The organism is Aquabacterium sp. (genome assembly GCF_041915145.1).
In the GTDB taxonomy this organism is placed as follows: domain Bacteria; phylum Pseudomonadota; class Gammaproteobacteria; order Burkholderiales; family Burkholderiaceae_C; genus Aquabacterium.
Window position 1 is genome coordinate 1 of the sequence record NZ_JAYSBZ010000016.1, and the last position, 49,801, is coordinate 49,801.

The 49,801-nt window shown below is 67.0% G+C and carries 33 protein-coding genes, 2 pseudogenes and 1 riboswitch; of the genes and pseudogenes, 6 read left to right on the forward strand and 29 right to left on the reverse strand.

Features of this window, described 5'->3' with window-relative positions; translation table 11 throughout:
• Positions 1–432: pseudogene (gene glyA / locus ACE3SS_RS04740) on the reverse strand (serine hydroxymethyltransferase); the annotation flags it as partial.
• A gap of 53 nt (positions 433–485) precedes the next feature.
• Positions 486–616: riboswitch (ZMP/ZTP riboswitch) on the reverse strand.
• Positions 617–695: 79 nt separating this feature from the next.
• Positions 696–1,571: a transglycosylase SLT domain-containing protein gene (locus ACE3SS_RS04745; RefSeq protein WP_374591880.1), complete on the reverse strand. Its 876-nt coding sequence runs from the start codon at positions 1,569–1,571 to the stop codon at positions 696–698.
• Positions 1,572–1,911: 340 nt separating this feature from the next.
• On the opposite strand from ACE3SS_RS04745, the gene ACE3SS_RS04750 reads away from it, so the two are divergent.
• Complete coding sequence (locus ACE3SS_RS04750; RefSeq protein WP_374591882.1) at positions 1,912–3,480, forward strand: UbiD family decarboxylase; 1,569 nt, start codon at positions 1,912–1,914, stop codon at positions 3,478–3,480.
• Positions 3,481–3,685: 205 nt separating this feature from the next.
• Here the strand turns inward: ACE3SS_RS04750 and ACE3SS_RS04755 are convergent, their stop codons facing one another.
• Complete coding sequence (locus ACE3SS_RS04755; RefSeq protein WP_374591884.1) at positions 3,686–4,492, reverse strand: YdcF family protein; 807 nt, start codon at positions 4,490–4,492, stop codon at positions 3,686–3,688.
• 159 nt (positions 4,493–4,651) lie between these two features.
• On the opposite strand from ACE3SS_RS04755, the gene msrA reads away from it, so the two are divergent.
• A complete protein-coding gene (gene msrA / locus ACE3SS_RS04760; RefSeq protein WP_374591886.1) occupies positions 4,652–5,194 on the forward strand; it encodes a peptide-methionine (S)-S-oxide reductase MsrA in 543 nt (180 codons plus the stop codon).
• Between the two features lie 21 nt (positions 5,195–5,215).
• On the opposite strand, the gene ACE3SS_RS04765 is transcribed toward msrA, so the two are convergent.
• Positions 5,216–5,632: a hypothetical protein gene (locus ACE3SS_RS04765; protein ID WP_374591888.1), complete on the reverse strand. Its 417-nt coding sequence runs from the start codon at positions 5,630–5,632 to the stop codon at positions 5,216–5,218.
• 258 nt (positions 5,633–5,890) lie between these two features.
• Here ACE3SS_RS04765 and ACE3SS_RS04770 point away from each other — a divergent pair, with 258 nt between their 5' ends.
• Positions 5,891–6,730, forward strand: coding sequence for an FTR1 family protein (locus ACE3SS_RS04770; RefSeq protein ID WP_374591890.1), 840 nt, complete (start codon positions 5,891–5,893; stop codon positions 6,728–6,730).
• A gap of 12 nt (positions 6,731–6,742) precedes the next feature.
• On the opposite strand, the gene xth is transcribed toward ACE3SS_RS04770, so the two are convergent.
• The 5 genes from xth to ACE3SS_RS04795 are packed head-to-tail and all read right to left on the reverse strand — an operon-like array spanning position 6,743 to position 11,412.
• Entirely contained in the window at positions 6,743–7,522 is a 780-nt protein-coding gene (gene xth / locus ACE3SS_RS04775; protein ID WP_374591892.1) for an exodeoxyribonuclease III, read from the reverse strand.
• A gap of 11 nt (positions 7,523–7,533) precedes the next feature.
• Complete coding sequence (locus tag ACE3SS_RS04780; protein ID WP_374591894.1) at positions 7,534–8,925, reverse strand: 4Fe-4S binding protein; 1,392 nt, start codon at positions 8,923–8,925, stop codon at positions 7,534–7,536.
• A gap of 59 nt (positions 8,926–8,984) precedes the next feature.
• The gene (locus ACE3SS_RS04785) at positions 8,985–9,323 is read right to left on the reverse strand and encodes a cupredoxin domain-containing protein (protein WP_374591943.1); all 339 of its coding nucleotides are present in this window, start codon (positions 9,321–9,323) and stop codon (positions 8,985–8,987) included.
• A 5-nt stretch (positions 9,324–9,328) separates the two neighbouring features.
• On the reverse strand, positions 9,329–10,870 hold the full coding sequence (locus tag ACE3SS_RS04790; RefSeq protein WP_374591896.1) for a carbohydrate porin: 1,542 nt from the start codon (positions 10,868–10,870) through the stop codon (positions 9,329–9,331).
• A gap of 2 nt (positions 10,871–10,872) precedes the next feature.
• The gene (locus ACE3SS_RS04795; RefSeq protein ID WP_374591898.1) at positions 10,873–11,412 is read right to left on the reverse strand and encodes an iron transporter; all 540 of its coding nucleotides are present in this window, start codon (positions 11,410–11,412) and stop codon (positions 10,873–10,875) included.
• Positions 11,413–11,617: 205 nt separating this feature from the next.
• Here ACE3SS_RS04795 and ACE3SS_RS04800 point away from each other — a divergent pair, with 205 nt between their 5' ends.
• Positions 11,618–13,315 (forward strand): isovaleryl-CoA dehydrogenase, encoded by a 1,698-nt coding sequence (locus tag ACE3SS_RS04800; protein WP_374591900.1) that lies wholly within the window; start codon positions 11,618–11,620, stop codon positions 13,313–13,315.
• A gap of 7 nt (positions 13,316–13,322) precedes the next feature.
• Here ACE3SS_RS04800 and ACE3SS_RS04805 read toward each other — a convergent pair whose 3' ends face one another.
• The 14 genes and pseudogenes from ACE3SS_RS04805 to ACE3SS_RS04870 all read right to left on the reverse strand — a co-directional run bounded on the left by ACE3SS_RS04805 (position 13,323) and on the right by ACE3SS_RS04870 (position 35,219).
• Positions 13,323–13,820, reverse strand: a complete 498-nt coding sequence (locus ACE3SS_RS04805) for a dihydrofolate reductase (RefSeq protein WP_374591902.1) — start codon at positions 13,818–13,820, stop codon at positions 13,323–13,325.
• A gap of 14 nt (positions 13,821–13,834) precedes the next feature.
• A complete protein-coding gene (locus ACE3SS_RS04810; RefSeq protein WP_374591903.1) occupies positions 13,835–14,656 on the reverse strand; it encodes a thymidylate synthase in 822 nt (273 codons plus the stop codon).
• A complete protein-coding gene (locus tag ACE3SS_RS04815; protein WP_374591905.1) occupies positions 14,653–16,488 on the reverse strand; it encodes an ABC transporter transmembrane domain-containing protein in 1,836 nt (611 codons plus the stop codon). The genes ACE3SS_RS04810 and ACE3SS_RS04815 overlap by 4 nt, the downstream gene beginning before the upstream one ends.
• Before the next feature lie 19 nt (positions 16,489–16,507).
• Entirely contained in the window at positions 16,508–17,722 is a 1,215-nt protein-coding gene (locus tag ACE3SS_RS04820) for an ABC transporter permease (protein WP_374591907.1), read from the reverse strand.
• Positions 17,712–18,872: an ABC transporter permease gene (locus tag ACE3SS_RS04825; RefSeq protein ID WP_374591909.1), complete on the reverse strand. Its 1,161-nt coding sequence runs from the start codon at positions 18,870–18,872 to the stop codon at positions 17,712–17,714. Before ACE3SS_RS04825 ends, ACE3SS_RS04820 begins: the two co-directional genes overlap by 11 nt.
• Positions 18,873–18,912: 40 nt before the next feature.
• Positions 18,913–19,503 (reverse strand): annotated as a pseudogene (locus tag ACE3SS_RS04830) (ABC transporter ATP-binding protein); the annotation flags it as partial.
• A gap of 204 nt (positions 19,504–19,707) precedes the next feature.
• The gene (locus ACE3SS_RS04835; RefSeq protein ID WP_374591911.1) at positions 19,708–21,108 is read right to left on the reverse strand and encodes an efflux RND transporter periplasmic adaptor subunit; all 1,401 of its coding nucleotides are present in this window, start codon (positions 21,106–21,108) and stop codon (positions 19,708–19,710) included.
• Positions 21,095–21,805: a 4'-phosphopantetheinyl transferase superfamily protein gene (locus ACE3SS_RS04840; protein WP_374591913.1), complete on the reverse strand. Its 711-nt coding sequence runs from the start codon at positions 21,803–21,805 to the stop codon at positions 21,095–21,097. Before ACE3SS_RS04840 ends, ACE3SS_RS04835 begins: the two co-directional genes overlap by 14 nt.
• Positions 21,802–23,142, reverse strand: coding sequence for a glycosyltransferase (locus ACE3SS_RS04845; RefSeq protein WP_374591915.1), 1,341 nt, complete (start codon positions 23,140–23,142; stop codon positions 21,802–21,804). Before ACE3SS_RS04845 ends, ACE3SS_RS04840 begins: the two co-directional genes overlap by 4 nt.
• A 24-nt stretch (positions 23,143–23,166) precedes the next feature.
• Positions 23,167–26,160, reverse strand: coding sequence for an amino acid adenylation domain-containing protein (locus ACE3SS_RS04850; protein ID WP_374591917.1), 2,994 nt, complete (start codon positions 26,158–26,160; stop codon positions 23,167–23,169).
• Between the two features lie 85 nt (positions 26,161–26,245).
• Positions 26,246–30,889, reverse strand: coding sequence for an amino acid adenylation domain-containing protein (locus tag ACE3SS_RS04855; protein ID WP_374591919.1), 4,644 nt, complete (start codon positions 30,887–30,889; stop codon positions 26,246–26,248).
• A 77-nt stretch (positions 30,890–30,966) separates the two neighbouring features.
• A complete protein-coding gene (locus ACE3SS_RS04860; RefSeq protein ID WP_374591921.1) occupies positions 30,967–31,170 on the reverse strand; it encodes an MbtH family protein in 204 nt (67 codons plus the stop codon).
• Positions 31,171–31,513: 343 nt separating this feature from the next.
• Complete coding sequence (locus ACE3SS_RS04865) at positions 31,514–33,322, reverse strand: ABC transporter transmembrane domain-containing protein (RefSeq protein WP_374591923.1); 1,809 nt, start codon at positions 33,320–33,322, stop codon at positions 31,514–31,516.
• A 58-nt stretch (positions 33,323–33,380) separates the two neighbouring features.
• On the reverse strand, positions 33,381–35,219 hold the full coding sequence (locus tag ACE3SS_RS04870; RefSeq protein ID WP_374591925.1) for an alpha/beta fold hydrolase: 1,839 nt from the start codon (positions 35,217–35,219) through the stop codon (positions 33,381–33,383).
• Positions 35,220–35,477: 258 nt separating this feature from the next.
• On the opposite strand from ACE3SS_RS04870, the gene ACE3SS_RS04875 reads away from it, so the two are divergent.
• Complete coding sequence (locus ACE3SS_RS04875) at positions 35,478–37,283, forward strand: hypothetical protein (protein ID WP_374591927.1); 1,806 nt, start codon at positions 35,478–35,480, stop codon at positions 37,281–37,283.
• Between the two features lie 182 nt (positions 37,284–37,465).
• Complete coding sequence (locus tag ACE3SS_RS04880; RefSeq protein WP_374591929.1) at positions 37,466–39,817, forward strand: penicillin-binding protein 1A; 2,352 nt, start codon at positions 37,466–37,468, stop codon at positions 39,815–39,817.
• Positions 39,818–39,840: 23 nt separating this feature from the next.
• Here the strand turns inward: ACE3SS_RS04880 and sbcB are convergent, their stop codons facing one another.
• The 6 genes from sbcB to prpC all read right to left on the reverse strand — a co-directional run.
• On the reverse strand, positions 39,841–41,310 hold the full coding sequence (gene sbcB / locus ACE3SS_RS04885) for an exodeoxyribonuclease I (protein WP_374591931.1): 1,470 nt from the start codon (positions 41,308–41,310) through the stop codon (positions 39,841–39,843).
• A gap of 104 nt (positions 41,311–41,414) precedes the next feature.
• Entirely contained in the window at positions 41,415–44,009 is a 2,595-nt protein-coding gene (gene acnB, locus ACE3SS_RS04890; protein ID WP_374591933.1) for a bifunctional aconitate hydratase 2/2-methylisocitrate dehydratase, read from the reverse strand.
• Positions 44,010–44,198: 189 nt separating this feature from the next.
• The gene (locus tag ACE3SS_RS04895) at positions 44,199–44,696 is read right to left on the reverse strand and encodes a hypothetical protein (protein WP_374591935.1); all 498 of its coding nucleotides are present in this window, start codon (positions 44,694–44,696) and stop codon (positions 44,199–44,201) included.
• Positions 44,697–44,850: 154 nt separating this feature from the next.
• Positions 44,851–46,038 carry a 2-methylaconitate cis-trans isomerase PrpF gene (gene prpF / locus ACE3SS_RS04900; RefSeq protein ID WP_374591937.1) on the reverse strand — a complete coding sequence of 396 codons (1,188 nt, stop codon included), beginning with the start codon at positions 46,036–46,038 and terminating at the stop codon, positions 44,851–44,853.
• A gap of 10 nt (positions 46,039–46,048) precedes the next feature.
• Positions 46,049–48,688, reverse strand: a complete 2,640-nt coding sequence (gene acnD / locus ACE3SS_RS04905; RefSeq protein ID WP_374591939.1) for a Fe/S-dependent 2-methylisocitrate dehydratase AcnD — start codon at positions 48,686–48,688, stop codon at positions 46,049–46,051.
• 86 nt (positions 48,689–48,774) lie between these two features.
• Positions 48,775–49,801: 2-methylcitrate synthase (gene prpC / locus ACE3SS_RS04910; RefSeq protein ID WP_374591941.1), on the reverse strand; the 1,027-nt coding region annotated here is incomplete at its 5' end.

The following is a 49,801-nucleotide window of genomic DNA, read 5'->3' on the forward strand; positions in this document are numbered from 1 at the left end:
CACCACCTTGAACCACTTGCCCGACATATTGAGCGGCATGCCGTGGGTCAGGTGGCCGCCTTCGGCCAGGCTCAGGCCCATGATGGTGTCACCCGGTTGCAGCAGGCCGAAGAACACGGCCTGGTTGGCTTGCGAACCCGAGTTGGGCTGCACGTTGGCGAAGTTGGCGCCGAACAAGGCCTTCAGGCGGTCGATGGCCAGTTGCTCGACCACGTCCACATTCTCGCAGCCGCCGTAGTAGCGCTTGCCGGGGTAGCCCTCGGCGTACTTGTTGGTGAGCTGGCTGCCTTGGGCGGCCATCACGGCGGGCGACGCGTAGTTTTCAGACGCGATCAGCTCGATGTGTTCTTCCTGGCGGGTGTTCTCGGCCTGGATGGCGGCCCAGATTTCGGGGTCGACGTTGGCAACGGTGGATTGGGTGCGGTCAAACATGGATGGCAGTCCTCTTGATAGAAGAGCCCGGACGCCGAGCGAGGCTCGTGTCGGAGGGCTGCCCAGGCGAACGGCTTGAACCCGTCGGCCACCAGGGGCTGACGGACCGCGCTTCCCGGTGGTTCACCACCTGGGCCCGAAGCCTGCAAAGGCTGGGCCGTTATCGCCAGTCGCGCGGAGGGTTGGAGTGTAGCGGAGGCAGCTCGGCCCGTGGGGTGCCGGGCACAAGCCACCGTCGGGATTTGTCGACGTTGCCGCAGGCCTCAGGGGGCCAGCGCCAGCCGTTGCGAGGGCAGGGCGTGCAGCTGCGCCACCGAGGAGGCGGCTGGCTGAACCGCCGCAGGCTGGTGGACTTCAGCGGCCGCATCGCGGCTGGGACTGCGGTCTTGGGGCTGCACTGCCGTCAGTTGCGGCGCGTTGACCGGCACGGCGCGGCCGGCCACGATGTCGCGCAGATGCGCCTGTTCGGACAGCACCTTGGCGGCATACCCGCCGTCGTCTTCCAGATTGGCGGCGCCCACGTAGTACTTGAGGCCCATTTCCAGGCTGCCGGCCTTGGCGATGCATTCCTTGAGCACCTGGGCACCGACCCGCAGGTTGGTCACCGGGTCGAAGGCGGCGCGCATGCCGCCGAAGGCTTCGTACTTCTCGTCATGCACGCGGGTCATGACCTGCATCAGGCCTTGGGCGCCGACGGGGCTCTGGGCAAACGGGTTGAAACCCGACTCGATCGCCATCACGGCCAGGATCAGGGTGGGCTCCAGATGTGCCTGCTTGCCCACGCTCCAGGCTTCTTGCACCAGGCGGCTGACCGGTTCGGGGGCCACGTGATAGCGGCGCGACAGCCAGTAGGCCACGGCAGCTTGCTGGCGGCTGAGCTCGGCCGGGTCGGCAGCCGTGGCGCGCTCGCTGGCCAGCGGCTCAGCCAGGGCATTGGCCAACGTGGCCGCGAAGTTGCTGGCGGTGTCTTGCTGGACACGGGCTTGCTCGCGGGCCTGCAGCCAGCCGAGCGTCTGGGTCTCGATTTGGTCGCGCACATCGGCACGGCTGGCCACGAACACCACCAAGCCGGCCGCAGCCAAGCCCACCAACAAAAGGGCGTGATGGCTGACGACCACCAAGCCCTGCCACGTGTCCATCAAGAACACGCCGAGGGACTGGATACTGCGACGTCCCGCCCGCGTTATCTCGAACTTTGACATTTCTCGTCCTTTCGCGCCGACGCCGAGACCCCGTTGCCGGATGCCGTGCCGTCTGCGTTTCATAATCGCCCGTCGTTGGCCAGAACCATGCTGGAGCCCTCTTGCGGGGCGGGGCGATCCCGGGTGGGGTGGCGTCTCGTCGGACGCTTCAAGCGGCTTTCTTGTCTCGCAGAAAAGCCAGGGTTCACCCGGGGTATTGCTGAATTCGGGCGGATTCTAGGTAGCGTAAAAATAACCAGTCAAGCATAAAGAGTAGCGTCTTTATGTGAATATAAATATGAAATATCGTGACCTTCGGGACTTCATCCAGGGCCTGGAAAGCCGCGGCGAGCTCCAAAAAGTGGCTCAGCCGGTCTCCACCCGGCTCGAAATGACCGCCCTCTGTGACCGGGTGTTACGGGCTGGCGGACCGGCCTTGCTGTTCGAGCAACCCGTGGTCGACGGGCAGGTTTGCGGTACCCCGGTGCTGGGCAACCTGTTCGGCACGCCAGAGCGCGTGGCACTAGGGATGGGCGCCAGCCAAATCAGCGAATTGCGTGACATTGGTCACGTGCTGGCCAGCCTGAAGGAGCCCGAGCCGCCCAAGGGCTTGAAGGACGCCGGCAAGCTGCTGCAGATGGCCCGAGCGTTGTGGGACATGAAGCCCTCTCGGGTGCGCTCACCAGCCTGCCAGGAGGTGGTGGTGCCGGGGGCGGAGGTAGACCTGACCCGGCTGCCCGTGCAATGGTGTTGGCCCGAGGATGCCGCCCCCCTGATCACGTGGGGTTTGGTTGTGACACGCGGCCCGCAATCGGGGGTTAACCCTCGGCGTCGGCAGAACCTCGGCATCTACCGGCAGCAGGTCATCGGGCGACGGCAGGTCATCATGCGCTGGCTGACCCATCGTGGCGGGGCGCTGGACTTTCGCGAGTTCGCGCTGGCCAACCCGGGGCAGCCGTTCCCGATCGCGGTGGCGCTGGGCGCCGACCCGGCCACCATCCTCGGGGCCGTGACGCCGGTGCCCGACACGCTCAGCGAGTACCAATTTGCTGGTTTGCTGCGCGGCGGGCGCACCGAGGTGGCCGATACCACCGTGGGCGAGGGCGAATGGCGGCTGCAGGTGCCGGCCAGCGCCGAGTTCGTGCTCGAAGGGCAGATCCCGACCGCCGCGCCCGGTTTTACGGGCGTCAGCGAGGCCGGCGTGCCGCTCAAGGAGCGCGGCGGCTATTTATATGCACTTGAAGGCCCCTACGGCGACCACACCGGCTATTACAACGAGCAGGACTGGTTCCCGGTCTTCGAGGTGACGCGGATGACGCACCGCCGTGATCCGATCTACCACTCCACCTACACCGGCAAGCCGCCCGACGAGCCGGCCGTGCTGGGCGTGGCGCTCAACGAGGTCTTCGTGCCGATCCTGCAAAAGCAGTTTCCGGAAATCGTCGATTTCTATTTGCCGCCCGAAGGCTGCAGCTACCGCATGGCCGTGATCAGCATCAAGAAGGCCTACGCCGGTCATGCCAAGCGGGTGATGTTCGGGCTGTGGAGCTTCTTGCGGCAATTCATGTACACGAAGTTCATCGTGGTGACGGACGACGACGTGAACATCCGCGACTGGAAGGACGTGATCTGGGCCATCACCACCCGCATGGACCCGGTGCGCGATACCACCCTGGTCAGCGACACGCCGATCGACTACCTCGACTTCGCCTCGCCGGTGTCCGGCCTGGGCGGCAAGATGGGGCTGGACGCCACCAACAAGTGGCCAGGCGAGACGTCGCGCGAGTGGGGGCGGGTGATCACGATGCCGAGCGAGGTGGAGCAGCGGGTGGACGATCTGTTCAGCCGGCTGATGTCGGGGCGCTGAAGTTTTTGGCGATTCAGTGACGAATGGCCTTGCTCCGCTCAAAGCGCTCAGGTAACTTTGAGTCGCCTGTTGCAGGCAACTTGTAGGACGCAGTCTCTGCGCGCCTGAGTCTCAAGACTTCATCTCTCTTGGGCCTCGATGGTGGCTTGAAGCCACCCGGCCCCTCGGTCGCAAGGCCGGGGGGCTTTCGTTTTTCTGGGGCGACTCAGTATGCGTGTACCGCCAGGCCCATCAACTCGTGCAGGGCCATCCGCACGGCGGCAAAGCCTTCGATGCTGGGGATCCAGTCCAACTCGGGGCGGTCGGTGGCGGTGAACGCGCCCATCGGCGCCGGGGTGACGCGAATGTCCGGGCCGGCCGCTTGCGTGAAGGCCCGCAGTGCGCGTGGCATGTGAACCGCTTGGGTGACCAGCACGATTTCGGTGATGCCGGCCGGCTTGAGCAGGTTGACCGTGAGAGCGGCGTTGCCGCGGGTGTCGCGGGAGCCGGTTTCGACCCACTTGATGGCGCGGCCATAGCTCTGCTGTGCCACGCGGGCGGCAATGTCGGCTTCGGGTTGGGCGTCTTCGATCTGCGCCCAACCCACGCCGCCGCTGAAAGCCACCGGCAGATTGGTCTGGCGGCTCAGCCACATGGCATAGCGCAGGCGCTCGGCCGAGGGGGCGGTCAGGTCAGATACCCCATATTCCGGCGCCCGTGGCACGCGTCCGCCGCCCAGCACCACGATGGCGGTGCGCGGCGTCTTGCCCTCGGACGTCGCCTGGCCGCGCAGGCGATCCAGGTCGTCCTGGTGCAATGCGATGGGGGGATGCAGCAAGAAGTTCTGCAACCAGCGCCCGACGCCTTGGCAACTGGTCAGCCACATCAGTGTGGCGCTGAACAGCACGAGAAAGAAGCCCAGGCCCCGCCGGGGCAGGATCAGGCGCGCGCCAATCAGCATCAGCAGGATCAGCGGCACCGGCGGCAGGAGCAGGGCAGAGAGAAGAGGCTTCCAGCTTTCGAGTCCGAACATATATAGATCAAGGCAGATGAGTGAGGACGAATGAGGCGGCGAGGGCCGTGCGCAAGTCTGGTCGCGGGCGACCGTGGCGGATCCGCGCGACCCGTAGTGTCTTTCTTTTTCAGGCCGGAGGTGGGGCTTGCAGAATGAGGGTTTCACTCAGGAGGGTGCATGGCAGAGCTGCAACAGGCCACGCTGGCCGGCGGTTGTTTCTGGTGCCTCGACGCGGTGTTCAGCCAGCTCGAGGGCGTGGCGTCGGTCGAGTGCGGCTACGCCAACGGCCAGATCGAGCATCCCGATTACGAACAGGTCTGCACCGGCCAGACCGGCCATGCCGAGGTGATCCGACTGGCCTTCGATCCAGCCCTGATTGACTACCGCACGATGCTCGGGGTGTTTTTCTCGATCCATGACCCGACCACCTTGAATCGCCAGGGCCACGACGTCGGGACGCAATATCGCTCCGCCATCTACTGGCACGACGCCGAGCAGGAGCGGGTGGCGCGCGAGCTGGTTGACGAGCTGACCCGCGACGGCGTGTTCGACGCGTCGCTGGTCACCGAGCTGGCGCCCTTGCGCAGCTACTACCCCGCCGAGCCCGAGCATCAGCGCTATTTCGAGCGGCACTCGCACCAGGGCTATTGCGCGTACGTGATCGCGCCCAAGGTGCAGCACTTTCGCCAGCAATACGCCAGCCGGTTGCGCCGCGTCTGAGTGGGCGCATCCGCGACGGCGTCACAGCCCCATCTGGGCCTTGGCCAGCGTCTTGACCTGGAAGGTGCCGTCGTTGTCGAACAGCCAGGTTTCCATCAGCCCGCCGTGGTTGAGCTTGTCGCGCAGGTGCATGGGCAGCGAGCCGACGCGGGTTCGTTGCACCGTTTCGATGGCGCGTTGCAGCAGTTGCGGCTGCTGATCGTTGGTGCGGATCACGTCGGCGCTCAGGCGATCGTCGCCATCGAGCTTGACGTGCAGCACCACCACCGCCTTGAGCAGCGCTTGCGGGCGATGGTCGTGCACCCACTGCGGTGACGCGTCGTAGATCGCGTGGGCCAAGGCCAGCTGGGTGGGGTCGTATTCGCTGGCGACGGTCGGAGTCGCCTGACTCAGCACCGCCAACGCGGCAAGCTTGAAACAAGTGGTGCGCAGACTCATGGCGGGCTCCTGAAGCTTCCGGACACGCTTCCAAGCTATCCCGATCGGATCGCGGACGGGGCAGGGAAACCACGCGCCCGCTGTGCGAGATTACCGACGCCAGTCGCGCGAGTGGGGTATTTGTCTGATAATGCGAACGATTCTCAGATGAATGGACGAAACCATGACGGCTCTCAAGCAAATGCGTGGAACGGCAGCGGCACGCCTCGGTGGATTGATCGGGCGAGCCAGCTGCGTGCTCGTGGCGAAGTGATCGGCATGAGCACGCTGGGGTGGTGGGGGCCCGACACCGTGGGCGCCGTGTTGATCGTGTTCCGTGAGACGCTGGAAGCCGCGCTCTTCGTGGGCATCGTGGCCGCCGCGACTCGCGGGGTGGCCGGGCGGTCGCGCTGGCTGGGTGGCGGTGTTGCGTCGGGTTTCGTCGGGGCGTTGGCGTTGGCGGCCTTGGCTGATCGCGTCGGAGCCTGGGCTGACGGCATGGGGCAGGACTGGGTCAACGTGGGCGTGCTGGGCCTGGCGTTGTCGATGCTGGTCTGGCATTGCGTGTGGGTGCCCGTGCATGCGCGCGGCATGGCGCGGGAAGCTCGGGAATTGGGGCGCTCGGTGGAGGTCGGACAGCGCGCGCCCTGGGATCTGGCGCTGGTGGCCGGGCTGGCCGTGCTGCGCGAAGGGGCTGAAACGGTGCTGTTCGTCAGCGGCTACGTCACCGCGTCGGGCCCGTCTGGGCACGGCATGCTGATTGGCTGCGTGCTGGGGCTGGCTGCGGGTGCCGCGGCGGGTGCTTTGCTTTATTTCGGGTTGTCGCGCGTGCCCGCGCATCGTTTGTTTGGCTTGACCCAGTGGCTGATGATTCTGCTGGCCGGGTCGATCGCCAGCCAGCTCGCGCGCGCCCTGAGTCAGGTCGGGTGGCTGGAGGCCTGGTCTGTGCCGCTGTGGGACACCTCGCCCTGGCTGTCGATGCAGTCTGCCTGGGGGGCGGTGCTGCATGCGCTGGTGGGCTACGACGCTCAGCCCTCGGGCATGCAGCTGCTGTTTTACGGCGGCGCGATCGCCCTGATCACCGTGGCTTCGCGGCAGATGCAGCGTCGGGCTGGCTGACGGCGGGCGCCGTCACCACTCAACGACGACGGGCGCGTGGTCGCTGGGGCGCTCGTTCTTGCGCGGTGCCTTGTCGATGTGGCAGGCGGTGACCGCGCCCCGCAGTGCGTCGCTGAGCAGAATGTGGTCGATGCGCAGCCCCTGATTCTTGCGGAATGCGAGGTTGCGGTAGTCCCACCAACTCCAGCTTCTGGGCGGTTGATCGAACAGGCGGAACGCGTCGCTCAGGCCGAGGTCGAGCAGTGCCTGGAAGTGCGCGCGCTCTTGCGGCGTGCAGTGAATCTGCCCGGCCCAGGCGATGGGGTCGTAGACATCGCGGTCGTCGGGCGCGATGTTGAAGTCGCCCATCAGCGCCAGACGCGGGTGGCGCGCGAGTTCGTCGCGCACCCAGGCTTGCAGGGCGTCGAGCCAAGCCATCTTGTAGACGAATTTCTCCGAGTCCGGCGCCTGTCCGTTCGGGAAGTAGGCGCCGATCACGCGCACGGCCGCGTCGCCGCTGCCCACCGTGCCGGCGATCACGCGGGCTTGCTCATCGGCAAAGCCCGGGATGTTCTTCATCACCTCGGTGGCTTGCAGCGGATGGCGCACCAGCAGCGCCACGCCGTTGTAGGTCTTTTGCCCGAACCACCGCGCGGCGTAGCCCGCGGCCTCCAGCGCGTCGGCCGGAAATTTGTCGTCGGTGAGCTTGGTTTCTTGCAGCACCAGCGCATCGGGCTGCTGGGCGGCGAGCCAATCCAGCAGTTGCGGCAGACGCACGGCGAGCGAGTTGACGTTCCAGGTGGCGAGTTTCATGGGCGAAAAGCCTACCACCCGAAGGCCCTCGCCCACAGCGCGGCGAAGCCGAGCACCGGGGCGGCGTACAGCGCGAATGCGGCAAGCGCGCGCGTGGCGCCTGGGCGGGCTTGTCGCAGCAGGGCGGCCCCGAGCGCCAGCGCGGACGTGGTCATGAGCGCGAGCACCAGCGCGCGGGCGGTCGCGACGCCGTTGAAGGTGATACCTTCGGCGCGCAGTTGCGACAGCGTCAGCATCGACAGCCCCAGAAACAGATTGCCGCCGGCCACGGGCACCAGCCCCAGCGCCAGCCGGCGCATGTCGAGTCGCGCCAGACGAGCGGCAAGCCACAGGCAGCATTGGGCCGTCGCCCCCAGCACCAGCGCATGCAGCGCGATCCAGCCCACGATGCAGGCGCCATCGAGCCAGGTGAAAACGTCAGACGCTTGCGGGTAGTGCGTGAGCACCCACCACGGCGCGCTGTCGTCGAACGGCCAGAGAATGTCTCGCTCGATCAGCCACTCGGCCAGCTTTTGCTTGGCGACCACGAACGAGGGCGCCATGCTCCACTGGAAAGCGCCATAGGCCATGCCGATGGTGCCGTAGAGCAGCAGGGCGATTTCGTAGCGGGCGATGTCCTTGGCGCGACTGGCCAGAATCTCGCTGCCTGGCCAGCGCCAGCGCCACTCGACCGCATCGCGGTGACCGCTGCAGCGTCCACATTGATGGCACTGCGCCGCGCCCGTCATGGCGCCCACGTTGAGCAGCGGCGCGCAATCGGGGGCCGGCACGCGCTGCGGATACGCGCGCCAGGCCTCGCGATCCACCTTGAAATGCAGCGGCGACACCCGCGACAGCAGCGCAAATACGCCGCTCACCGGGCACAGGTAGCGGCACCACACGCGCTTGTTGCGCCCGTATACCAAGCCGATGCCGATGGCGGCCAGCGTCGAGCCGCCCAGAATCAGCGCGGCGGGCGCCGGGTAGTCGTACACGCTGAGCATCTGGCCATACAGCGTGGTGCCGGCAAAGCCCACCAGCGGCCAGCCGGGCCAGCGCATCCAGCGCGGAATCGCCCGCCCCAGGCTGTGTCGGCTGGCCCACTCGGACAGTGCACCCTCGGGGCACAGCACGCCGCACCAAACCCGGCCCAGAGCCATGATCGACACGATCACGAACGGCCACCAGACGCCCCAGAACGCAAACTGCGCAAAGCGCGTGAGGCTGTTGAGGATGCGGGTGTGCTCGTCGGGCAAGGGCATGAACGCCGGCACGGCCACCAGCACGGCGTACGCGAGCACGACGATCCACTGCAGGGCCAGGATCACGCCACGGTGGCGCGCCATGGCGTCGCCCAGGCGGGCCAGTGCGCCACGCGGGCGCGGTGGGCGATCAACAACGGGAATGATGGCGATGGTCTTCATGCAATCTCAGCTTGACGGCAGCGGGCTGCCCATCTGGCGCGATGCATGCGCTGGCGATATCAGCGCACGACGATGCGCCCTTGCGACGTTTGGGGGTGGAAATCGCCGAAATACCGGTAGGTGCCCGGCTTGAGCGGGGCGAGGATCAAGAAGCTCGAAGCGCCCGGCGCCAGCACTTTTTCTTTCTTGAGATCGGTGCTCTCGAACTCTTCGGCGCCCGGCCCCTCGTTGCGCAGCAGCAGCTTCACCCGCGTGTTGGCTGGGATCACGATTTCGGTGGGCTCGATGCGGCCGTTCTTCATCACGATCTGGAAGGTGGGCATCGTTTCGTCGGCCCGGCTGGGCGTTGCCAGCCAGGCCGGCAGCGCTGCCAGGGCGATCAGCAAGGCGCGGCGCATCATGATCAGAACCCCACCCGTGCACGCAGACCCAGCACCCGCACCGTCTCGGCCGAGTCGTTGGCGCCCGGGCGCTGAATCAGCTGGAAGTCAGGCGAGAGCGAGAAATTGCCGTTGACGTGCCAGCGGTAGTAAAGCTCGAAGTCGCGCTCCGACGAGGCCGGGTTGTAGCCGTAATCGGGCTGGCCATCGCCATCGGCATCCAGCGTTGCACCATTGGCCGAAAACGCCTTGCTCGTGCGCAGCACGCCGGCTGCCACGCCGATGGCATCGGCGCCACGGCCCCACGGATCGCCGTTGATCTCGCCGCCCAACGTGATCGCGCGATCGAATCGCGTCGTGCCCGACATCTGCTTGCCAAAGCGGCCAAACACCGTGAGGGTGTCGGTGGCGCGTTGATCGAACGACAGCCCCCAGCCCGCATGCCGCGCCTCGCTGCCATCGAGATTGCCGCCGCGCCCGTTGTGCCAGGCATACAGCCGCCACTGGCCGGGCAGCGCGTTGAAGCGCGTGTGCAACGCGGCCTGCGCGATCATGAACGGCTTGCTCAACGGGCCATTGAACGCCGAGCCGCTGCCCGAGCCGAACGCACCCAAAGAGACATCCCACTCGCCGCCCTTTTGGCGCACGTTGCTGTACGACGCAATTGCGCCCGGCGCGAAACCATAGGCGTCCACGCCCGCGTCGCCACCCGAGTCGAGCAGCGGGTTGTGCACGAACACGTTGTTCATGAAGCGCGTGGTTTCGTCGTCGGCAATCGCGTTTTGATCGAAGAACACAAACGGATCGATCTTGCCGAAGGTGAGCGAGGCGCTCTCGCGCGAATCGCGCTTGACGTCGCCCAGCGGCGAACTGAGCCGATACCACGCTTGGGCGATGTGCGCCGCGGCGTCTTCGGGGTGATCGGCCATGCCCATGCGGAACGTGGTGCTGTTGGCCGTGCCCGTATACGTCGGGCGCAGGCCCAGGCCATCGCCCTGCCCGAATCGCGCCTGCACGAAGATGTTGCCTTCAACATCGCCCATCGAGCCACCCGGCAGGGTGACCGCGATATCGCCACGGTAGTTGGCGCGGCTGCCGCCCGTCGCCGGATCGGCCAGCGCCTCGGATTGCGCTTGCTGCAACACGGTTGTGAGGCTGGCACTCACCGAAACGCCCTCGACCGCCTCGATCTGGCGCGCCTGCTTTTGCATCGACAGCGTCTGGAACTCGACCGCCTTCAGTCGCGTGATCAGCTCGGGTTCGGTTTCGCTGATGCGCTCGCTCGACAGCGATTTCTCGGCTTGCGCCTGGGCATCCTCGAGCGCCTGCACGCGTTGCTCGATGTTGCCCGCGTTGGCGGGCGACGAAGCCGGTGCCGCGACGGTTGCCGGTGCGGCGAGCTTTTGGCGCAGGGCGCGGTTCTCGGCCTCGACGGCTTCGAGTCGCTGGGTGAGCTTTTTGAGTTCGGCCCACACAGCCGAATCAGGCCCGGCAGCCTGCGCGGGCGCTACCAGCGCGGCACAGGCCAGCGCCACGGCGCAGGGGGCGAAGGCAAAGGCACGCATGATCAGTAGCCGCCCTTCTTGCCGACGCCAGCAAAGGTGAAGTCCCACTCGACATCAAAAGGCTTGAACCAGGGGCGCACGCCCGTGGCGCGATCGGTGTGGCGGCCGTAATGCGTCGGGTTTTCTTTGGCGTTGGGCGGATACACGGTGAATTTCACGTGGTACTTGCCCGGCCCCTTGAGCTTGACGTTATCGCCGTAATGCGGTCCGTCGCTGGCCACCATCGGCATCATGTCGCCGCGAATCGCCTCGCTCGAACCGGCCTTGGTGAGCTCGTACTTCACCAGCAGATACGGAATCCACGAACCCTCCGGGTAGCCGTTCGGGTTGGTGTCGAGCGCGTGGATGTCGGCTTCGAGGTGGATGTCCGATTCGGCCGCCTTGGTCATGTGGCCTTCGGGCTCCATCTCGACGGGTTGCAGATACACCCCGGCGACCTCCATGCCGGCCATGTTCTTGGGGGCCCCAATGGGGTATTCAACGGCCTGGGCAATCAGGGGCAGGGCCAGCACGCAGGCCGCGAGAGTGCGAACGTGAAACATGATCAGGATAGATTGGAGTTGCGAATGTCGTCATCCTACATGAAATGAGAATGATTGTCATTAAGTTGTCAGCGCAGAACAGTTGAAGGATGCGGCCTCGGCGTGATTGGTCAAGGCGTCGGGCTCCGAGTGAGGTCTCGTCATAAATTACATTTGCTGCTATAAATGTGATTGTTGTGTAATGTTCTAATTCAAGGAGTCCACCATGCCCGCGGTGTCTGTTTCCTCTTCATCGGCAACCTTGATTGCTGCTCGTGGCAGCGCCGACACGCACGAGGTGGTGAACGTGTCGCGCGAATTGGTCGATGTGAACCTGTATGCGCAAGACGCGGCGCTGCTGGCGGCCGTGCAGCGTGAGGGCGGGGGCTGGGCGCACGAGTCTCTGCAGCGCTTTGGGGCGCTTGCGGGCTCGGCCGACTATCTGGAGCTCGGCGTGCTGGCCAATCGCTTCGGCCCCGAGTTCGACACGCACGACCGTTTTGGCAACCGCATCGATCAGGTCTCATTTCATCCGGCGTATCACGCGCTGATGAAGACGGCCATCGAGCACGGCCTGCACTCGTCGCCGTGGACCGACCCTCGTCCTGGCGCCCACGTGGCGCGCGCGGCGCACTTTTATCTGCAGGCTCAGGTCGAGGCCGGGCACGGTTGCCCGATCACGATGACGCTTGCGGCCATCCCCGCGCTGCGGCACACCCCTGGGCTGGCCGCGCTGTGGGAGCCCAAGATCACCGCGCGTGTCTACGACCCCCGCAACGTGCCCGACGCGCAAAAGGCCGGCCTGACCATCGGCATGGCCATGACCGAAAAGCAGGGCGGCTCCGACGTGCGCGCCAACACCACGCAGGCCTACCCCGTGGGCGTGGGCGGGCCGGGCCAGGCCTACGAGCTGGTGGGGCACAAATACTTCGTGTCGGCCCCGATGAGCGATGCCTTTCTGATGCTGGCGCAGGCTCCGGGCGGCTTGAGCTGCTTTCTGGTGCCGCGCTGGCGGCCCGATGGCAGCAAGAACCCGCTGCAGGTGCTGCGCCTCAAGCGCAAGATGGGCAACGTCTCGAACGCGTCGAGCGAGACCGAGTTGCGCGGCGCGCTGGGCTGGATGGTGGGCGAAGAAGGGCGTGGCGTACGCACCATCATTGACATGGTGTCGATGACCCGCTTCGATTGCATGATCGGCTCGACCGGCGGGCAGCGCATGGCGGTGTCGCAGGCCTTGCACCATTGCTCGATCCGCTCGGCCTTCGGCAAGGTGCTCAACCAGCAGCCCTTGATGCAGAACGTGCTGGCCGACCTGGTGCTCGAACACGAAGGCTCGCTGGCGTTGACCATGCGCGTGGCCCGCGCGCTCGACAACCGCGCCGACCCGCACGAAGACCTGCTGGCGCGCATCGTGACGGCGGTCGGCAAGTACTGGATCTGCAAGCGCACGCCGCAGCATGCTTACGAGGCAATGGAATGCATCGGCGGCAGCGGCGTGATGGAAGACAGCCCCTTCCCGCGGCTGTTCCGCGAGTCGCCCGTCAACGCCATCTGGGAAGGCAGCGGCAACGTGCAATGCCTCGACGTGCTGCGCGCCATGCAGAAGACGCCAGCGGTGGTCGAGGCCTTCTTTGCTGAAGTCGGCAAGGCGCGCGGCGCGAACGCCACGCTCGACAACTACGTGACCGCGCTGCAGCGCGAGTTCACCGATCTGCGCGATCTCGAATACCGCGCCCGCCACGTCGTCGATCAGATGGCCTTGGCGATCCAGGCGGCCTTGCTGGTGCAGCACGCGCCCTCGATGGTGGCCGATGCCTTCTGTGCCTCGCGTCTCGATGGCGTGGGCGACCGCCAATACGGCACCTTGCCGCGCGGCATCGACTGCCACGCCATCATCGAGCGAGCCACGCCGCGCGTGGGTTGACGCGGGCTCAGGCCCGGCGCTGGTAGGTCACGAAGTGATAGGGCCAGCCCTGCGGGCTGGTGTGTGACTCGCGCGCGGCCTCGATGAACGCGGAGCGGTCCCACGCGGGGAAGAAGGTATCGCCGTCGAACTCGGCGTCCACCTCGGTCAGCACGATCACGTCGGCGCGCGGCAGCGCCTGCGCGTAGATCTCGCCGCCGCCGATCACGAAGGGCTCGTCGGCCAGTGCCTCGGTGCTCTTGGCCAGCAGCGCCAGGGCGGCGTCCAGCGACGCGGCCACGTCCACCCCGTCGTGCCGCCACGCCGCGTTGCGGGTGATGACGATGTTGCGGCGGCCCGGCAGCGCGCGGCCGATCGACTCGAAGGTCTTGCGGCCCATGATGACCGGGTGGCCGAGCGTGGTGCGCTTGAAGAACTTCAGGTCTTCGGGCAAGTGCCACAGCAGCGCGTTGTCTTTGCCGATGGCGCCGTTGCGGGCCACGGCGGCGATCAAACCGAGCTTCATCGTGTCTCGCTTGCTCAAACCGCCACCGGCGCCTTGATGGGCGCGTGGTGTTGGTAGTCGAGCACTTCAAAGTCTTCAAATTCGTAGTCGAAGATCGACGCCGGCTTGCGCTTGATGTTCAGCACCGGGTAGGGGTAGGGCGTGCGGCTGAGTTGCAGTTCGACCTGCTCGGTGTGGTTGCTGTAGACGTGGCAGTCGCCGCCCGTCCAGATGAAGTCGCCCACTTCGAGGTCGCATTGCTGCGCCAGCATGTGGGTGAGCAGCGCGTAGCTGGCGATGTTGAAGGGCACGCCCAGGAAGATGTCGGCGCTGCGCTGATACAGCTGGCAGCTCAGGCGGCCTTCGGCCACGTAGAACTGGAAGAACGCGTGGCAGGGCGGCAGAGCCATCTTGCTGATCTCGCCCACGTTCCAGGCGCTGACGATGATGCGGCGCGAGTCGGGGTTGCTCTTGAGCGTGTTGACGACCTCGCTGATCTGGTCGATGTGCCCGCCGTCGGGCGTGGGCCACGAGCGCCATTGCACGCCGTAGACCGGGCCGAGCGAGCCGTCTTCGCGCGCCCATTCGTCCCAGATCGACACGCCACGCTCTTGCAGCCACTTGACGTTGTTGTCGCCGCGCAAGAACCACAGCAGCTCGACGATGATCGACTTGAGGTGCACCTTCTTGGTCGTCACCAGCGGAAAGCCTTCGCGCAAGTCGAAGCGCATCTGGTGCCCGAACACGCTCTTGGTGCCGGTGCCGGTGCGATCGGTCTTGGCGACGCCCGTCGTGTAGACGTGGCGCATGAAATCTTCGTACTGCGAGCGGACGGGGCGGGTGGTGACGGTACTCATGCCCGGATTTTAGGCGGGGCCGCCTCGCCGAATTGCGCTGCCGCCAGCTGGGCATACAGCGGGCAGCGCTGCACCAGCTCGGCGTGCGGGCCGATGTCGACGAGGTGGCCGTGGTCGAGCACCGCGATGCGGTCGGCGTGCACCACAGTGCTCAGCCGGTGGGCGATGACCAGGGTGGTGCGGCCTTGCATCGCCGCGTCGAGTGCGGCTTGCACGACCCGTTCGCTGGCCGTGTCGAGCGCGCTGGTGGCTTCGTCGAGCAGCAGCAGCGGGGCGTTCTTGAGCATGGCGCGGGCAATGGACAAGCGCTGGCGTTGGCCGCCCGACAGGTTGACGCCGCGCTCGCCCAGATACGTGTCGTAGCCCTGCGGCAGCGCGCGGATGAACTCATCGGCGTGCGCGGCCCGGGCGGCGGCCATCACTTCGGCGTCGGTGGCATCCGGCCGGCCGTAGCGGATGTTGTCGAGCGCGCTGGCCGAGAAGATCACGCTGTCTTGCGGCACGAGGGCGATGCGCTGGCGCAGGGCGGTCAGGTCGGCCTGGCGCACGTCCACGCCGTCGATCAGGACATGTCCGCCTTGGGTATCGAAGTAGCGCAGCAGCAGCTGGAACACCGTGCTCTTGCCGGCTCCGCTCGGGCCCACGAGCGCCACGGTTTCGCCGGGGCGGATGTCGAGCGTCAGCTCGTGCAGCGTGGGGTGTTGCGGCCGGGCCGGGTAGTGGAAGGTGACGTGGTTCAGCTGCACCCGTGCGCCGCCTGCCACGGCAGGCAGGGCCTGGGGTGACACGGGCGACTCGATCGGCGAGCGGGCGGCGAGCATCGCCATCAGCCGCTGGGTGGCCACCGATGCGCGCAGCAGCTCGCCCCACACATCGGTCAGGCCCGAGATGCCGCCGATCAGCACGATGATGAACAGCACCGTCTGCCCGAAGGTGCCCGCGCTCATGCGGCCCGCCATCACCTCGTGCATGCCCTGGTACAGCCCCCACAGCATCGACGCAAAGATGGCGCAGATGCTGAAGGCCATCAGCGGCGAGCGCGCGCCGATGTAGCGCGTCATGGCCTGCAAGGCGCGGCCCACGGCGGCGCGGTAGCGGCCTGCTTCGAAGCGTTCTTGCGCGTAGCTCTGCACCACGGTGAGGCCGCGCAGCGCCTCGCTGGCCACGCCGGTCGATTCGGCCAGGCGGTCTTGCGCCACGCGCGCCAACTGGTTGATCCAGCGCTCAACCGCCAGTGCGGGCAGCACCACCACGATCAATAAGCCGAGCACCTGCGCCATCACCCCCGGCGCCGTCCAGATCAGCAGCAGCAGCGAGCCCAGTGCCAGCAGCGCATTGCGCACGCCGAGGCCGAGGCTGGAGCCCAGCACGGTCTGGATCAGCGTGGTGTCGGCGGTGATGGCCGACAGCACCGTGCTCGCCGGGGTGCGGTCGAAGTAGGCGGGGCTTTGCTGCAGGGCGTGTCGGTACAGCGCTTGTTGCAAGTCGATGGCCACTCGTTCGGCCAGCCAGGTCACGCTGAAGAAGCGGGCCGCCGAGCACAGGCCCAAGGCCGCGCCGCACAGGGCCAAGGTCAGGAAGTGGCCGCGCAAGGCCATGATTTGCGCCCCCGCGTCGCTGGCCACCAGACCCTGGTCGATCAACTGGCGCAGGGCCAGGGGCATGAGCAGGGTGGTGAGGGCCGCACCCAGCAGCGACAAGCCGGCGGCCGCCACGCGCCAGCGGTGCGGGCGCAGAAAACGCCACAGCGGCAGCAGCCCGCTCACGCCGTTGAGCGCCGCGCGAGCTCGGTCGGCTGACGCGGCTGGCTTGGTGGCGGGCGGGGTGGACATCGCGCGGGCGGTGGTGGCGTCAGGCGGCCCGCAGGCAATCGACGATGTTCATGCGCGCGGCGTTCCAGGCCGGGATGAAGCCGCCCACCAGGCCCATGAACAGCGAGAACAGCAGCGTCTCGATGGCGATGGACGGCGTGAGCTGGAAGCGGAAGGCGATCTCGGAAAACGTCTGGAAGTTGGTGGTCGAGATGTTGACGTTCTGCATGAACGACGCGCCCCCCACGCCGATCAGGCCGCCCACCAGCGACAGCCCGAGCGATTCGCCCAGAAAGGCCATGAGCACTGCGCCGCGCCGAAAGCCGAGCGCGCGCAGGGTGCCGATCTCGCCGGTGCGCTGCGCCACGGCGGCGAACATCGTGATCATGGCGCCCACGATGGCGCCGATCGAGAAGATGGCCGACAAGAACAAGCCCAGGTAGCGGATGAACTTGCTGAGCAGTTCCGACTGCTCGGCGTAGAAGCGCTGCTCGGGCTTGGCCTCCATGGTCAGACGCGGGTCGGACTCGATGGCGTCACGCGTGGCCTCGAAGCGGTCGGTATCCGCCAGCTTGAAGACCACGCTCGAATAGCCGCTGCGCCGAAACGCCTGCAGCATCTGCTCGGCGTCGCCCCAGATCTCGGAATCAAAACCGCTGCGCCCCGCGTCGAACAGGCCCACGACCAGCCAGTCGCGCCCGGCGAAGTGCAGCGTTTGGCCGATCTCGACCCGGGCGAAGCCGCGCGCCACGGCGCTGCCGGCAATGATCTCGGAGGTGCCGGTGCGAAACATGCGGCCTTGCGTCAGGTGTACCTGGGGGCGCAGCGTCAGCACGATGTCGGCCGAGGTGCCGCGCACCGTGATGTTGGCCGGCTTGCCGTTGCTGCGCTTGGGCAGGCTGTTGAGCACCACCGGTTCGGGCGAGAACAACTTGCGGCCCGCGCCGTCGGTGGCGATGCCGGGCAGGGTGGACATCACCGCCGCCTGGTCGCGACCGATGCCCGAGTTGATCTCGGCGCCCGCGCCCTTGCGCAGCACCATCACGTTGTCGGGCTGGCCGGTGGCGACCAGCGTGGCGCGGATGCCCTCGCTCATCATCAGCACCACCGAGAACACGAACACCACCAGCGCCATGCCGCCGGCGGTGAGCACGGTGGTGACGCGGCGCACCCACAGGTTGCGCAGGATGTAGCTCAGCGGCACCGTCTTCATCGGCGCCAGGGCGCTGCGGTTCAACTGGGTGCTAGGCGACATGGCGCAGCCCCTGAACGATGTCGATGCGCGACATGCGCCACGCCGGCCACGCGGCCGCGATGGCGCCCACGCCCAGGCTGGCGAGCATCTGCAGCAGCAGCGTCACGCTTGAAATCTTGAACACCGGGAAGAGCGTGCCCGTCACGCCCACGAAGGCGTGGGCCAGCGGGAAGGTGGCGGCCACGCCCAGCGCGCCGCCGATCAGGGCGATCAGCATGCTTTCGCCGAACAGCAGCTTCACCACGAAGGCCGGCGAAAAGCCCAGCGCCTTCAGCGTGGCGTACTCGGCCAGCCGCTCGCGCGCCGTCATCGTCATCGTGTTGGCCATCACGGCCATGATGATGAGCACGATGATGAAGCTCACCGCCTGGATGGCCACCAGGATGGTCTCGCTCATCGCCACGAAGCTGAGCTGAAAGGCCTTCTCGGTTTCGGTGAGCGTTTCGCCCAGCGAGTTGCGGAACATGCCGTCGATGCGCTGCGAAATCGCCGCGGCCTCGCTGGGCTCCTTGATGCCGACCACGTAGACGCCCACCTTGTCGGCCGCGTCGTTGCCCAGGCGCTTGCGCACGTTCTCGGCCACGAGCTTCCAGTGGATGAACATCTGCTGCTCGTCGGTCTTGGCGTCGGCGCCGTGGTAGATGGCGCGCACGGTGAAGGTCCAGGTGCCCGGGAAGATCGTGCCGCGCAGCGGGATGGTGTCGCCCACCTTCCAGCCGAACTTGCGCGCCAGCTTGGCGCCGATCACGCAACCCTGGCGGTCATGCAAGAAGGCCTGGCGTTCTTCTTCGCTGATCTTGAACTCGGGGTAGAGCGACAGGTAGCTCTCGGGGTCCACCGCGAACTGCGCGAAGAAGTTGCGCTCGGTGATGTAGATGCCGCCGAACCAGTTGGCCCACGAGATGCGCGACACGCCCTCGACCGCGCGGATGCGTTCGGCGTAGTTGAGCGGCAGCGGGAAGGTCAGCGAGATCGCGTTGCGCGTGACGAGCCGCGTGCTCGAGGTGGCGTCCGCCCCGTTGTACCAGGCGTCGACGATGGTGCGCAGCAGCCCGAACGCGCAGATGGCCACCACCAGCCCGACCATCGTCAGCAGCGTGCGCAGCCGATGGCGAAAGGCATTCTTGAGCAGCAGCCGGAACAAAAACATGGCAAAGCGGGTCAGGCAAAAGGGCTGCTGGGCGGGCGGCTCAGTGGTCGTCGAGATCGGCCGCGTCGCCGTCCACCAGCACGCCTTTTTCAAGGTGCACCAGGCGCCCGGCACGCGCGGCGGCCTTGGCGTCGTGCGTCACCATCACGATGGTCTTGCCGAGCTGGCTGTGCAGCTGGTCCATCAGCGTGAGCACTTCTTCGCCGGTGGCGCGGTCGAGGTCGCCGGTGGGTTCGTCGGCCACGATCAGCGCGGGGTCGGTGACCAGCGCGCGGGCGATGGCCACGCGCTGCTGCTGGCCGCCCGAGAGCTCGTTGGGGTAGTGGTCCATGCGGTCGCCGAGCTTGACCATGCTCAGCGCCGTGCCCACGCGCTCATGGCGTTCGCGGCGGCTCAGGTTGGTCAGCAGCAGCGGCAGCTCGACGTTCTCGAAGGCCGTGAGCACCGGCATCAGGTTGTAGAACTGAAAGATGAAGCCGACGTTGGCGGCGCGCCAGTCGGCCAGCTCGCCCTCGCTGAGCGAGGCGATATCGACCCCGCCGATGCGGATGCGGCCCGTGGTGGGCTGGTCGATGCCGGCGATCAGGTTGAGCAGCGTGCTCTTGCCCGAGCCGCTGGGGCCCATCAGCGAGATGAACTCGGCCGGCCGCACGTCGAGGTTGATGTTGGTGAGCACCGGGATGAGCTGGTCGCCCCGGTGGTAGGTCTTGCTCAGGCCGCGGATGCGGATCAGCGGCTTGACCGTTTCGCGCTCGGGCGCGGCAACAGCCTGATCGCGGGGCAGATCAAGGGGCAGATCGGCCGGCTGGGGGGAATGGCTGGCGCTCATGCGATCTCAAGAGGTGGACAGGCGCACCTTGGCGCCGGCCTTGACCTTGGCGCTCGGCTCCAGCACCAGCTTGTCGCCGGCTTTCAAACTAGCGGCGTTACCCGGCGCGGCGTTGATTTCAACCACGTCACCCAGCTTGCGGCTGACGGTGACCTTGACGGCCTCGACCTGATCGACGCCATCCTTGTCGGCGGCGCCGCGCAGCTTGAACACCACCGAGGCGCCATCACGTTGCGCCACGGCCGCCGGGTTGACGGCCAGCAGCGGTTGCTGGTCGGCTTCGGTGATCGCTTGCGACAGGAAGGCCGCCTTGGCGCTCATCTCGGGCAGCACGCGGGGGTCGAGCTGGTCGAAGCGGATCTTGGTCATGACCGTGGCCTTGGCGCGGTCCACCGTGGGCACGATGCCGACCACATGACCGCGAAAGCGCGTGTCGGGCAGCGCGTCGAGCACGATCTCGACCGGCTGGCCCGGGCTGGCCTTCGACAGGTTGCCCTCGGACACGTCGGCCTCGACTTCGAGCGTATTCATGTCGGCCATGGTGACCACCGCGCCTTGCGCGCCGGCCGCGCTCGACATCGGCGTGATCATGTCGCCCACGTTGGCGTTCTTGACCAGCACCACGCCGTCGAACGGGGCGCGGATTTCGGTGAAATCCTGGTTGACCTGCTGGATCTTGAGCTGCGCCTTGGCTTGCGCCAGGCCAGCCTTGGCGGCGGCCACCGTGGCCCGCGCGGCGTTCACGCGGGTCTGCACGTTGTCCACGGCCTGCGTCGAGACAAAGCCCTTGGCCTCCAGGCTGCGGGTGCGCTTGAGCTCGCCCTCGGCGTTGGCCTGCTCGACCTCGGCCTGGCGCACATTGGCCTCGGCCTGGTGCACGCTGGCCTCGGCCGACAGGATGCCGGCGCGCACGTCGCTCGAATCGAGGCGCGCGATCAGGTCGCCCTTGTGCAGGCGCGAGCCTTCGCGCACGTTGAGCTCGATCAGCCGGCCGGCGGCCTTCGACGCCACGGCGGCGCGCGTTTGCGCCACCACGTAGCCCGAGGCCGTGAGCTGCACGTATTGCTGCGAGGGCGTGCTCACCACCACCGAGGTGGTCTTGATCTCGACGGGGTGGGGCACCACGAAGAACCAGGCGGCCGCGCCTGCCACCGCGAGTGCGCCGATCGTCCAGGGCAGCCAGTTGCCGCGCCGCTTGGCGGGAGCCGCGTCGCGGTCGATCTTCAGAGATGAAAGGCCGTTGGCCGCGGAGGGGTCGCTCATAGGTGGGGACAACTTTTTCAGCTTGGAGGCACCGCGCTTCTTGGGCGCCAGCAGCTCGGCGGGGGCGAGCAATTCGGTTGGCGCGAAGTCCGGCTCGTTGGGCGCCGACGCGTGCGGGCGATGCTGCATGTTACTCAAGGCCATGTCCGTGCTCCACAGTGGGGGATGCGCCATCGGTTGACCGCCAGGCTAATGCGGTGATGTGACGCGATGTCGGGTGCCAATGCTCGACCTGCCAGTCTGCCGCATCGCCCATGCGGGCCGGAACCCCCAGCACGCGGGCCGGATCGAGGCCGATGTGCACCTCGTGCAGCGGCAGCTCCAGGCCGCGGCCGCTGGCCTTGAGCAGGGCTTCTTTGAGCACCCAGACGTGAACCCGCCGGGTGGCGGCCTGATCGCGCAGGGCGGCGAGCTCGGCGGGGTTGCAGAAGACTTCGGCGAGTTCGTCGTCGATGGGGCGCTCGGCGCTTTCGCAGTCCACCCCGACGGACGCCACCGAGGCGGCGGACGGCTGCGGCGCCGTCCAGGCGCAGGCGACCAGGCCGTGCGTGTGGCTCAGGTTGAAGTCGATGCCGGTGTGCTCGGGCCACGCCAGGCGCGGCTTGCCGCGCGGCTCGTCGATGGCGAAGCGCAAGGCCTCGGGGGCGACGCCGAGCGCGCGGCCGAGCAACTGCCGGCGCAGGCCGTGGGCGACGAGGTAGTCGCGGCGGTCGGCGTCAAACGCGAAGCGATCGGCCTGCGCGCGCTCTGCCTCGTCCAGCGTGCTGCGCAACGCAGCCAGCCGGGCGTCGTCTACCCACCCGGTCTCCAGGGTGTGCACCGTGATGCGAGCGGGGCTCAATGGGCACCGCTGGGCGCGGGGCTGGCTGCCACGTCGAACAGCGCATGCTCGATGGCGGCCACGGCGTCGTAGCGGGCGAAGTCGTCTTGCAGCGCGCGGGCGCCGGCCTTGTAGACCGGGTTGCGCAGCACCTCGTTGATCGCGCCGCGCAGCAGCTCGGCGCTGGGGCGGCCGGTGGCGAGGTTGACGCCGGCTTCGTTCCAGGCCACGCGGGCGCCGATCTCGGGTTTTTCTTCGCTGTCGCCCGCCACCACGAGCGGCACGCCCAGGCTGAGCGCGTGCGTCACGCCACCCAGGCCGCCGTTGGTGACGAGCACGTCCGCCTTGGGCAGCAGTTGGTGGAAGGGCAGGAAGGTGCCGGCGCGCGCATTGGCGGGCAGCGGGCCGGGGATGATGTCGACCGGTGGGCCGCCGGTGCCGACGATCACGATCACGTCTTCACCCTCCATGGCCTGCATGGCGGGCACCACGAGCTGGCGCGGGTCGCCGTTGGCCAGCGTGCCCTGCGTGACCACGACCACCGGCTTGGAGCCGTCGAGCTCGTGCCACCAGCTCGGCTCGGTGAACGCGCCGGCCGGCGGGATCACCGGGCCCACGAAGGCAAAGTTCTTCGGCAGGTCGCTGTGCGGGTAGTCGAAACGCTCGGTGGTGAGCTGCAGGTAGCGGTCGGGCAGCAGGCTGCCGGCATCAGAAATGAAATGCGGCAGCGGCGGGCAGCCGATGGAGGCCATCGTGTCGTTGGCGTACTGCTGCAGCGGCCCGAACACGCTGTGCTGCATGTAGTGGTTGATGGCGGTGTTGCGGGCCCGGCCACGCGGCGTGCTCGACGGCGGCAGGCCCAGCCCGAAGAAGGCGGTGTCGACGCTGCTTTGCGCCAGCACGCTCACGCCCAGCGACACCACCGGCACGCGGCGCTTGCCGGCTTCGGTGGGCATCAGCAGGAAGGGGAAGGCGCCGCAGAACAGTGTGTCGATGACGATGGCGTCGATCGGCCGGCCGGCTGCGTCGTACTCGGCCAGCAAGGCCTGCAGGCCTTCGAACTGACGCGGGATGGAATCGGCGAACAGGTGGCGCACGCCCCACAGCATCTGCGCCGGGCCGGGCGGCAATTGCGCGCGCTCGGGGAAGCGCTCGTCGATCGTGCGGTAGTCGTAGTCGATCTCTTCGTGCAGCGGCACGAAGTGGGCACCGATCTTCTCGATGCTGTCCTTGAACACCGAGCCGGTGTTGAAGACGACCTCGTGCCCCCGGGCGATGAGGCCGCGCGCGGCGCCCAGCAGGGGGTTGACGTGACCCGCCATCGGCGTGGCGGCCATCAGGATGCGTAGTGACTTCATGGGGTGGACTTCAGGGTGTGCGCGTCACGAGGTGACCACGCTGGGGCCGTGGACGCCCAGGTTCTTCAGGTAGCGGACCAGCAAGGCGCGGCTGACGCGGGCGATCGGGGCGCCCACGCCTTCGAGCGCGGTGCGGGTGGCATCGCCCACGATGTGGGGGCGCTGCGCGGCGCGGTCGTACTTCGACAAGATGGCGAGCAGCGCCAGCAGGTTGTCGTCCGAGTCGGCGTGCAGCTTGTTGCGGGCGATGGCGGCCCACTCGTCGATGCTCACGTAGCGCGGGTTCAGGCCGAGCTCTTGCAGCACCGGGCCCAGGTCGTGCAGCGTGAGCTCCTGGCCGCTGAGCAGGTGGTAGATGGCGCCGTGCTCGGCCGGCATCGCCTGGTTGGACAGGCGCACCACGGCGCGCGCCACGTCGCACACCGGGGTCATGTTGAGGGCCAGATCCATGTCGGGGATGGCTTCCAGCTCGGCGCACAGGCGGGCCATGCGCCAGATGAAGTCAGCCGGGTTGCACAGCGCGTGGGCGTGGTCGCCGGTGACGCTGCCCAGGCGGTAGATCGACACCGGCACGCCAGCGGCCTGCGCCTGGGTGACGAGGGCGTCGGCCACCCACTTGCTCTGGTTGTAGCCGCCCACCAGACCGCGCCAGGCATCGAGCGGCGTGGCTTCGCTGATGGTGCCGCGGATCTTGGTGGTGTCGACGATGCCCAGCGTGGACACGTGGTGCATGCGCTTGGCGCAGCCCTGCGTCGTCCATTCGAGCAGCGTGATGACGGCGTCGACGTTGGCCGCCTTGAGGCTGGCGTAGGGGTGCAGGAAGTCGACCTTCGCGCCGCAATGGATGATGCTGTCGCAGGTGTCGCGCACGGTGTGCACGCCGGCTTCATCAAGGCCGAGCTGCGGCAGGCCGAGATCGCCCAGCACGACTTCGACGCGACCGTCGTCCCAGGCGGCTTCGAGGCGCTGCTCCTTGAGCGCGGCGACCAGGCGCTGGCGGGCGGTGGCTTGGTCAGCGGCGCGCACGTGGCACACCACGGTGGCGGTGCTCTCGCTCAGCAGGTTGGCCAGCAGGTAGCTGCCCACGTAGCCGGTGGCGCCGGTCAGGAAGACGCGCTGCGCGTGCGTCGGCAGGCTCAGGTCGAGATCGAGCTGCTCGCCGCCCTCCGCGCTGGCAGCACTCTTGATGTGCGCGGGCAGTTGGCTGTCGCGGTCGAGGTCGAGCTCTTCGCTCAGCGGGGCGCTGCCGTCGAGCAGCTTGGCCAGCTCGGACAGCACCGGCGTGGTGTAGACGCCGGCGATCGGGAAGTCGCCCCGGATCTCGTCGCGGATGCGGCGGCCCAGCTGGATGGCCAGCAGCGAATGGCCGCCGATCTCGAAGAAGTTGGCGTCGGCGTCGTCCACCCCGTCGCGACCCAGCACCTGCGCGCAGAGTTGGCACAGCTTGGTCTCGGTGGGGGTGGCGGGCGCGCGTGCCGGCCGGGTCGGGGCCAGGGCGTGCTCGTCGGGGGCGGGCAGGGCGTTGCGGTCGAGCTTGCCGTTGGGGGTGAGGGGCAGGGCGTCGATCAGCATCAGGCCGGCAGGCACCATGTGCTCGGGCAGTTGCCGGGCGGCCGCAGTTCGCACGGCGGTGGTGTCGACGGTTTGGCCGTCGCGTGCCACGAGGTAGGCGATCAGGTGCTTGTCACCGGGGCGGTCTTCGCGCAGCGTGACCACCGCGCTCGCCACGCCCGGTTGGGCGGCGAGCACCGATTCGATCTCGCCCAGCTCGATGCGGAAGCCGCGCAGCTTCACCTGGTTGTCGGCGCGGCCGACGAATTCGAGCGTCTTGTCTTGCCGCCAGCGCAACACGTCGCCGGTGCGGTACATGCGGCTGCCGGGCGCGCCGTAGGGGTTGGCCACGAAGCGGTCGGCGGTCAGGCCGGGGCGGTTGAGGTAGCCACGCGCCAGGCCGATGCCGGCGATGTAGAGCTCGCCGGGCACGCCCACCGGGCAGGGGCGCAGCTTGGCGTCGAGCACCATCACCATCGCGTTCGGGATGGGGCGGCCCATTGAAATGCGTCCTTGCACGCGGCCCCCGTCGGCTTCGAGCGGGGCGCTCATCGTGGTGCAGATGGTGGATTCGGTCGGGCCGTAGGCGTTGATCATGCGGCGCCCCGGTGCCCAACGCGCCACCAGCTCGGGCGAGCAGGCTTCGCCACCCACCGCCAGCACCTTGAGCAGCGGGAAGCCTTGCCCGGTCTCGGGGATGGTGGCCAGCGTGGCCGGCGGGATCAGCGCGTGCGTGATCTCGAGGTCGACCAGCACTTCGGCCAGGATCTCACCCACCATCACCTCGCGCAGCGGCACCACCAGCGTGGCGCCCGCGCCGAAGGCCATCAGCATCTCCATGACCGAGGCGTCGAAGCTGGGCGAGGCCAGTTGCGACACGCGCGCGTCGGGCGTCACCTCGAGCTGCTTGACGAAGGCCTCGGCCATGTTGGCCACGCCCTGGTGCGTGACGACCACGCCCTTGGGGCGGCCCGTCGAGCCCGAGGTGTAGATCAGGTAGGCCGCCTCGGCCAGCGAGGTGGAGGCAGGCGCCGGGTTGCGGTCCGACTGGCGCTTGAGCATGTCTTGCGACTCGTCGGTGTCGAGCACCAGCAGCGGTGCGAGGGCGTCGAGGTCTGCGGGCAGGTGCCGCGCGGTGCTGCTGTCGGTGAGCACGAAGGCCGGGCGGGCGTCTTCGACCATGTAGCGGATGCGCTCGGCCGGGTAGTGCGGGTCGATGGGCAGGAAGGCCCCGCCGGCCTTGAGCACGGCCAGCTCATTGACCACCATCTTGCCGCTGCGCGGCAGCGCCACGGCCACGATGCTGCCCGGGCCCACGCCACGTGCCCGCAGCGCATGCGCCAGGCGGTTGGCACGGGCGTTGAGCGCGGCGTAGCTCCAGGTGAGCGAGCCGGTGATCAGGGCGATGGCGTCGGGCGTGCGCTCGACCTGGGCTTCGAACAGCGCGGCAAAACTGAGTGCGTGCATGGCAAGGGTCCTTCGGGGGAGGTCGGATGGACTGCGGATGGACTGCGGTTGCAACTGGGGCGGTGGTGCAGGGCGGGGCTGGCGCTCAGCCCATGCCCCACTGCGAAACCAGCTCGTCGCGCTCTTCGGGCAACAGGACTTCGATCTGCGCCAGCGGCAAGGTGGGCGCTTCGGAGATCGTTTCGAGCAGCACCACCAGGCGGGCTACCAGGGCCTCGGCCGTGGCGCGCTCGAACAGGTCGGTGCGGTATTCGAGATAGCCCTCGATGCCGCCCGGCAGGCCCTCGGGTGTGCGGTGCTCACCCACGATCAGCGACAGGTCGAACCGCGCCACGCTGGCATGGATCGGGTAGCTGGACACGGCCATGTCGTCCATCTTGAGCGCGCTGCCGTCGCCAAAGTTCTGCAAGGCCAGCATCACCTGGAACATCGGGTGGCGCGAGCGCGAACGCGGCGGGTTGAGCACCTCGACGAGGCGCTCGAACGGCACGTCCTGATTGGCGTAGGCGCTGATGTTGGCGCCGCGCACGCGTTCGACCAGTTGCTTGAAGGTGATCTCGCCCGACACATCGGTGCGCAGCACCAGCGTGTTGACGAAGCAGCCGATCAGCTCGTCGAGCACGTGGTCGGAGCGCCCCGCCACCGGCGTGCCGATGGGGATGTCTTCGCCCGCGCCCATGCGGCTGAGCAGCGTGGCCAGGGCGGCCTGCAGCACCATGAACAGGCTGGCCTGGCTTTCGCGTGCCAGGGTGACCAGGCGTTGGTGCAGCGGCTGCGGCAGGCGCAGCGGGATGCTGTCGCCCGCGTAGCTGGCCACGGCGGGCACGGCGTGGTCGAAAGGCAGGTCGATTTCGGCTGGCGCGCCCGCGAGGGTCTTGCGCCAGAACTCGACTTGCCGATGGATCGGGCTGCCGGCGTCGCCTTCGTGGCCCAGCAGCTCCTGCTGCCAGAGCGTGAAGTCGATGTACTGCACGGGCAGCGACGGCAGCTCCAGCGCACGCCCGGCGCGGCGCGCGGCGTAGGCCACGGCCATGTCGCGCATCAGCGGGTGCAGCGACTGGCCGTCGGCCGCGATGTGGTTGACGATGATCTGCAGCACGTGGTCGTCGGGCGCCACGCGGTAGAGCTTGATGCGCAGCGGCGTCTGCCGGGCCAGGTCGAAGGGCTCGACGGCGGCGGCCGAGGTCTGTGCGAACAGCGCGTCTTCGGTGGTCTCGATCAGCTCGATGCGCGGCTGCGCCTCGCTGGGGTCGAGCACCAGCTGATAGGGCACGCCGTTGTGCTCGGGGAAGACCGTGCGCAGCACCTCGTGGCGCTCGACCAGGTCTTGCGCCGCGGCCTGCATGGCGTCCACGTCGGGCACGCCTTTCAGACGCAAGGTGAGCGGGATGTTGTAGGCGCCATTGGCCGCGTCGAGCTGGCTCAGGAACCACAGGCGGCGTTGCGCGAACGACAGCGGCACCTGCTCGGGCCGGGTGCGACGACGCAGGGTGGACTCGGCGCCCTGCGCCTTGGCGATCAGCTCGGCGAGTCCGGCGATGTTGGTCACCTCGAACATCGCGGCCAGGGGCAGCTCGACCTGGAAGGTGGTACGCACCTTCGAGACCACGCGGGCCACCATCAGCGAGTCGCTGCCGAGCTCGAAGAAGTTGCTGTCGATGTCGACCGCGGGCAGGCCCAGCGTTTCGGCGAACAGCGAGCACAGGATCTCTTCGGTCGGGTTGCGCGGGCCGCGCTTGTTGGCGCCACCCTGGCCGTAGTCGGGCGCGGGCAGCGCGCGGCGGTCGAGCTTGCCGCTGGCCATGAGCGGCAGGCGGTCGATGGTGACGATGGCCGCCGGCAGCATGTAGTCGGGCAGCGTGAGCGCGATGAACTGGCGCAGCTCGCCAGCGTCAGGCGTGGCGCCGTCTTGCGCCACCACGTAGCCCACCAGACGCTTGTCGCCCGGGCGGTCTTCACGCACGATCACGGCGGCTTGTGCCACGCTCGAATGCGCGGCCAGCGCGGCTTCGATCTCGCCCAGCTCGATACGGAAGCCGCGGATCTTGACCTGCATATCGGCTCGGCCCAGGTAGTCGAGCACCAGCGTGCCGTCGTCGCCCGTCTTCCAGCGAGCCAGGTCGCCGGTGCGGTACATGCGGCTGCCGGCCGGGCCGAAGGGGGCGGCAATGAAACGTTCGGCCGTGAGGCTGGGGCGGTTGAGGTAGCCGCGCGCCACGCCGTCGCCGGCAATGTAGAGCTCGCCCGTCACGCCCACCGGCACCGGCTGCAGGCCGGGGTCGAGGATGTAGACCTGGGTGTTGAGAATCGGGTGCCCGATCGACGGGCCTTTTTCGTGAGCGGACTCGGGTGCGGCCAGGTCGGTCGCCACGGGCGACTCGCTGCCTTGCTGACCCTGCAGCGTCAGGCTGGTGGACCACACCGTGGTTTCGGTGGGGCCGTAGAGGTTGATCACGTCCCACGCCACTTCGCGCAGCGAGCGGGCCAGGGTGGCGGGCAGGGCTTCGCCGCCCACCAGCACGCGCAGGCCGCGCAGCACATCGGCGTCGCCGCCCACCAAGGTCTCCCACAGCGAGGGGGTGGCCTGCATGGCGGTGGCGCCGGAGGTGACGATCAGGCGGGCCAGCGCCGGCGGATGGCGCACGATGCTGCGCGGCGCGATCACGACGCGCGCGCCGCTGATGATGGGCAGATAAAGCTCGAGCCCGGCGATGTCGAAGCTGATGGTGGTGACGGCGAGCAGGCGGTCGCTGCGCTCCAGCCCGATCGTGCCCTGCATGGCCACGAGGAAGTTGCGCAGTGCGCCGTGCGTGACCACCACGCCCTTGGGTTTGCCGGTGGAGCCCGAGGTGTAGATCACATACGCGGCATGCTCGGCGCGCAAGGGGCCGCCGTTGGACGCGCGGTCGGCCTCCCTCGGGTTGAGCGGGCTGCGGGCGGCGATGCTCGGGGCCGCGATCAACAGGGCGGCGCGGGTGGCCGCGTCAGGCAGGCGGTCGGCCACTTCCTGCGTGGTGAGCACGACGGCCGGGCGCGCGTCGTCCACCATCGATGCCAGCCGGTCGGCGGGCAGATCGGGGTCGAGCGGCAGGTAGGCCGCGCCGGCCTTCATCACGCCGAGCAGGCCGGCGAGCAGGTCGGTGGTGCGGGGCAGGGCCACGCCGACGATCTGGTCGGGCCCGATGCCGCGCGCGATCAGCTCGTGCGCAATGCGGTTGGCCTGCGCGTTGAGGCTGGTGTAGAGCACCGAGTTGGTCTCGTAGACCGCGGCGATGTCGTACGGCGTGCGGGCCACTTGCGCCTCGAACAGCTGCGGCAGCAGCGGCTCGGTGATGGCGTGCGTGGTCTGGTTGGGCGCGTCGAGCAGCGTGGCGCGCTCGGGCTGATCGAGCAGGTCGATCGCGCCGATGGTGAGGTCGGGTTGCTTGACGATGGCTTCGATCAGGCGCAGCAGGCGCGCCTGGTGGCCGGCGAGTTCTTCTTGCGTGTAGAGCTCGGGGTTGGCGTCGAAGTCCATCCAGACGCCTTTGTTGACGCCACGGTCGTAGACGAACATCGCCAGGTCTTCGATCGAACCGTTCGTGAGGTTCAGCGGCGTGGCGTGTGCATCGCCCAGGCGCAGGTCGTAATCGAAGGGCTCGATGTTGACGACGGTGGTGAACAGGTGGCGGCCTTCGCCCAGCAGGTTGAGGTCGCGGCGCAGGTCTTCATAGCGGTAGCGCTGGTAGCGCAGGGCTTCGCGCACGCGGCGGCCGACCTGCTTGAGCACGTCGGCCACGCTGAGGTCGGGGCGCATGCTCAGGCGCATTGGCACCGCATTGGCCAGCATGGCCGGGATGCTGCGCAGCTTCTTGTTGGTGCGCGCCGTGACGGGCAGGCCGAGCACCAGATCGTTGGCGCCGGTCATGCGGTAGAAGTAGATGCCGATGGCGGCGATCATCAGCTGCGGGAAGCTGCCGCCCAGCGTCTTGGCGGTTTCGCGCGCGGCCAGCATCAGCTCGGCCGGCGGCTGGCACGACTGGCGCAGGATGCCGCCCACTTGCAGCGGCTTCCACTCAGCCAGGCTCACGGGCGAGGGGCGGTCGGCGTAGAGCTCGGTCCAGTATTTGCGCTCGCCGGCGAAGTCTTCAGACGTGCGATAGGCCAGGTCTTCGGCCACCAGATCGGGCAGCGAGCCGAAGGGGCGCAGCTCGACGGGGCCATTGGCCAGCGCGGTATACGTCTCGGCGATGCGGCGCGCCAGCAGGCCGCCGGCAAAGCCGTCGATCAGGATGTGGTGGGCGCGGTGGTACCAGTAGTAGCGCGTGGGCGAGGCCTTGATGAGGCCGGTGGTCCAGAGCGGGTCTTGCAGCGGGTCATGCGGCGCGGTGTATTCGACCTGGGCCCACTCCATGAAGGCGGCGTACGGGTCGGGCCGGTCGCTGAAGTCGATCATCGGCAGGATGCCGCCGACTTCGGGGTTGATGGCCTGCAGCGGGCTGCCTTCGACCTCGATGAAGCGCAGCCGCGTGGCGGTGGCTTCCATCGCGGTCTGGTTCATCGCGGCGTAGAAGCGCTCGACGTCGATCTCGCCGTCGATGATCAGCACCTCGGACAGGTTGAACACCGCGTTTGGCGCGCCCAGGCGCTGGGCGAACCACATGCCGCGCTGGGCGATGGTGAGCGGAAAGAAGGTGGCTTGTTCAGCCGCAGCGGGTGCGGCGGACGCAGGGGTGGATTCTTGTTGCATGGTCGGTGTCCGAACCGTGGGTGTCCGATGGAGGAGGCTGCGGTGCTGGCAGCCAGCACCATGCTGCGGCGCTCAGCTCAGGCCGCGTTGCGCAGGCTGGCGGGGCGCAGATCGGTCCAGTGGGTGTCGACGTAAGTCAGGCACTCGGCGCGCGGGGCCGGGCCGTGCACGGCTGTCCACCCCTTGGGCAGCGGCAAAAAGCTGGGCCACAGCGAATACTGCTGTTCGTCGTTTTGCAGGACGAGGGTGGCGGTATCAGGGGTGTCGAACGGGTTGCTCATGACGGGCCTCGCGCGCTATCGGCAAAAAAGGAACTTGGGTCAGTGGTGGGAGTCGCGCGGAGGAGAAAAATGAGCCGGCGAACTCGCCACGATGTATGCCTGTGCGACAGCATCACGGGTACGCGGTGAACGGTGGTCAGCCCCCCAAACCGTCTTGACAGCAGACGGAGGCAGTTTGTCTACTAATTGACAATTGGCCCATGCGGAATTTCCGCGCCCATCATTCACGGGGGGCCGGATGCGTACAAGCCGGATGCGTCGGCGGCACCGTGCGCGGTCTGCCTCGCGCGCTCAGGCAATCCGCTCGCTTGCGGGCTCGCGCGCGCAGGGCGATGTCAACCGATCATTTGTTCGACGATGTATCCGTCGCTGTATCCAGCGGGGCATCGAACTGAGCGGCCGCCAGGTTGGCGTAGAGCTCGCAGCGCGCCAGCAACTCGGCATGCGTGCCGATGTCGATCAGCCTGCCGTGGTCGAGCACCGCGATGCGATCGGCATTGATGACGGTGCTCAGCCGGTGCGCGATCACCAGCGTGGTACGCCCGCGCATGGCTTCTTCGAGTGCAGCCTGCACGGCGCGTTCGCTCTCGGTGTCGAGCGCGCTGGTGGCCTCGTCGAGCAGCAGCAGCGGAGCGTTCTTCAAGATCGCGCGGGCGATCGAGATGCGTTGGCGCTGTCCGCCCGACAACCGCACGCCGCGTTCGCCCAGGAACGTGTGATAGCCCTCGGGTAGCGCACGCAAGAAGCCATCGGCATGCGCGGCGCGGGCGGCGGCGAACACCTCGTCGTCGCTCGCCTCGGGGCGTCCGTAGCGGATGTTTTCGAGCGCGCTGGTCGAGAACACCACGCTGTCTTGCGGCACGATGCCGATGCGCCGGCGCAGCTCGGCGAGGCTGGCGTGCTTGACGTCGACGCCGTCGATCTCGACGCTGCCGCCTTGCGCGTCATAAAAGCGCAGCAGCAACTGGAACACCGTGCTCTTGCCCGCGCCGCTGGGGCCCACCAGCGCCACGGTTTCGCCGGGGTGCACGCTCAGATTGAATTGATGCAGGGCCGTCTGCTGCGGCCGCGAGGGGTAGCGGAACTCGACCTGATGCAGCCGCACGCCGGAGCCAGCCTGCACGGCGGGCAGGGCTTGGGGGCGGGGGGGCGACTCGATCGGCGAGCGCGCGGCCAGCAGCTCCATCAACCGCTCGGTGGCGGCGGCGGCGCGCTGCAGATCGCCCCACACCTCGGCCAGCACGGCCACCGAGCCGATCAGGATGATCACGTAGAACACCGTCTGCCCCAGATGGCCGGCGCTGATCTCGCCGCGCATCACGGCCTGCGTGCCCTGGAACAGCCCCCACAGCAGGCCGGCAAACGTGGCGCTGATGATGAAGGCCACCAGCAGCGCGCGGGCGCGAACGCGGCGCACGGCGGTCTGGAACGTGCGCTCGGTGGCGTCGTCGAAGCGCTGGGCCTCGAGCTGTTCTTGCGTGTAGCTTTGCACCACCGGGATGGCGTTGAGCACCTCGGCGGCCATGGCGCTCGAATCGGCGAGCCGATCCTGGCTGGCGCGCGACAGCCGCCGCACCCGGCGCCCGAACCACACCGCCGGCAGCACCACCAGCACCAGCAGGCCCAGCACCTGCGTCATCACCCAGGGGTTGGTCCAGACCAGCATCACCAGCGCGCCCAGGCCCATGACCAAGTTGCGCAGACCCAGCGACAGGCTGGAGCCCACCACCGTTTGCACGAGCGTGGTGTCGGCGGTCAGGCGCGAGAGCACCTCGCCGGTTTGCGTGGTCTCGAAAAATTCGGGGCTTTGTTCGAGCACATGGGCGTAGACGGCGGCGCGCAGATCGGCCGTGACGCGCTCGCCCAGCCACGTCACCATGAAATACCGCGCCGCCGAAAACACCGCCAGCGCCACACCGGCGCCAAAGAGCTGCAAGAAGTGTCCGCGCATGGCCATGGCGCGGCTGCCCGCCTCGGCGTGCAGCACGCCCTGATCGATGAGCTGGCGCAGCGCGGCGGGCACAAACAGCGTGGTGAGCGCCGCCGCCAGCAGCGCCAGCGCCGCCAGCGCCATGTGCTTGGCGTAGGGCCGCAGAAACGGGCGCAAACCCGAGAGCCCCTGAACGGAGCGTTGGCGATCAACCGTAGACATCGTGGGTGCCCGCCCGTGGCGAGATGAACAGAGCTGGGCGCAGTGTAGAGGGTGTTGCTCAGGCAGGGGCGGTTGCCTGCATGGCGCGGCGCAGTCGGGTGAGGATGTCGTGCCAGTGCGAGTAGATGATGTAGTGGCCCCCGCCTGGCAGCACTTCAAACGTGGCGTGAGGCACCTGGCTTGCCAGCTTGCGGGCGCCGTTGAGCGACACCAGCTTGTCGGCCTCGCCGTGCCAGAAGTGCGTCGGGGTGGTGATCGCTGCGGGGGCCAGCCCCCAGTCGTGCGAGGTCAGCAGCACTTCGAGCACCATATCTTGCACGCCGCGCTTGACGCCCGCCAGCAGGCCGTTGGCGTAGCTGGCGCGCAGTCGGGGGTCTTCAAATACGCGGCGATCAAGATCGGTGGCGGCGGACAGCGATTGCTCGATGAAACGGTAGACGTTCTTGCTGATGCTCTTGACCATCACGCGGATCAGCGGCGGCAGCAGCGACGGAGCAAATTTGGCCACCAGCATGCTCATGCGAAAGGTCGGCGAGTAGTCGCGCACGTCTTCCATGCGATCGATCGGCGGCATGGCGGCCACGAGGGACTGGGCCAGCACGCGATCGGGGCGGGCCAGCGCGGTGGCCATCGCGTAGGGCGTGCCCGCCGAATAGCCCAGCACGGCGAAGCGTTCGATGCCGAGGTGGTCGGCCAGCGCGATCACGTCGCGCGGCCAATCGGTGATGCGTCGCTCGTGCAGCGGGTCGGAGTCTCCGCTGCCCGGGCGCTCGGGGATGATCAGGCGGATGCCTTGCGCCAGCAGCAGCGCGTCGTCGGGGTGGCGCAAATGGCGCGAACCTGCGATGCCGTGCATCAGGATCACGGGCAAGCCGTCGGACGGGCCGCTGTCCGAATAGAACAGGCGCCGCCCGTGATCGAGCGTGATCGACAACGCGTCGTGCTGGCTCGCTGGCGGCGCGAGCAACGAGGTCTGCGCCGCGGTGCCCGGCGGGTGCGGGGTGTGATCCAGCCACAGCGGGCTCGAATACACCGCTTGCATCAGCTCGGCCTGGCGCTTGACCCCCACCTTAGAGAACACCCGTTTCAGATGCGTCTTGGCAGTGTTGGTCGAAACACCCTGGGCCTTGCAGACTTCTTCGACCGACTGCCCCAGGGCCAGTTGTTGCGTCAGCCGTGCCTCGGCTGGCGTGAGCCCGAACAGGGCGGACAGCCCGGCTTCGGACAGCGCGCGCGAAGTCTGGCTGGCCGCCAGCACCAGGGCGCGCGGGGCGTGGTGCCGCGTCGAGGGGGCGGACGCGGCAAGCTTGCTCACCCACAGCGACAGCGTGGTGCCTGGTTCGGCGCCGGGCAGCCGCAGCGGGACGTCGCATGTCTGCCCCGAGCGGCTCGACAGCACCTGCTGCAGCGCGTGTTCCAGCGCTGCGGTTGGCGTCGATGCCAGTCGCCCAGCGTCGATCTTCAGGGCGTTACGCCCGCGAGTGATCGACAGCAGGCTGCGGTTCATGCTGATGATGCTGCCGTTGGCGTCCACGATGGCCATGCCCAGGGGCAGCCGATCCATCACGCACTCGAGAGCATTGCGCTCGGTTTCGGCCTCGCTGAGTTGCAGGTGGATGTCGTGAGCGCGCTGAAAGTGCGGCGCCAGACAGGCCAGCAACGACTGCTCGGCCGGCAGGCCGTGCAGGCTGGCTGGCGTCTCGCCGTCGAACCAGCCCGTGACGATTTGATGAAGATCGGGGCGCGACCCCGGCGAGGGGGCCGATGTGGCCTGGTTCAGATACGACGCCATTTGCTCCAGCAGGCGCGGCCACAACGACAGATCGGCAGCCGTCTCGTAGATCAGCCCGATGAGTTGAGACAGCAGCAGCGGTTGATGGGGCAGCGGGGTATCCATGGGGCCTGACTGTAGCGGTCGAGCGCGGCGCCGAAGCACGGGCTGGCGCGGCCCAGCGCTGCGATTTCGTGAACTGTGTGGATGTTGCACGCCCCTCGATCGGGGGTCGTCACCCGGCCGGGTGACGCGTCGTTTTGCGGCTGTGATTAGCCTCGCGTCCTCGAATGCTGAGGGAGCCAATGCAGAGATGGCCTCCAGCGAGCGCAACCAGCCATCCATCTCACGTCGAGCAGCGGTGGTTTCAAGGAGTACCGGAACATGGCTTCACCCCAGAATTGGCTTTTGTCGGCGACCGTGGTCGCAGCGTTGACCGCTTGCGGCGGCGGTGGCGGCGGTTCGTCGAGCAGTGATGCGTCGAACCACGCCACGGCTTCGAGCACGTCGATGTCGGGCACGGTGGCCTCGGGCGCGCCGATGGTGGGCACCGTGACGGTGATCGACAGCACGGGCGCCACGCGAACCGTGACGATTCAGGCCAACGGTAGCTATACCGTGGACGTGTCGGGCATGACCGGGCCGTTCTTGTTCCGCGCGGTGGGCACGGTGGCTGGGCGCACGGTGGCGCTGGCTTCGGCGGCAACGTCGAGCGACACCGGCAACACCATCAACATCACGCCGTTCACCGATCTGCTGGTGGCCAACATCGTGGGTATGGCGGTCGAGAACTATCTGGCCAACCACACCACCGCGCCGGCGCTCACCTCATCGGGCCTTGAAGCCGCCAGCACGGCGCTCACGCAGCGCCTGGCGCCGATCTTCAGCGCGGCGGGGCTGTCCACGTCATACGATTTGCTCCACGCCTCGTTCGCCGCCGACCATACCGGCTTCGACAAGCTGATGGACGCCGTGACCGTGGCCGTCGACGCCACCACCGACACGGCCACCATCGTTGACAAGCTCAACACCGGCACCGCCTTGTTGACAGACAACCTCGCATCGACGAGCGACACCACGCAGGCCACGGCCGTGAGCACCACCACGCTGGCTGCGGTGGATGACCTGACCGCGATCGAAACGCTGTTGACCACGATCAGCGGCTACTTTGCCAGCAGCGTGCCCAGCGCCAGCAACACCGGCTTGCGCGCGTTGTTTGCCGACGACCTGCTCGACGAGGGGCTCGACAAGGACGGGCTGCTCAGCGACGACGGCATCCTCGACCCGGACAATATCGGCTTGGCCTTCGCCAGCCCGGTGATCGTCGATCGTTCGAGCGATGGCAACCAAATCAAGCTGCGTGTCTCGGTGTCAACCGCCACGAGCGGCGCCGAAGAATCCGTCCTGTGGTTCAAAAAGGTCAGCGGCGCCTGGAAGGTCTGGGGCGACCAATCGCTGGCCGATGTCAGCATCCACTCGACCAACGGCCGAGGCTACTGGAGCGGCGCTTTCCACTACAACCGCTACCTCGAGGTTTGGGTGGGCTCGGCCCGCAACGATGTCGCCACCATCCTCGTCACGGGGCCGGGTCTGAGCAACAACTACGGCGGCGGCAAGGTGGGCGTCAAGTTGAAACGCCCGACGTCGGGCGCGACCGAGAACTTCGTGGTGACCAACACCGACGGCTCAGAACAATCGTCATCGCTGGTGCAAGACTGCGCAGATACAAGCAATGCGTGCATCGACGTCTCGCTGATGACGGTCAACTCGCGCTACACGCTGCATTACTACGACACCTCGGGTGTCGAGATCACGCCGCTTGCCGGCACCGACACCAAAGAGGTGCCGCTCCCGCCGGTGAGCAATGCCGATGCGGCAGCCCATGCCGCGAATTGGTTCGCCGACTTCAACACCTACACGCCGACCAGCGCTTCGGGCATCTCGACCGGCGTCTCGATTTCGGCCACCTGGACGTTGCCGACCGATTCGCTGTACAAGGTGAAAGACCTGGGCTTTAGCGCCAACAACGACGCGGTGCATTTCTCGAAAGACCTGACCGCGGCGCAGACCTCGGCCACGGTCGGCACCTGGTCTTCGACGGATCCCGCCAGCGTCACGAGTGCCAACATCTGGATCTATTCGTCGGGGCCGCAGGGGCTGCGCTTCTTCACCAGCCGCACGTATCCCTGAGTCGCGCGGACGCGTCCTCGGCCTCGGGTGATCGAGGCCTGTGGCGACCCTGCCCAAGACCAGGGCGGGGTCGCTTTTCTTCTGCCGCATCCGCGGGCGGGGGGGCGGCGCCGGGCGGTCGCAGCAGCCTGACCATAATCTCGGCTTCGCCATTCGAGCCGCGTCGGCGGCGCACTTGCCGTATGTCCGATTCTGAGCAAGCCTCCATTTCTGCCACCGCTGCCCGCACCTGGCTGCGACGCTTGCTGCGAGCCTTGCTCGGCATGAGCGCGGCCGGCTTGCTGGCTCTCGCCGTTGGCGTGGCCGTGCTGCTACCACAGCTGCCCGACACCTCGTCGCTCGCGCACTACCAACCCAAGCAGCCGCTGCGCGTGTTCACCGCCGACGGCGTCGAGATCGGTGGTTTCGGTGCCGAAAAGCGCACCTATGTGCCAATCGGTCAAATTCCCAAGCTGATGAAAGACAGCCTGCTGGCCGTTGAAGATTCGCGCTTCTACGAGCACAGCGGCATCGACCCCATCGGCGTGCTGCGCGCGGTGGTCGCCAACCTCACGGGCGGTCGCCAGCAAGGCGCCTCGACCATCACGCAGCAGGTGGCACGCACCTTCTTCTTGACGCGCGAGCGCACGCTCAAGCGCAAGCTCACCGAGGCGCTGCTGTCGCTCAAGCTCGAACGCGAGTTGAGCAAGGACCAGATCCTTGAGCTGTACATGAACCAGATCTACCTCGGTGCGCGCAGCTACGGCTTTGCGGCCGCAGCGCAGACCTACTTCGGCAAGACGCTGATCGAGCTGACGCCCGCCGAGTGCGCCATGCTCGCCGGCCTGCCGCAGAACCCGGCCTTTGCCAACCCGATCAAGAACTTCGAGCGCGCCAAGGCGCGTCAACTCGTGGTGCTGGGCCGCATGCGCTCGCAAAGCGTGCTCAACGACGCGCAATACGAAGCCGCCAAGACGCAAAAGCTCAGCGTGCGCCGCCTCAACGAGATGGACGTGCACGCCGAGTACGTGGCCGAGATGGCGCGCCAGCAAGTCTTTGCCAAATACGGCGAGCAGGCCTACAGCAGCGGCATGAGCGTGGTGACCACGCTGCGCGCCGACGAGCAGCAAGCCGCCTACAAGGCCCTGCGCCGCACGCTGATCGAGCACGAGAGCCGCCAGGTGTGGCGCGGGCCTGAAGACCACGAAGAGCTCGATGCCGACTGGGCCAACGATGATCCGGCCGTCTCGCAGACCTTGGCTGACTACCTTGACGACGAAGAGTTGCGCGTGGCCGTGGTGACCGCCGCCAGCCCCAAGCAGGTGACGGCCGTGCTGGCCACCGGCGAAGTGGTGCGCGTCGAGCCCAAGGGCTTGCGCCAAGCCCAGCCGGGTCTTTCGCCCAAGGCGAGCACCAAGCTCAAGATCAGCCGCGGCGCGGTGGTGCGCCTGCTGCAGCAAGGCAAGGACTGGGTGCTCACGCAATGGCCCGAGGCCGAAGGCGCGCTGGTGGCGCTCGACCCGCGCAACGGCGAGGTGCGAGCCCTGGTCGGCGGCTTCGACTTCCGGCGCAACCAGTTCAACCACGTGACGCAAGGCTGGCGCCAGCCGGGTTCGAGCTACAAGCCCTTCTTGTATGGCGCGGCGATGGAAAACGGCGTGATGCCCGAGACGCTCGTCAACGACGCCCCGCTCACCGACGTCGGCAACTGGGACCCGCAAAACGCCGACGGCAGCGCCGACGGTCCGATCACGCTGCGCCAGGGTCTGACCAAGTCGAAGAACCTCGTCACCATCCGCCTGGTGCAACTGCTGGGCCCGCAAGCCGCGCGCGACTGGACGGCTCGCTTCGGCTTCGATGCCGACAAGCAACCCGACAACCTCACGCTCGCGCTGGGCTCGGGCTCGACCACGCCGCTGCAACTCGCCGGCGCCTACGCCGTCATCGCCAACGGCGGCCTGCGCGTGAGCCCGGTGGTGATCAAGCGCATCACCAATGTCGGGGGAGGGGTCGAGTTTGAGGCGCCCACCCCCCCGGCGACCGAGGAGCAGCGCGCCGTGCCCGCCCGCAACACCTTCATGATCGGCAGCCTGCTGCAAAGCGTGACGGCCATGGGCACGGCCGCGCGCGCGCAGGCCCAGCTCGGTCGCCCCGACCTGTATGGCAAGACCGGCACCACCAACGATGTGGTCGATGCCTGGTTCGCCGGCTTCCAGCCCAGGATCGTGGCGGTGGTCTGGCTCGGCTACGACACGCCCAGGAGCCTGGGCAGCCATGCCTCGGGCGCCTCGCTGGCCCTGCCGGCCTGGATCGATTTCATGCGAGTGGCGCTCAAGGGCACGCCCGTGCAAGAGCTCACGCCGCCAGACGGCGTGGTGCACGTGAATGGCGACTGGCGCTACAGCGAATGGGCCGAGGGCGGCTTCATCCCGTCGCTGGGACTGGACGGGCAGGCGATCAGCCGGGCGCTGATCCCGGCGCCGCCGGCTTCGGCTGCTTCCGACGCCGCAGAGGCCGCGTCGGCGCCCTCTGCCGAAGCTTCAGTGCCGCACTGATCGGGGCGACTTCACGGGCAACTTCAGCCCTGCTCGGGCGCAATCGCCTCGGCATAGTCGTACAGCGCGCTCAAGATGTCTTTCCCGCGCTCGTCGTCGTCGCCCAGTTGCTCGCTGAGCGCATCGATGCGCTCGAAGAATGCGCTCAGGCTCAAGCCTCCGCCTGCGCCATCGTGCAGGCGAGCCGCGCAGTGCTCGTGCCAGCGCTCGCGATCGGCCTCGCTGAGGCTGCCCGCGAAGTTTCGGGCGCGGTAGCGGAACACGATCTCGTCGAGCCGTTCGTCGTCGAAGCTCGGCGCGCGTTCGGCCAGGCGTTGGGCGCGCTCGGCAGGCGGCAAGGCGAGCAGGCGTTGCAGCGTGCGGCGGTCGTCGTTGCCCACGAACCCGCCGTAGAGGTCTTCATCGACATCCGGCGCGTGCTCGGGCGCCGGGCGGGCGAACACGTCGGGCCAGATGCCGGCGAGCAGCTTGCCCTTTTGTGCCGCAAGCTCGGCGTGGCGCAAGGCCTGATCCAGATTGACGCCCCATTTGGCGGCCATCGCCGGGCTGAGCGTCTTGAGGTTGCCGATGACGATGGGCGACTTGTTGATGTGGATGGTCTTGATCGGCAGCCGCGTGCTGCCTTCGGGCAAATCTTCAGCCTTGACGAACATGCGCGAGCGGATGGCCTCGGCATTGAGCGTGAACAGCTCGCTCGGGTCTTCGGCCAGATCCCACACGATGATCTCGTTCTTGTTGGTGGGGTGCGGCGCCAAGGGCCACGCGATGGCGAGGCAGCCGCGCTCGGGGCCGTACATGCCCGAGATGTGGATGAAAGGCCGCCCCACGCCGATCTCGTCGAGCACGGCCTGCTTCTGGCGCAGCTTCAGGCAGAAGTCCCACAGGCGCGGCTGCTGCGTCTTGATGAGGCGGGCCAGCGCGATGGTGGCGCGCACGTCGGACAGCGCATCGTGTGCCGCCTCGTGGATCAGGCCATTGGCAGCGGTGAGGTGCTCGAGCTTGAACGAGGGGCGGCCGTCTTCATGTTTGGGCCACTCGATGCCCTCGGGCCGCAGCGCGTAGGTGCAGCGCACCACGTCGAGCAAGTCCCACCGGCCACAGCCGTTTTGCCACTCGCGGGCGTAGGGGTCGATGAGGTTGCGCCAGAACAGGTGGCGGGTGACCTCATCGTCGAAGCGGATGGTGTTGTAGCCCACGCCCACGGTGCCGGGCCGCGCCAGCTCGCGCTCGATGGCCGCGGCGAATTCGTGTTCGGGCAAGCCACGCTCAAGGCACAGCTGCGGTGTGATGCCAGTGAGCAGACACGATTCGGGGTCGGGCAGGGTGTCGGGCGCCGGCTGGCAATACGCCATCAGCGGCTCGCCGATTTCGTTGAGATCGGCATCGGTGCGAATGCCCGCGAATTGCGATGGACGATCACGGCGCGGCACGCGCCCGAAGGTTTCGTAGTCGTGCCAGTAGAAGGTGAGCGGTGCGGCAGTGGTGGCGTTCATGGGCGCTCACGATACACGCTGGGTCTCGAATCAAAAAAAACCCGCCGGATTGCTCCGGCGGGCTTGGCATCGCGCTAGCGCAGCGAAGCCGGGCGGGGCGACGCTCAGGCCGCTTTCACGCCCTTGGCCGTCTCCACGTACTCTTCAATCTGGTTGAAGTTCATGTACTTGTAGATCTTGTCGGCGTCTTTGCTCACCACGCCCACTTCGGCCATGTACTCGGCAGGCGTAGGCAGCTTGCCCAGCTTCGACGTCACGGCCACCAACTCGGCCGAGCCCAGGAACACGTTGGTGTTCTTGCCCAGGCGGTTCGGGAAGTTGCGCGTCGATGTGGAGATGCAGGTCGAGCCTTCCTTGATCTGAGCCTGGTTACCCATGCACAGCGAGCAGCCGGGCATCTCGGTACGGGCGCCAGCGGTGCCGAAGGTGTTGTAGAAGCCTTCCTTGGTCAGCTCGGCGGCGTCCATCTTGGTGGGCGGTGCCACCCACAGACGCACCGGGATGTCCTTCTTGCCTTCCAGCAGCTTGCCGGCGGCACGGAAGTGACCAATGTTGGTCATGCACGAACCGATGAAGGCTTCGTCGATCTTGGTGCCGGCCACTTCGGACAGGAACTTGGCGTCGTCCGGGTCGTTCGGGCAGCAGACGATGGGCTCCTTGATGTCGGCCAGATCGATCTCGATCACGGCAGCGTACTCGGCGTCCTTGTCGGCTTCCAGCAGTTGCGGGTTGGCCAACCAGGCTTCTTGCGCTTCGATACGGCGCTGCAGGGTGCGGGCATCGGCGTAACCGTCGGCGATCATGTTCTTCATCAGAACGATGTTCGACTTCAGGTACTCGGCGACCGGTTCCTTGTTCAGCTTGATGGTGCAACCAGCGGCCGAACGTTCGGCCGAAGCGTCGGACAGCTCGAACGCTTGCTCGACCTTCAGGTCAGGCAGGCCTTCGATTTCCAGCACGCGGCCCGAGAAGATGTTCTTCTTGCCGGCCTTGGCGACGGTCAGCAGACCGGCCTTGATGGCGTACAGGGGGATGGCATGCACTAGGTCACGCAGGGTGACGCCAGGCTGCATCTGGCCCTTGAAGCGCACCAGCACCGACTCGGGCATGTCCAGCGGCATCACGCCGGTGGCGGCGCCGAAGGCGACCAGGCCCGAACCAGCGGGGAAGGAAATGCCGATAGGGAAGCGGGTGTGCGAGTCGCCGCCGGTACCGACGGTGTCAGGCAACAGCAGACGGTTCAGCCACGAGTGGATCACGCCGTCGCCAGGACGCAGGGCCACGCCGCCGCGGTTGGAGATGAAGGCGGGCAGTTCGCGGTGCATCTTCACGTCCACGGGCTTGGGGTAAGCAGCCGTGTGGCAGAACGATTGCATGACCAGATCAGCGCTGAAGCCCAGGCAAGCCAGGTCCTTCAACTCGTCGCGGGTCATCGGGCCGGTGGTGTCTTGCGAACCAACGGTGGTCATCTTGGGTTCGCAGTAGGTGCCAGGACGCACGCCTTGGCCTTCGGGCAGGCCAACAGCGCGGCCGACCATCTTCTGGGCCAGGGTGAAGCCCTTGCCGGTGTCCTTGGGGGCCACAGGCAGACGGAACAGCGTGGAAGCGGGCAGGCCCAGGAACTCACGTGCCTTGCCAGTCAGCGAACGGCCGATGATCAGGTTGATACGGCCACCCGCGCGGACTTCGTCCAGCAGCACTTGCGACTTCAACTCGAACTTGGCGGCTTCAGCGCCGTTCTTCTCGATCTTGCCGTCGTACGGATAGATGTCGATCACGTCGCCCATCTCGAAGTTGGACACGTCCACTTCGATCGGCAGCGAGCCGGAGTCTTCCTGCGTGTTGAAGAAGATGGGGGCGATCTTGCCGCCGAGCGTGACACCGCCGAAGCGCTTGTTGGGCACGAAGGGGATGTCTTCGCCGGTCGCCCAGATCACGCTGTTGGTAGCCGACTTGCGCGAAGAACCGGTGCCGACCACGTCGCCAACGTAGGCAACCAGGTTGCCCTTCTTCTTCAGGTCTTCGATGAACTGCATCGGGCCGCGCTTGCCGTCTTCTTCGGGCTTGAAGGCCGCGTCAGGACGGGTGTTCTTGAGCATCGCCAGATAGTGCATCGGGATGTCAGGGCGGCTCCAGGCGTCAGGCGCGGGCGACAGGTCGTCGGTGTTGGTTTCGCCAGGCACCTTGAACACGGTCACGGTGATCTTCTTGGCGACTTCAGGGCGGCTGGTGAACCACTCGGCGTCGGCCCACGATTGCATCACGGCCTTGGCGTTGGCATTGCCAGCCTTGACCAGTTCAGCGACGTCGTGGAAGGCGTCGAACATCAACAGGGTCTTCTTCAGGGCGTTGGCAGCGACGGCGCCGACTTCAGCGTCGGACAGCAAGTCGATCAGGGGCTTGACGTTGTAGCCGCCGACCATGGTGCCCAGCAGCTCGGTGGCCTTGGCCTTGGAGATCAGCTTGACGGCGATGTCGCCGTGGGCCACGGCCGACAGGAACGAGGCCTTGACCTTGGCGGCATCGTCCACGCCCGGGGGCACGCGGTGGGTCAGGAGGTCGAGCAGGAAGGCATCTTCGCCAGCGGGCGGGTTCTTGATCAGCTCGATCAGCTCAGCGACTTGCTGGGCAGACAGGGGCAGCGGAGGGATACCGAGGGCAGCGCGCTCGGCCGCGTGTTGGCGATAGGCTTGCAGCATGGAAGAAGATTCCTGTTGACGAGGGTTCCGGGTGGGCGGGGAGGCAGCGGCTTTGCGAGCCGGATTCGTGCCAGAGTCCAGACCGGCGATTTTAAGTCTTATATAAGACTTGGGGAATGCCTGGGTGGGCGTTGGGGTGCAAAAAAGCCGCCCGCGGGCGGCTTGTGGTGCCGGGTCGGTCTCTTGCGCTCAGGGTGCGGAGAGGCCGGTCGAGGCCGTTTGCACGGCGGCGGCCTGCTCAGGCACTTTGCAGTCGTCGATCATGCGATGGCCCTGCTTTTGGTTCATCAGCATCGATTTGACCGGGATCTGCAGCCAGATGACCCCGGCGTTGCGGTCGAACAGGCGCACGGCGCCCGACGAAGTCTCTTCGGGGGTCATTGTGAAATGAGCGCCGTTGAACGCGACGTGAAAGAACCCGGGGTGATCCTTGATCGCTTCGACATCGACCGACTGACCATGCTCGCATCGGGTGTGGCCGGTGAAGACCCGCTTGGCGATTTCGAGCTGCGCATCGCTCAGGGCCTGGAAGGAACTGACCAGGCTGGACTCGGATGCAGCCGATTTATGGCGGCTCTTGGCCGACTTCTGCTTGGCTGTTTCGGCATGCGCCAGCGGGGCGACAGACAGCGCGACGACGGCCGCCAACAGGGCGGGCTTGAGCATGCGGGTGACGTGGCGGGGCATGGGTACTCCTTCAGGCGAAAGCGCTAGACCGGCTCGGCGGGCGAGCCGGCGGGGTGTTCGGAACGCTCTATTTTCGGCCCGATCACCCCGGACTGGAGCACCAAAGTGTCAACGCTTGTTGCCGTTGATCCGGCTTTGGTACACCTGTGGGGGGTTAAAACGCGTCGCCCGGCACGCGCACCCAGCCTTCCATCAGGATGCGGGCGCTGCGGCTCATGATGGCCTTGGTGACTGTCCATTGGCCGTTCACCTGTTTGGCCTGGGCGCCGACACGCAAGGTGCCCGAAGGGTGGCCAAAGCGCACCGCTTCACGCTCACCGCCGCCAGCTGCCTGGTTGACCAGGGTGCCTGGAATGGCCGCAGCCGTGCCGATGGCCACCGCGCAGGTGCCCATCATGGCGTGGTGCAGCTTGCCCATGGATAAGGCGCGAACCAGCAAGTCCACATCGCCCGCTTCAATGGTCTTGCCGCTCGATGCGGTGTAGGCAGTGGGTGGTGCCACGAAGGCGATCTTGGGTGTGTGCTGACGGGTGGCTGCTTCTTCGGGCGTCTTGATCAGACCCATGCGAAGCGCGCCGGCCACGCGGATGGCTTCAAAGCGCTTCAGGGCTGCGGCGTCGGTGTTGATCTGCTCACGCAGTTCGGTGCCGGTGTAGCCGATGTCCTTGGCGTTCACGAACACGGTGGGGATGCCTGCCGTGATCATCGTGGCCTTGAGGGTGCCGATGCCAGGCACTTCCAGGTCGTCCACCAGGTTGCCGGTGGGGAACATCGATCCGCCTTCATCGCCGTCATCCGACGGGTCCATGAACTCCAGCACGATCTCGGCGGCCGGGAAGGTCACGCCGTCCAACTCGAAGTCACCGGTTTCCTGTACCTGGCCATTGGTGATGGGCACGTGGGCGATGATGGTCTTCTTGATGTTGGCCTGCCAGACGCGGACCACGGCCGTGCCGTTCTGCGGAATGCGCGCAGGGTCGACCAGGCCGGCATGGATGGCGAAGGCGCCGGCTGCCGTCGAGAGGTTGCCGCAGTTGCCCGACCAGTCCACAAAAGGCTTGTCGATCGAAACCTGGCCATAGAGGTAGTCCACGTCGTGATCGGGCACGCTGGCCTTGGACAGGATCACGCACTTCGATGTGGACGAGGTGGCGCCGCCCATGCCGTCGATGTGCGCGGCGTAGGGGTCAGGGCTGCCGATCACGCGCAAGAAGAGCTTGTCGCGTGCCTCGCCGGGCTGTTGGCAGGCAGCTGGCAGGTCTTGCAGGCGGAAGAACACGCCCTTGCTGGTGCCGCCACGGATGTAGGTGGCGGGGATCTTGATTTGTGCGGGACGAGCCATCTGGGACTCCTCAGGCAGCCTTGTTTGCAGCAAGAAAATCTTGTGCAAAACGCTGCAACACACCACCCGCCTGGTAGACCGACACTTCCTCGGCCGTATCCAGGCGGCAGGTCATCGGCACCTTCACCACTTCGCCACTCTTGCGGGTGATGACCAGGTTCAGATCGGCGCGGGGCTTCAGGTCGCCTTCCACGTCATAGGTCTCGGTGCCATCCAGGTTCAGGGTCAGGCGGTTGGTGCCGGGCTTGAACTCCAGCGGCATCACGCCCATGCCGATGAGGTTGGTGCGGTGGATGCGCTCGAAGCCTTCAGCGGCAATGGCTTCCACGCCAGCCAGGCGCACGCCCTTGGCAGCCCAGTCACGCGAGGAGCCTTGGCCGTAGTCGGCGCCGGCCACGATGATCAGCGGCTGCTTGCGCTCGTAGTAGGTCTCCATGGCTTCCCACATGCGAACCACCTTGCCTTCAGGCTCGATGCGGGCCAGCGAACCAGCCTTCACCTTGCCTTCGGCATCGCGCACCATCTCGTTCTTCAGCGTGGGGTTCGCGAAGGTGGCACGCATGGCGGTGAGGTGGTCGCCGCGGTGGGTGGCGTAGGAGTTGAAGTCTTCTTCAGGCAGACCCATCTTGTGCAGGTATTCGCCAGCGGCCGAGTTCATCAGGATCGCGTTGGAAGGCGACAGATGGTCGGTGGTGATGTTGTCCGGCAGGATGGCCAGCGGGCGCATGCCCTTGAGCGTGCGCGGGTTGGCGGCCAGGGCGCCCACACCTTCGGTGTCCCAGTAAGGCGGGCGGCGGATGTAGGTGGACTGTGGACGCCAGTCGTACTGCGGGCTCACGGGCGTGCCCTTGTCGGCCTGGATGGCGAACATGGGTTCGTACACCGCGCGGAACATCTCGGGCTTCACGGCGGCCTTGACGATGGCGTCGATCTCTTCATCCGAAGGCCAGATGTCCTTGAGGCGGATTTCCTTGGGGGATCCGTTTTCTTGGACCACGGCCAGCACATCGTTTTCGATGTCAAAGCGCACGGTACCGGCAATGGCGTAGGCCACAACCAGCGGGGGCGAGGCCAGGAAGGCCTGCTTGGCGTAGGGGTGGATGCGGCCGTCGAAGTTGCGGTTGCCTGAGAGCACGGCCGTGGCGTACAGATCGCGGTCAACGATTTCCTTCTGGATGACCGGGTCGAGCGCGCCGGACATGCCGTTGCAGGTCGTGCAGGCGAAAGCCACGATGCCGAAGCCGAGCTTTTCCAGGTCGCCCAGCAGATTGGCTTCCTTGAGGTACAGCTCCACGGCTTTCGAGCCAGGGGCCAGCGAAGACTTTACCCAAGGCTTGCGTGTCAGGCCCAGCTTGTTGGCATTGCGAGCCAGCAGCGCGGCCGCGATCACGTTGCGCGGGTTGGAGGTGTTGGTGCACGAGGTGATGGCGGCGATGATCACGGCGCCGTCAGGCATGGTGCCTTCGCTGGCCGCAGGCATGGCCCACTTGCCGGCGATGCCCTTGGCAGCCAGATCGCTCGTGGCCACGCGGGCGTGCGGGTTCGAGGGGCCGGCCATGTTGCGCACGACGCTGGACAGATCGAAGCTCAGGTCGCGTTCGTACACGGCGTTGGCCAGGCTGTCAGACCACAGACCGGCGGTCTTGGCATAGGTCTCGACCAGTTTGACTTGTTCGGCATCGCGACCGGTCAGCGTCAGGTAGTCCAGCGTCTGCTGGTCGATGCTGAACATGGCGGCGGTGGCGCCGTATTCGGGGGCCATGTTCGAGATGGTGGCGCGGTCGCCGATGGTCAGCTTCGACGCACCTTCGCCGTAGAACTCCAGGTAGGCACCCACGACCTTGTTCTTGCGCAGGAACTCGGTCAGGGCCAGCACCACGTCGGTGGCGGTGATGCCAGGTTGGCGTTGGCCAGTGAGCTTCACGCCGACGATTTCAGGCAGGCGCATCCACGAAGCGCGGCCCAGCATCACGTTCTCGGCTTCCAGGCCGCCCACGCCGATGGCGATCACGCCCAGCGCGTCCACGTGAGGCGTGTGCGAGTCGGTGCCCACGCAGGTGTCGGGGTAGGCCACGCCCTTGTCGGCGTGGATCACGGGCGACATCTTCTCCAGATTGATCTGGTGCATGATGCCGTTGCCCGCAGGGATCACGTCCACATTGGCGAAGGCATTCTTGGTCCACTCGATGAAGTGGAAGCGGTCTTCGTTGCGGCGCTCTTCGATGTCGCGGTTCTTCTTGAAGGCATCGGGGTCGAAGCCACCGCACTCCACGGCCAGCGAGTGGTCCACGATCAGCTGCACGGGCACCACGGGGTTGACCTTGGCGGGGTCGCCGCCTTCCTTGGCGATGGCATCACGCAGGCCGGCGAGGTCCACCAGCGCGGTCTGGCCCAGGATGTCGTGGCAGGCCACGCGAGCGGGGAACCAGGGGAAGTCGCGGTCGCGCTTGCGCTCGATCAGCTGGGTCAGGCACTCGTTGATGATGGCCGGATCCGCCTTGCGCACGATGTTCTCGGCGTGCACGCGCGAGGTGTAGGGCAGGGTGGCCCAGGCGCCCGGTTTGATCGCCTCAACGGCGGCTTGGGTGTCGAAGTAGTCCAGCGATGTGCCGGGCAGGTTCTTGCGGAATTGGGTGTTGATGTTGCTCATGGCCGGGGCACTCGGTGAACAGTGAGGCTCAAGGTAAAAGGGCGCCACATCACGCATCGGCAATGTGGCGCCCTTGCTGTGCTGAATTACTTGCGGTCTTTGATCGGCACGAACTTCTGGTCTTCAGGGCCGGTGTAGTTGGCGGAAGGACGAATGATCTTGCCGTCGATGCGTTGCTCGATGATGTGCGCCGACCAGCCCGAGGTGCGGGCGATCACGAACAGCGGCGTGAACATGTCGGTGGGCACGCCCATCATGTGGTAGCTCACGGCCGAGAACCAGTCCAGGTTGGGGAACATCTTCTTGATTTCCCACATCACCGATTCGAGGCGCTCGGCGATGTCGTACATCTTGGTGTTGTTCTGTTCCTTGGAAAGGTCTTCAGCGACCTTCTTGATGACCACGTTGCGGGGGTCGCTCACCGTGTAGACGGGGTGACCGAAGCCGATCACGACTTCCTTCTTCTCGACGCGGGCGCGGATATCAGCCTCGGCTTCGTCAGGCGTGTCGTAGCGCTTCTGGATTTCGAAGGCGACTTCGTTGGCGCCGCCGTGCTTGGGGCCGCGCAGGGCGCCGATGCCGCCGCACAGGGCCGAGTACATGTCGGAGCCCGTACCGGCCACGACGCGGCAGGTGAAGGTCGAGGCATTGAACTCGTGCTCTGCGTACAGGATCAGGCTGGTGTGCATGGCACGGACCCAGCTGTCACGAGGCTTTTCGCCATGCAGCAGGTGCAGGAAGTGGCCACCAATGGAGTCATCATCGGTTTCGACTTCGATGCGTTTGCCGTTGTAGGCGAAGTGGTACCAGTACAGCAGCATCGAGCCCAGCGAGGCCATCAGCTTGTCGGCGATGTCGCGGGCGCCGGGGTGGTTGTGGTCGTCCTTCTCGGGCGACAGGCAACCCAGCACGGACACACCAGTGCGCATCACGTCCATCGGGTGAGCGGAAGGAGGCAGTTGCTCCAGCGCGGTCTTCAGGCCGGCGGGGATGCCGCGCAGCGACTTCAGCTTGGCCTTGTAGCCAGCCAGTTCGGCCACGGTGGGCAGCTTGCCGTGCACCAGCAGGTGGGCGATTTCTTCGAACTCGCAGGTGGTGGCCACGTCGAGGATG

Bases quoted from the DNA above. Each gene is read 5' to 3' on its own strand.
- ACE3SS_RS04850 (WP_374591917.1), bottom strand. From the start codon at position 26,160: ATGCACGCACTCAGTTTTGCCGCGCTGTTCGAAGCCCAGGTCGAGCGC.
- xth (WP_374591892.1), bottom strand. From the start codon at position 7,522: ATGAAACTCGCCACCTGGAACGTCAACTCGCTCGCCGTGCGTCTGCCG.
- ACE3SS_RS04805 (WP_374591902.1), bottom strand. From the start codon at position 13,820: ATGAAGCTCGGTTTGATCGCCGCCGTGGCCCGCAACGGCGCCATCGGC.
- msrA (WP_374591886.1), top strand. From the start codon at position 4,652: ATGGCAGAGCTGCAACAGGCCACGCTGGCCGGCGGTTGTTTCTGGTGC.
- ACE3SS_RS04875 (WP_374591927.1), top strand. From the start codon at position 35,478: ATGGCTTCACCCCAGAATTGGCTTTTGTCGGCGACCGTGGTCGCAGCG.
- ACE3SS_RS04750 (WP_374591882.1), top strand. From the start codon at position 1,912: ATGAAATATCGTGACCTTCGGGACTTCATCCAGGGCCTGGAAAGCCGC.
- ACE3SS_RS04800 (WP_374591900.1), top strand. From the start codon at position 11,618: ATGCCCGCGGTGTCTGTTTCCTCTTCATCGGCAACCTTGATTGCTGCT.
- ACE3SS_RS04845 (WP_374591915.1), bottom strand. From the start codon at position 23,142: ATGAAGTCACTACGCATCCTGATGGCCGCCACGCCGATGGCGGGTCAC.
- ACE3SS_RS04790 (WP_374591896.1), bottom strand. From the start codon at position 10,870: ATGCGTGCCTTTGCCTTCGCCCCCTGCGCCGTGGCGCTGGCCTGTGCC.
- ACE3SS_RS04810 (WP_374591903.1), bottom strand. From the start codon at position 14,656: ATGAGTACCGTCACCACCCGCCCCGTCCGCTCGCAGTACGAAGATTTC.
- acnD (WP_374591939.1), bottom strand. From the start codon at position 48,688: ATGAGCAACATCAACACCCAATTCCGCAAGAACCTGCCCGGCACATCG.
- ACE3SS_RS04865 (WP_374591923.1), bottom strand. From the start codon at position 33,322: ATGTCTACGGTTGATCGCCAACGCTCCGTTCAGGGGCTCTCGGGTTTG.
- ACE3SS_RS04855 (WP_374591919.1), bottom strand. From the start codon at position 30,889: ATGCAACAAGAATCCACCCCTGCGTCCGCCGCACCCGCTGCGGCTGAA.
- acnB (WP_374591933.1), bottom strand. From the start codon at position 44,009: ATGCTGCAAGCCTATCGCCAACACGCGGCCGAGCGCGCTGCCCTCGGT.
- ACE3SS_RS04815 (WP_374591905.1), bottom strand. From the start codon at position 16,488: ATGTCCACCCCGCCCGCCACCAAGCCAGCCGCGTCAGCCGACCGAGCT.
- ACE3SS_RS04835 (WP_374591911.1), bottom strand. From the start codon at position 21,108: ATGGCCTTGAGTAACATGCAGCATCGCCCGCACGCGTCGGCGCCCAAC.
- prpF (WP_374591937.1), bottom strand. From the start codon at position 46,038: ATGGCTCGTCCCGCACAAATCAAGATCCCCGCCACCTACATCCGTGGC.
- ACE3SS_RS04755 (WP_374591884.1), bottom strand. From the start codon at position 4,492: ATGTTCGGACTCGAAAGCTGGAAGCCTCTTCTCTCTGCCCTGCTCCTG.
- ACE3SS_RS04820 (WP_374591907.1), bottom strand. From the start codon at position 17,722: ATGTCGCCTAGCACCCAGTTGAACCGCAGCGCCCTGGCGCCGATGAAG.
- ACE3SS_RS04895 (WP_374591935.1), bottom strand. From the start codon at position 44,696: ATGCCCCGCCACGTCACCCGCATGCTCAAGCCCGCCCTGTTGGCGGCC.
- ACE3SS_RS04780 (WP_374591894.1), bottom strand. From the start codon at position 8,925: ATGAAGACCATCGCCATCATTCCCGTTGTTGATCGCCCACCGCGCCCG.
- ACE3SS_RS04745 (WP_374591880.1), bottom strand. From the start codon at position 1,571: ATGGACACGTGGCAGGGCTTGGTGGTCGTCAGCCATCACGCCCTTTTG.
- ACE3SS_RS04870 (WP_374591925.1), bottom strand. From the start codon at position 35,219: ATGGATACCCCGCTGCCCCATCAACCGCTGCTGCTGTCTCAACTCATC.
- ACE3SS_RS04765 (WP_374591888.1), bottom strand. From the start codon at position 5,632: ATGAGTCTGCGCACCACTTGTTTCAAGCTTGCCGCGTTGGCGGTGCTG.
- ACE3SS_RS04785 (WP_374591943.1), bottom strand. From the start codon at position 9,323: ATGCGCCGCGCCTTGCTGATCGCCCTGGCAGCGCTGCCGGCCTGGCTG.
- ACE3SS_RS04795 (WP_374591898.1), bottom strand. From the start codon at position 11,412: ATGTTTCACGTTCGCACTCTCGCGGCCTGCGTGCTGGCCCTGCCCCTG.
- ACE3SS_RS04860 (WP_374591921.1), bottom strand. From the start codon at position 31,170: ATGAGCAACCCGTTCGACACCCCTGATACCGCCACCCTCGTCCTGCAA.
- sbcB (WP_374591931.1), bottom strand. From the start codon at position 41,310: ATGAACGCCACCACTGCCGCACCGCTCACCTTCTACTGGCACGACTAC.
- ACE3SS_RS04825 (WP_374591909.1), bottom strand. From the start codon at position 18,872: ATGTTTTTGTTCCGGCTGCTGCTCAAGAATGCCTTTCGCCATCGGCTG.
- ACE3SS_RS04770 (WP_374591890.1), top strand. From the start codon at position 5,891: ATGAGCACGCTGGGGTGGTGGGGGCCCGACACCGTGGGCGCCGTGTTG.
- ACE3SS_RS04880 (WP_374591929.1), top strand. From the start codon at position 37,466: ATGTCCGATTCTGAGCAAGCCTCCATTTCTGCCACCGCTGCCCGCACC.